Annotated in this window: 53 protein-coding genes (2 of these 53 only partly in view); 25 read left to right on the forward strand and 28 right to left on the reverse strand. The window is 70.6% G+C overall.

Going from position 1 to position 56599, the window contains the following annotated elements; genetic code table 11:
• The 3 genes from treS to glgB all read left to right on the forward strand — a co-directional run.
• On the forward strand, nt 1–779 hold the end of the coding sequence (treS, locus tag OIE74_RS11000) for a maltose alpha-D-glucosyltransferase (RefSeq protein ID WP_329381319.1). Its footprint begins 946 nt before the window's first position; only the last 779 of its 1725 coding nucleotides appear in the window; its start codon lies off the left edge, out of view; it ends in the stop codon at nt 777–779.
• A gap of 246 nt (nt 780–1025) precedes the next feature.
• Nucleotides 1026–2495, forward strand: coding sequence for a maltokinase N-terminal cap-like domain-containing protein (locus OIE74_RS11005; protein ID WP_329381323.1), 1470 nt, complete (start codon nt 1026–1028; stop codon nt 2493–2495).
• A 56-nt stretch (nt 2496–2551) separates the two neighbouring features.
• Complete coding sequence (glgB, locus tag OIE74_RS11010; RefSeq protein WP_329381326.1) at nt 2552–4939, forward strand: 1,4-alpha-glucan branching enzyme; 2388 nt, start codon at nt 2552–2554, stop codon at nt 4937–4939.
• A gap of 19 nt (nt 4940–4958) precedes the next feature.
• Here glgB and OIE74_RS11015 read toward each other — a convergent pair whose 3' ends face one another.
• From OIE74_RS11015 to OIE74_RS11040, 6 genes are all read right to left on the reverse strand, one after another.
• Nucleotides 4959–5123 carry a hypothetical protein gene (locus OIE74_RS11015; protein WP_329381329.1) on the reverse strand — a complete coding sequence of 55 codons (165 nt, stop codon included), beginning with the start codon at nt 5121–5123 and terminating at the stop codon, nt 4959–4961.
• Nucleotides 5124–5171: 48 nt separating this feature from the next.
• The gene (locus OIE74_RS11020; protein WP_329392246.1) at nt 5172–7463 is read right to left on the reverse strand and encodes a HelD family protein; all 2292 of its coding nucleotides are present in this window, start codon (nt 7461–7463) and stop codon (nt 5172–5174) included.
• A gap of 369 nt (nt 7464–7832) precedes the next feature.
• A complete protein-coding gene (locus OIE74_RS11025) occupies nt 7833–8165 on the reverse strand; it encodes a thioredoxin family protein (protein WP_329381332.1) in 333 nt (110 codons plus the stop codon).
• The gene (locus tag OIE74_RS11030; protein ID WP_329392247.1) at nt 8162–8587 is read right to left on the reverse strand and encodes a MerR family transcriptional regulator; all 426 of its coding nucleotides are present in this window, start codon (nt 8585–8587) and stop codon (nt 8162–8164) included. Before OIE74_RS11030 ends, OIE74_RS11025 begins: the two co-directional genes overlap by 4 nt.
• Before the next feature lie 66 nt (nt 8588–8653).
• Nucleotides 8654–9052, reverse strand: coding sequence for a GntR family transcriptional regulator (locus OIE74_RS11035; RefSeq protein ID WP_329381334.1), 399 nt, complete (start codon nt 9050–9052; stop codon nt 8654–8656).
• On the reverse strand, nt 9049–9807 hold the full coding sequence (locus tag OIE74_RS11040; protein WP_329381337.1) for a hypothetical protein: 759 nt from the start codon (nt 9805–9807) through the stop codon (nt 9049–9051). The genes OIE74_RS11035 and OIE74_RS11040 overlap by 4 nt, the downstream gene beginning before the upstream one ends.
• Before the next feature lie 194 nt (nt 9808–10001).
• On the opposite strand from OIE74_RS11040, the gene OIE74_RS11045 reads away from it, so the two are divergent.
• The 3 genes from OIE74_RS11045 to OIE74_RS11055 all read left to right on the forward strand — a co-directional run bounded on the left by OIE74_RS11045 (nt 10002) and on the right by OIE74_RS11055 (nt 11001).
• Complete coding sequence (locus tag OIE74_RS11045) at nt 10002–10160, forward strand: hypothetical protein (RefSeq protein WP_329381340.1); 159 nt, start codon at nt 10002–10004, stop codon at nt 10158–10160.
• A complete protein-coding gene (locus OIE74_RS11050) occupies nt 10153–10782 on the forward strand; it encodes a DUF6879 family protein (RefSeq protein WP_329381343.1) in 630 nt (209 codons plus the stop codon). Before OIE74_RS11045 ends, OIE74_RS11050 begins: the two co-directional genes overlap by 8 nt.
• Nucleotides 10783–10875: 93 nt before the next feature.
• Nucleotides 10876–11001 carry a hypothetical protein gene (locus tag OIE74_RS11055; RefSeq protein ID WP_329381346.1) on the forward strand — a complete coding sequence of 42 codons (126 nt, stop codon included), beginning with the start codon at nt 10876–10878 and terminating at the stop codon, nt 10999–11001.
• A 2-nt stretch (nt 11002–11003) separates the two neighbouring features.
• Here the strand turns inward: OIE74_RS11055 and OIE74_RS11060 are convergent, their stop codons facing one another.
• The gene (locus OIE74_RS11060) at nt 11004–11804 is read right to left on the reverse strand and encodes a maleylpyruvate isomerase family mycothiol-dependent enzyme (RefSeq protein ID WP_329381349.1); all 801 of its coding nucleotides are present in this window, start codon (nt 11802–11804) and stop codon (nt 11004–11006) included.
• A 95-nt stretch (nt 11805–11899) separates the two neighbouring features.
• On the opposite strand from OIE74_RS11060, the gene OIE74_RS11065 reads away from it, so the two are divergent.
• Together OIE74_RS11065 and OIE74_RS11070 are read left to right on the forward strand one after the other, a co-directional pair.
• Complete coding sequence (locus OIE74_RS11065) at nt 11900–12247, forward strand: hypothetical protein (protein WP_329381351.1); 348 nt, start codon at nt 11900–11902, stop codon at nt 12245–12247.
• A 229-nt stretch (nt 12248–12476) separates the two neighbouring features.
• Entirely contained in the window at nt 12477–13889 is a 1413-nt protein-coding gene (locus OIE74_RS11070; protein WP_329392248.1) for a glycoside hydrolase family 16 protein, read from the forward strand.
• A gap of 79 nt (nt 13890–13968) precedes the next feature.
• On the opposite strand, the gene OIE74_RS11075 is transcribed toward OIE74_RS11070, so the two are convergent.
• From OIE74_RS11075 to OIE74_RS11095, 5 genes are all read right to left on the reverse strand, one after another.
• Complete coding sequence (locus tag OIE74_RS11075) at nt 13969–15126, reverse strand: hypothetical protein (protein WP_329381355.1); 1158 nt, start codon at nt 15124–15126, stop codon at nt 13969–13971.
• Nucleotides 15123–17393 carry a xanthine dehydrogenase family protein molybdopterin-binding subunit gene (locus OIE74_RS11080; RefSeq protein WP_329381358.1) on the reverse strand — a complete coding sequence of 757 codons (2271 nt, stop codon included), beginning with the start codon at nt 17391–17393 and terminating at the stop codon, nt 15123–15125. The genes OIE74_RS11075 and OIE74_RS11080 overlap by 4 nt, the downstream gene beginning before the upstream one ends.
• On the reverse strand, nt 17390–18382 hold the full coding sequence (locus tag OIE74_RS11085) for an FAD binding domain-containing protein (protein WP_329381361.1): 993 nt from the start codon (nt 18380–18382) through the stop codon (nt 17390–17392). The genes OIE74_RS11080 and OIE74_RS11085 overlap by 4 nt, the downstream gene beginning before the upstream one ends.
• Before the next feature lies 1 nt (nt 18383).
• A complete protein-coding gene (locus tag OIE74_RS11090; protein WP_329381364.1) occupies nt 18384–18851 on the reverse strand; it encodes a (2Fe-2S)-binding protein in 468 nt (155 codons plus the stop codon).
• 351 nt (nt 18852–19202) lie between these two features.
• The gene (locus tag OIE74_RS11095; RefSeq protein ID WP_329381366.1) at nt 19203–20609 is read right to left on the reverse strand and encodes a cation:dicarboxylate symporter family transporter; all 1407 of its coding nucleotides are present in this window, start codon (nt 20607–20609) and stop codon (nt 19203–19205) included.
• Nucleotides 20610–20744: 135 nt separating this feature from the next.
• Between OIE74_RS11095 and OIE74_RS11100 the strand changes: the two genes are divergently transcribed.
• From OIE74_RS11100 to OIE74_RS11125, 6 genes are all read left to right on the forward strand, one after another.
• Nucleotides 20745–22442, forward strand: coding sequence for a sensor histidine kinase (locus OIE74_RS11100; protein WP_329381369.1), 1698 nt, complete (start codon nt 20745–20747; stop codon nt 22440–22442).
• The gene (locus OIE74_RS11105) at nt 22439–23143 is read left to right on the forward strand and encodes a response regulator (protein ID WP_329381373.1); all 705 of its coding nucleotides are present in this window, start codon (nt 22439–22441) and stop codon (nt 23141–23143) included. The genes OIE74_RS11100 and OIE74_RS11105 overlap by 4 nt, the downstream gene beginning before the upstream one ends.
• Before the next feature lie 86 nt (nt 23144–23229).
• A complete protein-coding gene (locus tag OIE74_RS11110; RefSeq protein ID WP_329381375.1) occupies nt 23230–24126 on the forward strand; it encodes an LLM class flavin-dependent oxidoreductase in 897 nt (298 codons plus the stop codon).
• A gap of 145 nt (nt 24127–24271) precedes the next feature.
• Nucleotides 24272–25624: an extracellular solute-binding protein gene (locus OIE74_RS11115; RefSeq protein ID WP_329381378.1), complete on the forward strand. Its 1353-nt coding sequence runs from the start codon at nt 24272–24274 to the stop codon at nt 25622–25624.
• A 133-nt stretch (nt 25625–25757) separates the two neighbouring features.
• On the forward strand, nt 25758–26600 hold the full coding sequence (locus OIE74_RS11120) for a carbohydrate ABC transporter permease (protein ID WP_329392249.1): 843 nt from the start codon (nt 25758–25760) through the stop codon (nt 26598–26600).
• Nucleotides 26600–27424, forward strand: a complete 825-nt coding sequence (locus tag OIE74_RS11125; RefSeq protein WP_329381381.1) for a carbohydrate ABC transporter permease — start codon at nt 26600–26602, stop codon at nt 27422–27424. The genes OIE74_RS11120 and OIE74_RS11125 overlap by 1 nt, the downstream gene beginning before the upstream one ends.
• A gap of 79 nt (nt 27425–27503) precedes the next feature.
• Here the strand turns inward: OIE74_RS11125 and OIE74_RS11130 are convergent, their stop codons facing one another.
• A complete protein-coding gene (locus OIE74_RS11130) occupies nt 27504–28529 on the reverse strand; it encodes an ATP-dependent 6-phosphofructokinase (RefSeq protein WP_329381384.1) in 1026 nt (341 codons plus the stop codon).
• Between the two features lie 219 nt (nt 28530–28748).
• On the opposite strand from OIE74_RS11130, the gene pta reads away from it, so the two are divergent.
• The 3 genes from pta (at nt 28749) to pyk (ending at nt 33674) form a co-directional block, all read left to right on the forward strand.
• Nucleotides 28749–30881, forward strand: a complete 2133-nt coding sequence (gene pta / locus OIE74_RS11135) for a phosphate acetyltransferase (RefSeq protein ID WP_329381387.1) — start codon at nt 28749–28751, stop codon at nt 30879–30881.
• 76 nt (nt 30882–30957) lie between these two features.
• Nucleotides 30958–32163 carry an acetate kinase gene (locus OIE74_RS11140; RefSeq protein WP_329381390.1) on the forward strand — a complete coding sequence of 402 codons (1206 nt, stop codon included), beginning with the start codon at nt 30958–30960 and terminating at the stop codon, nt 32161–32163.
• Nucleotides 32164–32237: 74 nt separating this feature from the next.
• A complete protein-coding gene (gene pyk, locus OIE74_RS11145) occupies nt 32238–33674 on the forward strand; it encodes a pyruvate kinase (protein ID WP_329381393.1) in 1437 nt (478 codons plus the stop codon).
• A gap of 99 nt (nt 33675–33773) precedes the next feature.
• On the opposite strand, the gene OIE74_RS11150 is transcribed toward pyk, so the two are convergent.
• The 4 genes from OIE74_RS11150 to OIE74_RS11165 all read right to left on the reverse strand — a co-directional run bounded on the left by OIE74_RS11150 (nt 33774) and on the right by OIE74_RS11165 (nt 38044).
• Nucleotides 33774–35108 (reverse strand): hypothetical protein, encoded by a 1335-nt coding sequence (locus tag OIE74_RS11150; protein ID WP_329381396.1) that lies wholly within the window; start codon nt 35106–35108, stop codon nt 33774–33776.
• Entirely contained in the window at nt 35098–35712 is a 615-nt protein-coding gene (locus tag OIE74_RS11155) for a DUF6114 domain-containing protein (protein ID WP_329381398.1), read from the reverse strand. Before OIE74_RS11155 ends, OIE74_RS11150 begins: the two co-directional genes overlap by 11 nt.
• Before the next feature lie 118 nt (nt 35713–35830).
• Nucleotides 35831–36460, reverse strand: a complete 630-nt coding sequence (locus tag OIE74_RS11160) for a DUF6230 family protein (RefSeq protein ID WP_329381401.1) — start codon at nt 36458–36460, stop codon at nt 35831–35833.
• 609 nt (nt 36461–37069) lie between these two features.
• Nucleotides 37070–38044, reverse strand: coding sequence for a tetratricopeptide repeat protein (locus OIE74_RS11165; protein WP_329381404.1), 975 nt, complete (start codon nt 38042–38044; stop codon nt 37070–37072).
• A gap of 363 nt (nt 38045–38407) precedes the next feature.
• Here OIE74_RS11165 and OIE74_RS11170 point away from each other — a divergent pair, with 363 nt between their 5' ends.
• On the forward strand, nt 38408–39037 hold the full coding sequence (locus OIE74_RS11170; RefSeq protein ID WP_329381407.1) for a TetR/AcrR family transcriptional regulator: 630 nt from the start codon (nt 38408–38410) through the stop codon (nt 39035–39037).
• Between the two features lie 167 nt (nt 39038–39204).
• On the opposite strand, the gene OIE74_RS11175 is transcribed toward OIE74_RS11170, so the two are convergent.
• From OIE74_RS11175 to OIE74_RS11190, 4 genes are all read right to left on the reverse strand, one after another.
• On the reverse strand, nt 39205–40923 hold the full coding sequence (locus tag OIE74_RS11175; protein WP_329381408.1) for an acyl-CoA mutase large subunit family protein: 1719 nt from the start codon (nt 40921–40923) through the stop codon (nt 39205–39207).
• Between the two features lie 83 nt (nt 40924–41006).
• Nucleotides 41007–41333 (reverse strand): DUF3817 domain-containing protein, encoded by a 327-nt coding sequence (locus tag OIE74_RS11180; RefSeq protein ID WP_189105400.1) that lies wholly within the window; start codon nt 41331–41333, stop codon nt 41007–41009.
• Between the two features lie 70 nt (nt 41334–41403).
• On the reverse strand, nt 41404–41913 hold the full coding sequence (locus OIE74_RS11185; protein WP_329381414.1) for a MarR family winged helix-turn-helix transcriptional regulator: 510 nt from the start codon (nt 41911–41913) through the stop codon (nt 41404–41406).
• A gap of 10 nt (nt 41914–41923) precedes the next feature.
• Nucleotides 41924–43351 carry an MFS transporter gene (locus OIE74_RS11190; RefSeq protein ID WP_329381417.1) on the reverse strand — a complete coding sequence of 476 codons (1428 nt, stop codon included), beginning with the start codon at nt 43349–43351 and terminating at the stop codon, nt 41924–41926.
• An 84-nt stretch (nt 43352–43435) separates the two neighbouring features.
• Here OIE74_RS11190 and OIE74_RS11195 point away from each other — a divergent pair, with 84 nt between their 5' ends.
• Together OIE74_RS11195 and OIE74_RS11200 are read left to right on the forward strand one after the other, a co-directional pair.
• The gene (locus tag OIE74_RS11195; RefSeq protein WP_329381419.1) at nt 43436–44581 is read left to right on the forward strand and encodes an ArsR/SmtB family transcription factor; all 1146 of its coding nucleotides are present in this window, start codon (nt 43436–43438) and stop codon (nt 44579–44581) included.
• Nucleotides 44582–44651: 70 nt separating this feature from the next.
• A complete protein-coding gene (locus OIE74_RS11200) occupies nt 44652–45680 on the forward strand; it encodes a glycoside hydrolase family 6 protein (RefSeq protein ID WP_329381422.1) in 1029 nt (342 codons plus the stop codon).
• A 12-nt stretch (nt 45681–45692) separates the two neighbouring features.
• On the opposite strand, the gene OIE74_RS11205 is transcribed toward OIE74_RS11200, so the two are convergent.
• The 4 genes from OIE74_RS11205 to OIE74_RS11220 all read right to left on the reverse strand — a co-directional run bounded on the left by OIE74_RS11205 (nt 45693) and on the right by OIE74_RS11220 (nt 50287).
• Nucleotides 45693–47660, reverse strand: a complete 1968-nt coding sequence (locus OIE74_RS11205; protein ID WP_329381424.1) for a galactose oxidase-like domain-containing protein — start codon at nt 47658–47660, stop codon at nt 45693–45695.
• 3 nt (nt 47661–47663) lie between these two features.
• On the reverse strand, nt 47664–49430 hold the full coding sequence (locus OIE74_RS11210) for a glycosyltransferase family 2 protein (protein WP_329381427.1): 1767 nt from the start codon (nt 49428–49430) through the stop codon (nt 47664–47666).
• A gap of 222 nt (nt 49431–49652) precedes the next feature.
• Nucleotides 49653–49946: an MTH1187 family thiamine-binding protein gene (locus OIE74_RS11215; RefSeq protein ID WP_329381430.1), complete on the reverse strand. Its 294-nt coding sequence runs from the start codon at nt 49944–49946 to the stop codon at nt 49653–49655.
• Nucleotides 49943–50287, reverse strand: coding sequence for a DUF3817 domain-containing protein (locus tag OIE74_RS11220; RefSeq protein ID WP_329381433.1), 345 nt, complete (start codon nt 50285–50287; stop codon nt 49943–49945). Before OIE74_RS11220 ends, OIE74_RS11215 begins: the two co-directional genes overlap by 4 nt.
• Before the next feature lie 188 nt (nt 50288–50475).
• Between OIE74_RS11220 and OIE74_RS11225 the strand changes: the two genes are divergently transcribed.
• The 4 genes from OIE74_RS11225 to OIE74_RS11240 all read left to right on the forward strand — a co-directional run bounded on the left by OIE74_RS11225 (nt 50476) and on the right by OIE74_RS11240 (nt 53152).
• The gene (locus tag OIE74_RS11225; protein WP_329381435.1) at nt 50476–51114 is read left to right on the forward strand and encodes an AIM24 family protein; all 639 of its coding nucleotides are present in this window, start codon (nt 50476–50478) and stop codon (nt 51112–51114) included.
• Entirely contained in the window at nt 51114–51797 is a 684-nt protein-coding gene (locus tag OIE74_RS11230; protein ID WP_329381437.1) for an AIM24 family protein, read from the forward strand. The genes OIE74_RS11225 and OIE74_RS11230 overlap by 1 nt, the downstream gene beginning before the upstream one ends.
• Entirely contained in the window at nt 51794–52570 is a 777-nt protein-coding gene (locus tag OIE74_RS11235) for an AIM24 family protein (protein WP_329381440.1), read from the forward strand. Before OIE74_RS11230 ends, OIE74_RS11235 begins: the two co-directional genes overlap by 4 nt.
• A 105-nt stretch (nt 52571–52675) precedes the next feature.
• Nucleotides 52676–53152 carry a MarR family winged helix-turn-helix transcriptional regulator gene (locus OIE74_RS11240; protein WP_329381442.1) on the forward strand — a complete coding sequence of 159 codons (477 nt, stop codon included), beginning with the start codon at nt 52676–52678 and terminating at the stop codon, nt 53150–53152.
• Here the strand turns inward: OIE74_RS11240 and OIE74_RS11245 are convergent.
• Together OIE74_RS11245 and OIE74_RS11250 are read right to left on the reverse strand one after the other, a co-directional pair.
• Nucleotides 53102–54691 carry a sensor histidine kinase gene (locus OIE74_RS11245; RefSeq protein ID WP_329381445.1) on the reverse strand — a complete coding sequence of 530 codons (1590 nt, stop codon included), beginning with the start codon at nt 54689–54691 and terminating at the stop codon, nt 53102–53104. The two genes, OIE74_RS11240 and OIE74_RS11245, sit on opposite strands and share 51 nt — an antisense overlap.
• Nucleotides 54688–55350: a response regulator transcription factor gene (locus OIE74_RS11250; RefSeq protein ID WP_329381448.1), complete on the reverse strand. Its 663-nt coding sequence runs from the start codon at nt 55348–55350 to the stop codon at nt 54688–54690. The genes OIE74_RS11245 and OIE74_RS11250 overlap by 4 nt, the downstream gene beginning before the upstream one ends.
• 114 nt (nt 55351–55464) lie before the next feature.
• Between OIE74_RS11250 and OIE74_RS11255 the strand changes: the two genes are divergently transcribed.
• Nucleotides 55465–56307, forward strand: a complete 843-nt coding sequence (locus OIE74_RS11255) for a PepSY domain-containing protein (protein ID WP_329381450.1) — start codon at nt 55465–55467, stop codon at nt 56305–56307.
• Between the two features lie 131 nt (nt 56308–56438).
• On the opposite strand, the gene meaB is transcribed toward OIE74_RS11255, so the two are convergent.
• Nucleotides 56439–56599 carry the final stretch of a methylmalonyl Co-A mutase-associated GTPase MeaB gene (meaB, locus tag OIE74_RS11260; RefSeq protein WP_329381453.1) on the reverse strand. Its footprint extends 799 nt past the window's final position, so the window shows 161 of its 960 coding nt (coding positions 800–960); its start codon lies beyond the right edge, outside the window; it ends in the stop codon at nt 56439–56441.

Genomic DNA, 56599 nt, shown 5'->3' on the forward strand with positions numbered 1-56599 from the left:
TCCCGACCGGCTGCCAGTGGGGCATCTTCCTGCGCAACCACGACGAGTTGACGCTCGAAATGGTCACCGACGAAGAACGCGACTACATGTACGCGGAGTACGCCAAAGATCCGCGGATGCGCGCCAACATCGGCATCCGGCGCCGGCTGGCCTCGCTGCTGGACAACGACCGCAACCAGATCGAGCTGTTCACCGCGCTGCTGCTGTCGCTGCCCGGCTCCCCGATCCTCTACTACGGGGACGAGATCGGGATGGGCGACAACATCTGGCTCGGCGACCGCGACGCCGTACGGACCCCGATGCAGTGGACCCCCGACCGGAACGCGGGCTTCTCGTCCTGCGACCCCGGCCGGCTCTACCTCCCGACGATCATGGACCCGGTCTACGGCTACCAGGTCACCAATGTCGAGGCCGCGATGGCGTCGCCGTCGTCGCTGCTGCACTGGACACGCCGCATGATCGAGATCCGTAAGCAGAACCCGGCCTTCGGGCTCGGCTCGTACACGGAACTGCCGTCGACGAATCCGGCCGTGCTCGCGTTCCTGCGCGAGGCACCGTCGCAGGACGGCAACGGTGACGACCTGGTGCTCTGCGTGCACAACTTCTCACGCTTCGCACAGCCCACGGAGCTGGATCTGCAGGCGTTCAGCGGGCGCAACCCGGTGGAGCTGATCGGCGGGGTGCGCTTCCCGGCGATCGGAGACTGGCCCTATCTGCTGACGCTGGCGGGCCACGGCTTCTACTGGTTCCGGCTCAGGCAGGACCCGACGCCGGCCTGACGCGGACAGGACCCGTCGCGGGGCGGCCGATTACCGCCGCCCCGCACGGGGCAGCATCCCCGACATCGAGTGCTCCGTGGAATCGAACAGTCCGTCGTACGGATTCCCGAAGCCGGACAGGACACGGCCCCGCGGTCCCCGTACGGGCCATCCTCACCCGACACGTCCCGCACAGCCGGACTCCGTTGCCGCAATCCGGGACACTCTGCGCATCCTGTGGTGTGCCCGGGGAAAGGACGCGATGCCATGTCGAAGGCTGCATCCGCCCGGAGCTCACCAGGCCCCGGCGCCGCGCTCCCGCCCGCCGGAGCCGCGAGGCTGGTCGACTCCCTCACCCCGCTGCTCCACGAGTGGCTGCCACGACAGCGCTGGTTCGCGGGCAAGGGCCGGCCCATCACGGGGTTCTCGGCCCTCGCCGCCACCGAGCTGATGCCCCCGGCCGGCGAGGGCCCCACGCCCGGCCTGCTCCATCTCCTGGTGCGCGTCGAACAGCGCGCCACCCCCGACCTGGACGCGCCGCCCGTCCCCGTCCCGCCCACCGACGACTGCTACCAGCTGCTCCTCGGTGTCCGGTCCGCCCTGCCGCCGGAGCTCGCCGCCGCCCGTATCGGCGTCGTCGACACCGGGCCGCTGGCCGGCCGGGTCGTCTACGAGGCGCTGCACGACCCGCGCCTCGCCGATCTGCTGCTGGAGCGGCTGCGCTCCCCCGGCGCCCTGGGGCCGCTGCGCTTCGACCGGGCGGTGGAGATCCCGGCGGGGCTCGTGCCACGGCTGCTCGGCGCGGAGCAGTCGAACTCCTCGCTCGTGTACGGCGAGGAGTACATCCTCAAGATCCTCCGCCGGGTCTTCCCCGGTGCCAACCCCGATCTGGAACTGCCCCTCGCCCTCGCCCGCCAGGGCTCCCGGCGGGTGCCGTCGCCGGTCGCCTGGTTCCAGGCCGTGGACGGCGGGGCCGGGCAGGAGCCGCTGACGCTGGGGGTGCTCCAGCCGTTCCTCAAGGACTCCGAGGACGGCTGGCAGCTGGCGCTGCGCGCGCTGGCGGACGGCAGCGCCTTCACCGACGAGGCGCGGGCGCTGGGGCGCGCCACCGCCGAGGTGCATCTCGCGCTGGCCGCCGCGCTGCCCACGGTGTCGCTGGGGCCACGGCAGACGGCTCAGCTGGCGGAGGCCATGTCCGGGCGGCTCGACGCCACCGCACAGGCGGTGCCCGCGCTGCTGCCGTACGTCACGGGGCTCCGTACGGCCTTCGACGCGCTCGCCCGGTCCGGGAACGGGGGCGACGAGAGGGCCGCGGGCGCCGCCCGGGTCACGCGGGCGCAGCGCGTGCACGGCGATCTGCATCTGGGCCAGACGCTGCGGACACCGGACGGCGAGTGGTCCCTGATCGACTTCGAGGGCGAACCCGCCCGCCCTCTGACCGAGCGCCGCCGCCCGCAGCCCGCGGTGCGCGACGTGGCGGGCATGCTCCGCTCGTTCGACTACGCCGCCCGCTCCCACGAGCCCTGGCACCCCGACTGGGCGGAGCGCTGCCGGTCGGCGTACTGCGACGGTTACGGCGAGGCGACGGGCAGCGACCCGCGCGAGGACGCCGCGCTGCTGCGGGCGTACGAGACGGACAAGGCGGTGTACGAGGTGCTGTACGAGGCCAGGAACCGTCCCGACTGGCTGCCCGTGCCGATGGCGGCGATCCACCGCCTGGCCGGTCACCGGCCCTGAGACCCACTGCCGACACGTCCGAGACCCCTTCATCCCCCGCCGAGGAGGCAGCCTCCGTGACCGCCCGCCCGCCGTCCGAGAATCCGTCTGAGCCGCAGCCGCCCGCGAAGGAGGGAAAGGAAGCGAAGGAAGGCAAGGCAGGGAAGGCGCCCAAACCTCCGAAGCCGCCGAAGCCCCCGAAGCCGGCCAAGGACGCCCGTACGCCCGCTCCGCCGCTCCCGGATTCCGACCGGCACCGGCTGCTCGGCGGCTCGCACCACGACCCGCACGCCGTGCTCGGCGCCCACCCCGGGAAGGGCGGCGTCGTCGTCCGCGCGCTGCGGCCGTACGCGAAGGCCGTGACCGTCGTCGCGAAGGACCTGCGGGCCCCGTTGCACGACGACGGCGACGGTTTCTTCTCCGGCGTACTGCCGTGGCGCAAGGTCCCCGAGTACTCGCTGCTGGTGCGCTACGGCGCGGCGGCCGACGAGAGCGGCACCACCGGCGCCGAGGTGGACGAGGCCGCCGGCGTCGACGAGGTGGAGGTGCGGGATCCGTACCGCTTCCGGCCCACGCTCGGCGATCTCGACCTGCATCTCATCGGTGAGGGCAGGCACGAGGAGCTGTGGCGGGCGCTCGGCGCACACCCGATGGTCCACGAGGGCGTCACGGGCACCCGGTTCACCGTCTGGGCACCGGACGCGCAGGGCGTGCGGATCTCCGGTGACTTCAACTACTGGGACGGCACGGTCTACCCGATGCGCTCGCTCGGCTCGACCGGTGTGTGGGAGCTGTTCGTGCCGGGCGTCGGCGAGGGCGCGCTCTACAAGTTCGACATCACCCGGCCCGACGGGACGCACACGCTCCGCGCCGACCCGATGGCCCGCCGCACCGAAGTGCCGCCGTCGACCGCGTCGATCGTCACCGAGGCGCACCATGTGTGGCACGACGAGGAGTGGATGGCACGGCGCGGGGATCTGCCCGTGCACGAGGCCCCGTTCTCCGTGTACGAGGTCCATCTCGCCTCCTGGCGACCTGGACTGACATACCGTCAACTCGCCCTCCAGCTCCCGGCGTACGTCAAGGACCTCGGCTTCACACATGTCGAGCTGATGCCGGTCGCCGAGCATCCCTTCGGCGGTTCCTGGGGCTACCAGGTCACCGGCTTCTACGCCCCGACCGCCCGGATGGGCACGCCCGACGACTTCCGCTTCCTGGTCGACGCGCTGCACCGCGCGGGCATCGGGGTGATCGTGGACTGGGTGCCGGCGCACTTCCCGAAGGACGAGTGGGCGCTGGCCCGGTTCGACGGCAGGCCGCTGTACGAGCACGCGGACCCCTCGCGCGCCGAGCATCCCGACTGGGGCACGCTGGAGTTCGACTTCGGCCGCACCGAGGTGCGCAACTTCCTTGTCGCCAACGCCGTGTACTGGTGCGAGGAGTTCCACATCGACGGTCTGCGGGTCGACGCCGTCGCCTCGATGCTCTATCTGGACTACTCGCGCGAGGCCGGCGAGTGGTCGCCGAACGAGTACGGCGGCCGGGAGAATCTGGACGCGGTCGCCTTCCTCCAGGAGATGAACGCGACCGTCTACCGCCGCTGTCCGGGAGTCGTCACGATCGCCGAGGAGTCCACGGCCTGGGACGGCGTCACCCGCGCGACGCACCATGTGGGGCCCGGGGGCTTCGGGGGTCTCGGCTTCGGCCTGAAGTGGAACATGGGCTGGATGCACGACTCCCTGGACTACGTCTCCAAGGAGCCGGTGCACCGCAAGTACCACCACAGCGAGATGACGTTCTCGATGGTGTACGCGTACAGCGAGAACTACGTCCTGCCGATCTCGCACGACGAAGTCGTCCACGGGAAGCGGTCGCTGGTCTCCAAGATGCCGGGCGACTGGTGGCAGCAGCGGGCCAACCACCGGGCGTACCTCGGCTACATGTGGGCGCACCCGGGCAAGCAACTCCTCTTCATGGGGCAGGAGTTCGCCCAGGGCGCGGAGTGGTCGGAGGGCCACGGCCCGGACTGGTGGCTGCTCGACCCGTCGTATACGGCGGAGGCCGACCATCGCGGCGTACGGGACCTGGTGCGGGACCTGAACACGGTCTACGGCCGGACCCCGGCTCTCTGGCAGCGCGACACCGTCCCCGAGGGCTTCTCCTGGGTGGAGGGCGACGCCGGGGAGGACAACGTGTTCGCGTTCCTGCGCTTCGACGCGGCGGGCGCGCCGCTGCTGGCCGTCTCCAACTTCTCGCCGGTGGTACGGCACGAGTACCGCATCGGCGTTCCGGAGGGCACCTCGGGCTGGACGGAGGTCATCAACACCGACGCGGGGCGTTACGGCGGCGGGGACGTGTTCAACCTGGACACGCTCAAGCCGGACGCGGTCCCGGCACACGGCCGCCCGGCGAGCATCCGGCTGACGCTGCCGCCACTGGCGACGCTGTGGCTGAAGCCGGTCTGATCCGTGGGCCGGACGAGGCTCAGCAGGATGAGCCGGCGCGCGTGGCGGCCGGCGGACGGTCGCACGCCGGGGCGTTCTGCGCGGACAGCACCAGCGCGACGACCGTCGCCGCCACGGCGAGTACCGCCGCCACCCTGCCCGCGCAGGCGCGTCCGCGCCTCCCGCCGCTTCTCGTACGACGCATGTCTCCCCCGTTGTGGACACGACGACCGTGCCTCTCCGGGGGCGGGGTTCACGACCCGGTCGGCCCTCCGGTGGCGCTCTCGTAAGCGAGCCGGGGCGGGACGGTGACATTCCTTACGATGCCGAGCCGCTGCGTCGCGCGGGTCAGCGCCACGTACAGGTCGTTCGTGCCACGCGGCGAACCGTCCAGAACCGCCTCCGGATCGACGACGATCACCGTGTCGAACTCCAGCCCCTTCGCCTGCCGGGGATCGAGCAGCACGACCGGCCTGGTGAGGTCGGGCTCGACTCCCCAGGAGGCGTCGGGGAGTTCGGCCGCGAGCGCGGGCAGCAGCGCGCCGGGGGCGATCACCGCGAGCCGCCCGTCGGCGCCGTGTTCCGCCGCGTGCGACGCGGCGTGCCCGACGGCGCTCGCGGCGGCCGTACGTACGACGTCGTCCGGCTTCACCTCGCGCACCCATGGCCCGGCCCCCGTCGAACGGACCGAGCGCGGCGGCTCGAAGGACGGGTCCTCCAGCCGTCTGACCTCGGCGGCGACGGCCATGATCTCGGCGGGCGTACGGTAGTTGACGCCGAGCCGTACATGCTCCCAGCGCTCGCCGACGTACGGCCGCAGGATCTGCTGCCAGGAGTCGCAGCCGGCCACGTCGCCGGTCTGCGCCGGGTCGCCGACCAGGGTCATGGAGCGGGCCGGGCAGCGGCGCATCAGCAACCGCCAGGCCATCGCGGACAGTTCCTGCGCCTCGTCTACCACGATGTGCCCGAAGGCCCAGGTACGGTCGGCGGCGGCCCGTTCGGCGGCGCTGCGGGTGTCGGACTCCTCCTGGCGCTCGGCGAGGCGTTCGGCGTCGATGAGGTCGTGCGCGAGCAGGACCTCCGACTCCTCCTCGTCCTTGTCCTCGAACTCGTAGGTGCGGGAGCCGTAACTCAGCTCCAACACCCCCTGCGCGTAAGCGATCCGCTCGCGGCGCTCGGCCTCGGCGGCGGCACGCGCCGCGGCATCGTCCTCGCCCAGCAGCTCCGCGGCCTCGTCCAGGAGGGGTACGTCGGCGGGCGTCCAGTGGTCGGCGCCGCTGACCTGACGCCGGATCAACTCCTCGTCGCCATCGGGGAGATGGGTGGGATCGGCGAGGTAGTCGGCGACGAGGTCCTGCGGGGTGAGGGTGGGCCAGAGCTCGTCGACGGCCGCCTGCACCGCCGGGCTGGTGGCGATCGCCTTGCCCAACTGCGCGATATCGGTGGGGTCGAGGAGGTTCGGGCCGCCGTACGGGTCGGCGCCGAGCCGCTCGGTGAGCTGTTCGGTGAGGGAGTCGATGACGGAGAAGGCGAAGTGGGGCCGGGCGAGATTGTGCGGGAGGCCGGCGTTACGCGCGCTCGCGCGCGCGTCCTCGGCCATCGCCCGGTCCAGGTACAGCGTTCCGTCGTCGTGCTCGATCTCGATGTGCGGATCGGGCACCCGCTGCCGGTCGCGCAGCGCGGCGGCAAGCGCGCCCGCCATCTCGGCGCGGCCCTTGACGGCCGCGGCGGCCGGGGTGTCGGTCGCGGTGGCCCGTACACCGGGGAAGAGTTCACCGGTCGTCGCCAGCAGCACACCGGTCTCGCCGAGGGAGGGCAGCACCTCGCCGATGTACCCGAGGAAGGCGGGGTTGGGCCCGACGATCAGCACGGCACGCCGGGCGAGTTGCTCGCGGTGCGCGTACAGCAGATAGGCGGCCCTGTGCAGCGCGACGGCGGTCTTCCCGGTCCCCGGCCCGCCTTCGACGACGAGGACGCCGCGGTGCGGGGCGCGGATGACGCGGTCCTGCTCGGCCTGGATGGTCCGCACGATGTCGGTCATCCGCCCGGTCCGCGCCGAGTCGAGCGCGGCGAGCAGCACGGCGTCGCCGTCCGGGTCCTCGTACCCGGTGCGGGTGGTGTCGCTGAGATCCATGATCTCGTCGTGGAGCGCCGTGACCCGGCGGCCCTCGGTGGTGATGTGCCGGCGGCGGCGCAGACCCATCGTCGAATAACCGGTGGCGAGATAGAAAGGACGGGCCACGGGAGCGCGCCAGTCGATGAGCAGCGGGGTGCGTTCGGCGTCGTCCAGGCGCATTCCGATGCGCCCGATGTGGTGGGTGACACCGTCCATGAGATCGATACGGCCGAAACAGAGTCCGGTCTCGACCGCATTCAGCGTGGTGACGGTGGTGGAGTGCTCGGCGACCCGGATGTCCCGCTCCACCATGGCCTGCCGACCGGTGCTGACCTGGCTGATCGACGTGCGTACGGCGGCTTCGGCCTGCTCCCTGAGCGCGTCGAGACGCTCATGGAGGAGCGAGACGAATTGCTGTTCGCTCCGCAATTCCTCGGTTGACAATTCGACCCCTGTCCGATAAGCTCTGCTCAGTAAGTTGCTTTTGACTTTCCATAGGAGATGTTCAGTCAGGAAAGTCGAAACACCCAATATACGCAGAGCGATACCCCGGCCGTCAATTCGGTGCCGGGGTATTTTTGTGCGCGGAGCAGGGGCGGGCGGGGGCCGCCGTGGGGCGCTCTAGGGCGTGTTTGAGAAGTAGCGTCGTCCGCCCATCGGGCGGGGCCCACGGCGTCTGGTGCGTGCGATCGCAAGGCGGAGGATCAGCCCCGTACTGGACGTACTTGGATGACTCCGACAACGCAGCGAGCGCGCGTGCCAGGCGTCGTGGGCCAGACGGGACTTCTCAAACACGCCCTAGATGACGTCCGCCAACTCCTGGAGCAGCCGGCGCTTGGGGCGGGCGCCGACCATCGACTTCACGGGTTCGCCGGCCCGGAACACGAGCAGGGTCGGCATCGCGAGGACGCCGTACCGGTTCATTGTCTCGGGGTTCGTGTCCACGTCCAGCTGGACGACCTTGAGCCGCGCGGCCTCCTCCCGGGCCACGGCGCTGAGCACCGGCGCGAGCTGCCGGCAGGGCGGGCACCAGTCCGCGGTGAACTCCACCAGCACGGGAAGACCGGCGTTCAGCACCTCACGTTCGAAGCTGTCGTCCGTCACCACGGGGACGCCCTCGGCCTGGATCATGTGTCTTCTCCTTCTCGGGGTGAGTGGATCGCCAGCTCGCACAGCGGCTCGGCGGAGGCGGCCAGCCCTTGCGCCGCCTCGGCCTGCGCGAGCTGCTCGCCGACCTGGGCACGTATGGAACCGAGCCGCCCGATCAACGCGTCCAGCTCGGCGAGCTTGCCGCGGTACACGTCGAGCGAGGCGGGACACGAGTCCCCGGCCGGATGCCCGGCCCGCAGACACTCGACGAACGGCCGCGTCTCCTCCAGCTCGAACCCGAAGTCCTGCAGGGTCCGGATCTGCTGGATCAGCCGCAGATCGCCCTCGTCATAGGTGCGGTACCCGTTCCCCGCCCGCCGTGCGGGCAGCAGCCCGCGGGACTCGTAGTAACGCAGAGCCCGGGTACTGGTCCCGGCCCGCTCCGCCAGCTCGCCGATGCGCATGTCCACGACGGTAATCCTTGACGCGGGCGTCAAGGCAACGACCGTGTTCGCAGGCCGCGTGCGGGGTCACGGTGCCTCCGCCGTCGCGAGCGCGTGCCGGATCGCGGCCAGCGCGTCCTCGTCGGTGGCGCCGAGCAGCCGCGCGGCGGCCGCGAAGTCACGGGCGTGCCCGGCGAGCGTGGCCCTGACGTCGCCGTCCGCCGCGCCTGGGGCACTCGCGGCCACCCGCGTACCGGAACCACGTCTGCCGTGCACGAGCCCCGCCGATTCCAGCGCGCGGTAGGCGCGGACGACGGTGTTGTTGGCGAGTCCGAGGTCGGAGGCGAGTTGCCGTACGGGGGGCAGCCGGTCGCCCTCGCGCAGGCGCCCCACCGAGATCAGATCCGCGAGCTGCGCCCTGATCTGCTCGAACGGCGGGACGGGTGCGCCGGAATCGACCCGGATGCTGAGCCCGCCGACGGTCATGGCCTCTCCTCGATGTGGGCGCGCGGGACGAGCAGTGCGACGAGGCACCAGCCGGCCGACACGGCCGAGACGAACGCGACCGACGCCAGGCCCAGCGCGCCCAGGTCGGTGGCCCGCCCGCCGCACGGAAGCGTGTGCACGGCCACGGCCATGGTCGACGATACGGCGAAGAGCGGCGCGGCCACCAAGACGCCCCAGGCCCCGACGGTCACCCGCGCCCTGACCCGCCGCCGCGCGTCGTCTCCCGCCCGCGCGGTGACGCGCCGCAGGGTCAGCGCGCAGACGACGCTCCCGCCACCGAGCCCACCCAGAACGGGCCACGCGTAGTACGGCCCCGGCCAGGGACCGATGACATACGTGCGCCCCTGACAGCTCCCGGCCAGCGCCCGCCCCACCCGCCCCGCCTCGTCGGCGGACGCGGTGGCGACGGAGACGGCCAGCAGGATCACCAGAAGCACGGCCTGCACACCGAGGGACCCGGCGAGCGCACGGGGCACCTGATCCCGTACCCGCCGCCGCACCACTCCCGCCTCCCGCACACCGCGCCGCCGGGGATGCGCGACGAGATCGGCGAGCAGCACACCGGCGACGGAGCAGAGCCCGAAGACCGGGATGGCGTGCAGAAGATCGACGTCCGGCTCGGGGCTGAAGGTGACGACCTGACTGATCCCGACCCCGACGACCGGCCCGGCCCACCGGAGGGGCGCGTCGACCCGGTCCCGCCAACTCCTCACCGGATCAAGAGAATTGGGCATGCGGGCTCCTCTCCCCGAGGCGTCGTAAAGTGTGTCATCTCATTGAGACAATCTGCCGATGCGAGGCGACTGTGTCAAGCAGTTGATACACCTGGCGAGTGGCGCGAAACCGACCACCTTGATTGCTCTCCGTAATCGAATGAACGTAAAATGTGGTGCGCCAGCACTCTCGACCACATCGCGTGGAGGTAGGCATGGCCCGCGCCTGGGAAGCGGATCCGTCTGCCTCATTCGAGCGGCGACTCGGCAAGTCGCCGGTCGAACTGGGGAATTCGGACGGAAATGACGAGCGTCTGGTCATCATTCCCGGAAGCACTTTGAGTGCCGCGAAGGCGGACATCTCCGATGCCTGAGGTGTGTGCGCCCGTTCTCCTGCCGGAGCGGGGTGAGCGACTCGTCCGGGAGGCGTACCGAGAAGACGTCCGCGAGCGCAGCGCCGTACTCCGTGACGCGGACTCCTGGAAGCTGGAGCGCCGCCAGCACTTCGAGGAGCAGGGCAGTCCGAGCCGTGACGCCCTTCGGCGCGGTGACTGGGAGGAGTCCCTGCGGCTCATGGCAGAACGCGGCGACACTCTCGCGGCCGCCGCCCGGAAGGACGAACGCCAGGGGCACGTGTTTCACCGCGTTCGCCTGGTCGAAGAGCCGCCGACCCCTTATCTCCAGTGGGAATTGCACTCGCTTCGGCAACAGGCCCGATTCGGCACGCGCGTACGTGTCGTGAGCGCCGAATCCGTGGCCGCGGTCGAGCGGTCACAGCCACTGCCGGAGCTCGTGGTGCTGGGCGGCCGGACCCTCTTCAACGTCCTCTATTCCGAGGCTGGACATCCACAGGGGGCGATCCGCTTCACGGAGCCCGACGTCGTGGCCGAATGGGAGCACTACATCAAGTCGCTCTACGAGTCGGGCGAGGAGATCGCGTCGTACTTCGAACGGGTCGTGGCCCGTCTCCCCGCCCCGACGAGTCTGCCGGAGTAGACGATCAGCCAGAACGGTGACGACGAGAGACGCCCCGCCGGGTCGGCGAACGACCTGTCGGGGTCCTCGCGTGACGCGCTGGACGGGGCCGTCGTGGCCGACGATCCGGGGGCCGCCGCCGGGCACTGGGCCGGTGCGTTGGAGCTGGTCCGGGGGTACGACGATCCGCGCGCCGGCGCCACTCGTGAGCGCATCGCGGCCTCGCTCGGGCGGGCCTGACCTCACTCCCGGAGCCAGAACCCCGAGCGCTCCACCCAGAGGTCCAGCAGGCGTGCGTCGCCGGTGATCTCGATGGGGGCCGGCTTCGCGGAGCGGCGGGCGTACAGGAGAAGGAGCAGGTCGGGCAGGGGGGCGCGGACCGTGACCGCCGCGGTCCCGGGGGCGGGGCCGTCCGCGCGGTGGCAGACGACCGTGTCCCCCGTGAGGTCGACCAGCCAGCCCGGTGCCGCGCCCGGTCCGCGGAAGTGCAGGGTGCGGCCGGGGCCGAGCAGCGGGGGGACTCCGGGGCGGGGCTCGATGACCTCGGGGACGGTGCCGAAGCCCATCCACTCGTCGATGCCGTCGACGGCGACGTCGTCGTCGACCGTGAACTCCGCCCCGACGGCCCAGCTCGCGTCCGCGCGGTGAACCACGGCCTCGAAGAGCATGCGGCGCGCCCAGAACGCCGTCGTTCCGCCCGGCCCCGGCGTCCATACCCGCGCCGCCGGTCCGGCGGCGCGCAGCGCGTCCGCCAGGCCCGCCGCGCCCTCGGCGACCCACGCGTCCATCGCCTCGGGGTCGGCGTCAGCGTAGGCGGAGACGTCGTTGACCAGGTCTTCCGGTACGGGTCCCGTCGCGCGGGTGCGTACGACCGACTCGGCCCAGTGGTGGGTACCGCCGACGTGCCGCAGCAGTTGGCCGAGAGTCCAGCCGGGGCAGGTGGGCACGGGGACCGTCATGTCCGCGCCTTCGACGCAGGACCGCAACAGGCAGGTCTGCGTGGCGAGTTCGGCGCGGTGACGGTCGTAGCTCAGCCCACTCATGGTGGCAGCGTAGTCCGGCGTCCGGCACCCGCCGCGCGAGAAGTTGAGTGAAGATGGCCTCGGAGTCGTACAACTGCGCATAGTCGGGAGGCCTGATGAACGAGAACGGAGACGTGGCGCTGCCCGTCGACCTCGTGACCATCTCCCGCACCGTCGCGCACGCGCTCGTCCCCAGGGCGGAGCTCCCCGAACGGTCCTGGGTGGACGCGACGACGGGGCAACTCCTCGGGCAGTTGAGCCTGTTGCTGCTGGAGGACCTCGGTGACACGGACCCGGCGCCGGTGCGGGATCTGCACCGGATCGCGTACCGGCTGCTCGACCGGAACGGGCGGCCGGACCCCCGCACACCGCCGCTGCACGCGTACGAGTACATGCGCACGCTCGCCACCGTCACCCACTCCGTCGCGGCGCTCTACACCCGCCGGTGGGGCGGCGGGCGCTGATCCGGGGCTTCAGGAATTCAACGCGCCGAGGTCATTGACGGGCCATCGGGGTTCATCTAAACAACAGTGGTGAGAGCGCTCTCAACTCCCGCTCCCGCCCCCGCAGAAGCAGCCGGACCCATCTCGGCACCATCCGCACCGGAGGTGTTCCTTGAGAACGAGCCGCACCGGAAGCAGACCTCGCACATCGCGCGCCCCCCGCACCCCCCTCCTCGCCGCCTTCCTCGCCATGTCCGTCGCCGTCGCCGGTTTCGTCGGTCTCACGACCGCCGGTACCGCGCGGGGCGACGTACCGCCCGCGCCCGGCTGGAACCTTCAGTGGAGCGACGACTTCAACGGCGGGAACGGCGCCCCGCCGTCCGCCGCCGACTGGCAGGTCGACACCGGACACGGTTACCCCGGCGGTCCCGGCAACTGGGGCACCGGCGAGATCCAGAACTACACCGCCAGCGCCGAGAATCTGAGCCTCGACGGCAACGGGAATCTGAAGATCACCCCGCTCAGGGACGGCGCGGGCAACTGGACCTCCGCCCGCGTCGAGACCAAGCGCGCCGACTTCAAGGCACCGGCCGGCGGCACCCTGCGTATCGAGGGCCGGATTCAGATGCCGAACGTGACCGGCGCCGCCGCCGCCGGTTACTGGCCCGCCTTCTGGGCGCTGGGCGCGCCCTACCGGGGCAACTACTGGAACTGGCCCGCCATCGGCGAGTTCGACATCATGGAGAACGTCAACGGGATCAACTCGGTCTGGGCGGTGCTGCACTGCGGCGTCAACCCGGGCGGCCCCTGCAACGAGACCACCGGACTCGGCGCCAACCGCGCCTGCCCCGGCACGAGTTGCCAGTCGGCCTTCCATACGTACCGCTTCGAGTGGGACCGCTCCAGCTCGCCCAACGCCCTGCGCTGGTACGTGGACGACCAGCTCTACCACACGGTCACCCAGAACCAGTTGGACGCGACGACCTGGGCCAACATGACCGAGCACGCGGGGTACTTCATCCTGCTCAACGTCGCGATCGGCGGCGCGTTCCCCGACGCGCTCGGCGGGCCGACGCCGACACCGGCCACCGTGCCGGGGCGGCCGATGCTGGTCGACTACGTGGGCGTCTGGACCCGTGGCGGCTCCGGCCCGACGGATCCGCCGACCGATCCCCCGACCGACCCGCCCTCCGGCTCCTCACAGCTCTACGCCCGCGGCGGCGGCGGTCTCGGCGACGCCGCGGCGTCCGGCGCGAACGCCACGCTCACCTCGGCGGGCGGCGCCAACCGTGACGGTACGCCGACCAATCCGCAGGTCTTCACCTCCGGCGGGATCACCCGCGCCTACAACGGCGGGGCGACCGAGTTCGACCTCCTCGTCGACGCCGGTACGACGGTGGCCAACGGCCAGCAGGTCAGGGTGAGTTACGACCGTACGGGGGACGGCAGCTGGGACCGTACGGAGACGTACCACTACTTCGCGACGGACCCCGCACCCGGCTTCGAGCACTACACACAGGCCAGAGGCCTGAAGGCGTCGACGGGTTCGCACGGCGACCTGGTCAACGGCAAGGTGCGGATCGAGGTCTGGAACGCCATCGGCAACGGGGCCAGCACGCTGGGCATCGGCAACCAGTCGGTGGTCCGCATCCCGTACGGCTGACCGGCGCGGCACCCCCATCGCACCCCCCTGGCACCCGACTCGGGCCCCACAGAAGCCCTGTGGGGCCCGCAGCCCGCGGTCAGCTCTCCCCGAACGGCCACCGGCGGCCCACCGCGACGTGCAGGATGATCGACAGACCGAGCGCGTTGAGTGCCGTGTGCCCCACCCACTCCTGGCTGGTGGGCCTCGTCCAGTCCAGGGTGTCGGCGTAGGCGGTCAGCGCCGCGTACTGGGCCGCCCCCAGGACCAGCGAGGCCCCCAGCGTCGCCAAGCGCTCCTGCCCCGGGCTCAGATGGGGACGGAACGCGCCCTCGAAGAGCATGCCGACGGTCAGCCCCGCGGCGACGAAGCACCCGGCCCCGGCGTTGACGGTGGCCGGGCTGACGTCGCCGGGACCGTGGATGAGTACGTACGTCAGCAGCGTCCCCCCGATCACCACGATGTTCGCCGGCACGATGCGCGACCACCTGCGCCGGGGCTCGGCGAAGGGCCACCCCCGCCAGACGACGAAGAACCAGACCTGCCAGGCGCCGATCAGCACCAGTACCGCGCCGAGTTCCTCGCCGGGCACCGGACCGCTCGCGCTGGTGAGACCCGATCCCGGGGGTGCCCGGAAGTCCACGGCCACGGCGTACAGGATGATCGCCACGCCCCACGACACCACCAGGGCCGCGATCCCCGCCCAGATGCGCGGCAGCCGGCGCAGCGGCCGGCCTTCGCAGACGAGGGTCAGCTGGAGCATCGCCACGAACGCGGCGCCGGCGAGCGGCAGGGAGGCCGGGTACAGCGCGGCGTGGCCGGGTCCTGGGGTCGGGTCGAAGATGCCGTCGAAGTCGAGACGGCCGATGAAGACCTGGCCCGCCATGGCCAGGAGGACGGCGGCGGCGGCGATGAAGACGGTGTCGGTCAGCCCCGACCAGCCGGGACGCAGGCGCGAGCCCGGCCAGTCCTCCCACCAGAACGCCACCATGGCCACCGCGGGCAGGGCGAAGGTGATCAGCGGCCCGAACAGGGTCACCGAGTCCGCGGCGCCGCCCCCGCCGAACGCGAACAGCACCGCGACGGGGACGACGAACAGCAGACCGGCCAGCCCCAGGCCCGGCTGCCGCTCCAGACGCCGCCGCTCGGCCCGCAGGAATCCGGCGCCGTGCAGCCGCGTCGGGGTGCTGATGAGCGGCCGGTCCGGCAACGCGTCGCCGCCGCGTCGCCGGTCCCCCGGGGCCGGCGGTGCCGTCATGCGGGTGAGCCAGGGGGGCCCATCGGATCCATCGGGTCCATCACCAGCTCGGCGGCCATCGGCAGTGACTCCGGGCGGCGTCCGGTCGCGTGGAAGACGGCGTTCATCATCGCCGCCGCCATGCCGACCTGGCCGATCTCGCCAACGCCCTTGACGCCGAGCGGGCCCGCGACGTCGTCGGTGACATCGACGAACTCGACGGTGACGTCGGGGGCGTCGGCGTTGACGGGTACGAGGTACTCACCGAGATTGCCGGCCCCCCACCGCCCGTACCGCGGGTCCATCTGGTTGCCTTCGAGCAGCGCCTGGCTCATCCCCCAGAGCATTCCGCCCATGAGCTGGCTGCGCGCGAGCTTGGGGTTGAGCACCCGTCCGGGGGCGAACACGCCGACCATCCTGCGTACGCGTACGAGACCGAAGTCCGGGTCGACGGCCACCTCGGCGAACTGTGCCCCGAAGGTCATCAGCCCATGCGGGGTGTCCATCGGCGGGGGCGTCCAGTCGCCGAGCGCGTCGGTCATGCTCAGATGGTTGCGCCCCATCATCTCGGCGTACGTCTCGCCGGCGCCCGATCCGTCGCCGAGGCTCATCCGGCCGTCCTGGACCACGACGGCCGAGGGGTCCGCGCCGTGCAGCGGGGAGCCGCCGTCCGCCACCGCCATGGCGATCAGCTGGCGGCGCAGCTCGACCGCCGCGTTGTGCACCGCCGCGCTGACCATGGAGGCGCCCATGGAGCCCACCGACGCGCTGGCGTTGGGCAGATCGCTGTCGCCCGCCTCGAACGTGACGTCGCTCATGTCCATGCCCAGCCCGTCGGCGGCGACCTGGGTCATCGCCGTGGTGCTGCCGGTGCCGAACTCCTGGGTGCCGCACTGCATGACGGCGCTGCCGTCGGCGTAGATCCGCACCCGCGCCTGCTGGGGCGGCATCATGAACGCCATGGGGTAGGCGGCCACGGCCATTCCGGAGCCGATGAGCCAGTCGCCCTCGCGCCGCGAGCGCGGCTCGGGGTCGCGGCGCTCCCAGCCGAAGAGGCGGGCACCGGTGCGCAGACACTCCTCCAGGCCGTCGCTGGACCAGGGGTTGCCGTGCTCGTCCACGGACGCGCGGTTGCGCAGGCGCAGTTCGACGGGGTCCACCCCCGTCGCGTACGCGAGCTTGTCCATCGCCACTTCCAGGGTGGAGACCCCCAGGGACTCTCCCGGCGCGCGCATGAAGGTGGGCGTCATGACGTTGCCACGGATCAGCCGGTGCACACCGAGGTAGTTCTCGCAGGTGTAGAGCTGCGAGGTGACGCCCGTCGCGGGCTCGGCCCAGTCGTCGAAGGGCGAGGTGACCGAGAGTTTCTCGTGGCGTACGGCGGTGATCCTCCCGTCCTTCGCCGCCCCGATCGACAGCCGCTGCTCCTGCTCCTCCCGGTGTCCGTGAGAGGTGTAGGTCTGCGGCCGGGTCAGGGCCAGCCGCACCGGGCGCCGGACGTGCCCGGCCGCCATCGCGGCGAGGGTGACATGCGGCCAGGTCATCGCCTTGCCGCCGAAGCCGCCGCCGACGAACTCGGTGATGACCCGGATATGGGCGATCGGGATGCCGAGGAGCTGGGCGACGGTGAGCTGGGTGGCCCGGACCCCCATGGTCGAGTCGTAGAGCGTCAGCCGCTCGCCGTCCCAGACGGCCGTGGTGGCGGAGGGTTCGAGTGTGTTGTGGTGGTTCGCCGCGTAGTGGTGGTCCACATCGACCCGTACGGGTGCCTGGGCCAGCGCGGTCTCGACGTCACCGCGTTCGTTCCGGCCCGGCATCAGACCGCCGAACAGGGTCGCCGCCTCGTACGCCGCCGCCCGTCCCTCCTCGATCGTGGTGACGGAGTCGGCGCGCTCGTAGGTGATGTCGAGCAACGAGGCGGCGTACTGGGCGCGTTCATGGCTGTCGGCGACCACGATGGCCAGCGGCTGCCCGGCGTAGTGGACGGTGTCGTCCTGCATGGGGAAGAACGTCTCACCGGGTGCCGCGCCGCCCACGAGCGAGGGGAGCAGGGGCGGTTGCGACGCGATTCGGGTGAGGTTGTCGTGGGTGAGGACGGCCAGGACGCCGTCCTCGTCCCGTACCCGCTTCTCGTCGATCGCCAGGACCCGGCCACTGGGGATGCCCGCGCCGACAACGGCGGCGTGGACCAGGTTCGGCAGTTCGATCTCGGCGGTGTACCGGGCCGCTCCGGTGACCTTCCGCCTGCCGTCGACCCGGCTGACGGGCTTGCCGACCGCGTTGCTCATCGTGCGTCTCCGTTCACGACCTGCTCCAGCGCGCGCACCATCGCCCGCCGCGCCATGGGGATTTTGAACGCGTTGTCCTTGCGCGGACTCGCGGGTGCCATCTCAAGCGCGGCGGCCTCCGCGAACGCCTCGGTGGTCGCCGGACCGCCGGTCAGGGCGGCTTCCGCGCGCCGGGCCCGCCACGGTTTCGTACCGACACCGCCGAGAGCGAGGCGTACGCCGGCGACCCGGCCGTCCCGTACATCGACGGCCGCCGCGACGGAGACCAGGGCGAACTCGTAGGACTGCCGGTCGCGGAGCTTCAGATACAGGGAGCGCTCGGCGATCGGTGTCGGCGGTACCTCGATCGCCACGATGAGTTCCCCGCGTTCCAGGGGGTGTTCCACCTCGGGCGTGCTCCCCGGGAGCAGGTAGAAGTCGTCGATGGGGATACCGCGCGCGCCGGACGGGCCGAGTGTGTGGACGACCGCGTCGAGTGCGACGAGCGCGACGCCGACGTCGGATGGGTGGGTGGCGACGCAGTCGTCACTGGTACCGAGCACCGCGTGCAGGCGGTTGAGGCCGTCCATGGCCGAACAGCCGCTCCCCGGCTCGCGTTTGTTGCAGGGGGAGACACCGTCGCGGAAGTAGGAGCAGCGGGTGCGCTGGCAGAGGTTTCCGCCCATGGAGGCCATGTTGCGCAGCTGCTCGGATGCGCCCAGGAGAAGCGCCTGCGAGATCATCGGGAAGCGCCGTACGACGTCGGCGGAGCGCGCGACGTCCGTCATTCTCGCGAGGGCCCCGATCCGCAGCCCGGTGCCGGGCGTGAAGTCGATCTCCTTCAGGGCAAGGGAGTTGATGTCGACCAGCGCGTCCGGGCGGGTCACTCCGAGCCGGATGAGGTCGATCTCCGTGGTGCCGCCGGCGAGGAAAGCGCTGGCGGAATCGGCGCCGACGGTGGCGATCGCCTCGTCCACGGTACTCGCACGCGTATAGCTGAGAGGTCGCATGTCAGGCCCGCCCACTCGTCGCGGGGTCGGCGTCGCGGATATCGCGAACCGCCGCCCGGATATTCGGATAGGCGGCGCAGCGGCAGAGATTGCCACTCATGTGTTCGGCGATTTCCTCGTCCGTCGTCGCGTTTCCCTCTTTGAGCAGGGCCACCGCCGACATGAGCTGTCCCGATGTGCAGTAGCCGCACTGGAAAGCGTCACGCTCGATGAACGCGCTCTGGAGGGGGTGCAGATCGCCGCCGTCGGCGAGGCCCTCGACCGTGCTGACCTCGTGGTCCTCACAGGCCACCGCCAGCGTCAGACAGGCGAGCACCCGCCGGTCGTCCACCCAGACCGTGCAGGCGCCGCAGGTTCCCTGGTCGCATCCTTTCTTGGTGCCGGTGAGACTCAGATGTTCGCGCAGGGCGTCCAGGAGGCTGACGCGGGGTTCCAGTTCGATCTCGTGAATCTCGCCGTTGACTTTCATGGACACCGGGGCACGCGCCGGTCCGATCACAGCTGTCAGCCTTCCCTGTGTGTGGATGACCTGAAAGAAGCCTCTTCGGTGCGGGATTCTCCACTGCGGAAATCCCCACCGGCCCTTTTGACACCGCAACACGCAAGGAACCGCACGAAAGCCGGTCCGGAGTACGAAAAATGACCGGCCCGTACGGACGTCTCCGTACGGACCGGTCTTTCGCAAGGCCGGGGGAAGGGGGATCAACCCCCGGCCGGGGTATTCGGGTCAAGCGGTCGGACCTTCACCGGTGTCAGACCTTCACCGGTGTCAGACCTTCGCCGGTGTCAGACCTTCGCCGGCGTCGGACCTTCGCCGTCGTCAGACCTTCGCCGGCGTCCCGTCCGCGTCACGCGCCTCCGGTACGGCGGAGGATCCGTCGGCCGCGCCGTCGGACTCCTTCGTGAGGCTCGGCCCGTCGCCGTCGCCACCGTGCGCCCCGTGGTCGTCGACCAGCATCTTCTCGTCGAACGGGATGCGGCCGGACAGCACCTCGTCCACCCTGGCCCGGTCGATCTCCTTCGTCCACGTACCGACGAGGACCGTGGCGACGGCGTTGCCCGCGAAGTTCGTCAGGGCGCGCGCCTCGCTCATGAAGCGGTCGATGCCGACGATCAGGCCGACGCCGTCGACCAGTTCGGGACGGTGCGACTGAAGGCCGCCCGCCAAGGTCGCGAGACCCGCGCCGGTGACACCCGCCGCGCCCTTCGACGCGATGATCATGAAGATCAGGAGGCCGATCTGCTCACCGATGGAGAGCGGGTCGCCCATCGCCTCGGCGATGAAGAGCGACGCCATCGTGAGGTAGATGGCCGTGCCGTCGAGGTTGAAGGAGTAGCCCGTCGGCACGGTGATACCGACGACGGGCTTGCTGACGCCCAGGTGCTCCATCTTCGCGATCAGCCGCGGCAGCGCCGACTCGGACGACGAGGTGGAGAGGATCAGCAGGAACTCGCGCGCCAGGTACTTCAGCAGCGAGAAGAGGTTGATGCCGGTGATCACCTTGAGCAGCGCGCCGAGGATGACGAAGACGAAGAGCGCGCAGGTGATGTAGAAGCCGACCATGATGACCGCGAGCGACTTCAGCGCGTCCATGCCGGTCTCGCCGACCACCGCCGCGATGGCGCCGAAGGCACCGACCGGGGCCGCCCACATGATCATCGCGAGGATGCGGAAGACCAGGCGCTGGATGTGCCCGATGCCGCGCAGGATCGGCTCGCCGGTGGAGCCCATCGCCTGGAGCGCGAAGCCCGCCAGCAGCGCGACGAGCAGCGTCTGGAGCACCTCGCCCTCGGTGAAGGCGGAGACGAGCGTGGTCGGGATGATGCCGACCAGGAACTCCGCGGTGGTCTCGGCGTCGCCGTCGACCTGCGCCGCGCCGGCGTCGGCCGTGGCCTGGGTGATGTGCAGCCCGGAACCGGGCTCCAGGATGTTGCCGACGACGAGGCCGATGGCCAGCGCGACGGTCGACATGACCATGAAGTAGCCGAGGGCCAGACCGCCGACGGCGCCGACCTTGGCTGCCTTGCGGACGGATCCGACGCCCAGCACGATGGTGCAGAAGATGATCGGGGAGATCATCATCTTGATGAGGTTGACGAAGCCGGTCCCGATGGGCTTCAGCTCGACGGCCACCCCCGGGGCGGCGAAACCGACGGTGATTCCGAGAATCACTGCGACGATCACGGCCAGATACAGATAATGGGTACGGTCCCGAGTAGCGGCCACGGGTCCTCCTTGACTCGTTTGTCCCTGCGCGACCTCCCGTCCCGAGGGGGTCCCGGCGACTATCCATCAGGCTGTGACCCCGGTCACCCTTACGTGCATTTCGTTCATACGATTTCGGCCAGGCAGACTTGCGTCATGCAGCTACCCCGTCCCCGCAGCCTCGCGGGCCAGCTCTTCGCGATGCAGGTCGTGCTGGTCGCGGCTGTCGTGGCCGGATGCGCGCTGTTCGCGTACTTCACGGACCGGGCGCAGGCCGAGGAGACCGCCAAGCGCCAGGTGACGGCCACGGCGCGGGCGATGGCCGACTCCCCGTCCGTACGGGAGGCCATCAGGTCCGACGATCCCTCGGCCACGCTCCAGCCCTACGCGGAGCGTGTGCGGATCGACACGGGCGTCGACTTCGTCACGATCATGAAGCCGGACGGGACGCGCTGGACGCATCCGGATCCCCAGCTGATCGGGCTGCCCTTCATCGGCACGACCGAGCCCGCGCTGCTCGGCAAGACCTTCACCGAGACGTACACGGGGACCCTCGGGCCCTCGACCCGGGCGGTGACCCCGATCGAGGACGACGGGCGCATCACGGGGCTGATCAGCGTCGGCATCACCGTCGACCGGATCTCCAGCCAGCTGGAGGAGCAGGTGAAGGTCCTGGCGCTGGCGGCCGGGGGCGCCCTCGCGCTGGGCGGTGTGGGCACGTACGTGATCAACGCGCGGCTGCGCCGCCACACCCACGGGATGAACGCGGCCGAGCTGAGCCGGATGCACGACTACCACGAGGCCGCGCTGCACGCCGTGCGCGAGGGTCTGCTCATGCTGGACGGACGGCGCAGGATCGCGCTGATCAACGACGGCGGGCAGGAGCTCCTCGGTCTGGACGACAGAGCCGTGGGCCGCAACATCGACGAGCTCGGGCTGCCCGCCCCGCTCGTCGGGGCGCTCCTCGCCTCCGAGCCGCGCGTGGACGAGGTCCATATGACGGCCGACCGGATCGTCGTCGTCAGTACCCGTCCGGTGATCGGCGGCGAGCGGCGCGGTACGGTCGCCACGCTCCGGGACCACACCGAAATCCAGGCACTGTCGGGCGAGTTGGACTCGGAGCGCGGTTTCACCCACGCTCTTCGCTCGCAGGCGCACGAGGCGGCGAACCGGCTGCACACGGTCGTGTCGCTGATCGAGATGGGGCGGGTGGAGGAGGCGGTGGAGTTCGCCACGGCGGAGCTGGAGCTGGCGCAGGTGCTCACGGACCGGGTGGTCGGCGCGGTGGCCGAACCGGTGCTGGCGGCGCTGCTGCTCGGCAAGGCGGCGCAGGCGAACGAACGCGGCGTGGAGCTGGTGCTCGCCGGGGACAGCCGTATCGACGACGGGGTGCTGCCGCCGTCGCTGGCCGCCCGCGATCTGGTGACCGTGCTCGGCAATCTGATCGACAACGGGGTGGACGCGGCGCAGGGCACGGACGGCGCGCGGGTCACCGTCACCGCGCTGGCCGGGGACGGTGAGCTGCTGCTGCGGGTACGGGACACGGGGCCGGGCGTCGCGCCCGGTGACATCGAGGAGGTGTTCCGGCGCGGCTGGTCGACCAGGGGCGCGGGACGCGGACTCGGGCTGGCGCTCGTACGCCAGGCGGTGCACCGGGCGCACGGCACGGTGGAGCTGACACCGGGGCGGGACGGCGGGGCGGAGTTCACGGTACGGCTGCCGCTGGGCGCACGTGACGGGGCGGTTCCGGGCCTTGCGGGCCCCCGTCCAGACGCGCGTGACACGACGGACGCGAGCGCGGCGGAGCCGATGGCCGGCGCCTCGGCCGACGGCGGGAAGAAGGGCGGATCATGACCGGGACCACGGACGGCGCCCCCCGCCCCATTCGCGTGCTCGTCGTCGAGGACGACCCCGTCGCCGCCGACGCCCATCAGCTGTACGTGGGCCGGGTGCCCGGCTTCGAGGTGGCCGGGGTCGCGCACTCCCGGGTCGAGGCCGGCCGGGCCCTGGAGCGTACGGACGTGGACCTGATCCTCCTCGACCTGTATCTGCCGGACGGGCACGGGCTCCAACTGCTGCGCAGTCTGCGGGCCGTCGGCCACCACGCGGACGTCATCGCCGTCACGTCGGCGCGCGATCTCGCGGTCGTACGCGAAGGGGTGTCGCTGGGCGTCGTGCAGTACGTACTGAAGCCTTTCGCCTTCGCCACGCTGCGCGACCGGCTCAGCCGTTACGCCGAGTTCCGGGCCGCCGCCGGTGAGGCCAGCGGCCAGGACGAGGTGGACCGGGCACTCGGCGCGCTGCGCGCTCCGCAGCCCGCGTCGCTGCCCAAGGGGCTCAGCGGGCCGACGCTGGAGTCGGTGACGCGTGCGCTGCGCGACGCGCGGGAGGGCCTGACGGCCACGGAGGCCGCGGCCACACTCGGCATCTCCCGGATCACCGCGCGCCGTTATCTGGAGCATCTGGTCGTCGCCGGGCAGGCGGACCGCAGCCCGCAGTACGGCCAGATCGGGCGTCCGGAGCTCCAGTACCGGTGGATCGTCTCCGCCCGATAGCGTGGACGCCGCGAGGTCACGGGCCTCGCTCGCACCGCCCGTCAACACGCTGGTCACGCCCGTACGCGCCGGTGAACAATGCGGTCATGACTGTTCTCGGCGCCGTGTTCCGCCCCCAACTTCCCCCCGAACGACTCCGCGACATCGCCCGCACCGCGGACGAAGCCGGCCTGGACGAGCTGTGGCTCTGGGAGGACTGCTTCCTGGAGAGCGGCATCGCCAGTATCGCCGCGGCCCTCGCCTGGACGGAGCGGCTGCGCGTCGGCGTCGGTCTGCTCCCCGTACCCCTGCGCAACGTCGCGCTGACCGCCATGGAGGCCGCGACGCTGCACCGGCTGTTCCCCGGCCGGGCCCTGCTCGGGGTCGGGCACGGCGTGCAGGACTGGATGCGGCAGACCGGTACGCGCGTCGAGTCGCCCGTGACCCTGCTGCGCGAGCACCTCGTGGCGCTGCGCGCGCTGCTGGCCGGTGAGCGGGTGACCACGGACGGCCGTTACGTGAAGCTGGACGCCGTCGCGCTCGACTGGCCGCCGGCCACCGCACCCGCACTGCCCGCCGTGTACGCCGGCGCCACCGGACCGCGCACGATGCGGCTGACGGGCGAGGCCGCCGACGGCACGATCCTGACGGGCGGCACCTCGCCCGACGCGGTACGCCTGGCCCGCCAACTCATCGCGGAGGGGCGGGAGTCGGCCGGGCGCACCGGCCACCACCCGTTGGTCGTCTACCTCCACACGGCGACCGGCCCCAACTCCGAGGCGCGGCTGCGGGCCGAGTTGGACGCCCTGGGCGACAGCTGGGGGCCGGAGGGACCGTACGGAATCGCGGGCACCGCCGACGCGGTCGCCGACGCCGTGCGGGAGCTCGCGGAGGCCGGGGCGGACACCGTGGTGCTCCAGCCGACGGCCGACGATCCGGACCCGGAGGGCTTCGTCCGTTTCACGGCCGCCGAGGTCCGTCCGCTCGTGCCGGGTACGGAGTGAGCTGTGCACGGGGATTGACCTTCAGATTGACCCGGTCCTACGGTCGCCGGGCAGCCCTTAGCGGCTAGGTCCTGTCCGGTGGATCTTCGCGGATGAGCCCCGCGAAGATCCACCGGACAGGACCTATTAAGAGGAGGTCGTGCCCGTGCGCCCCACCGCCCCACTGATCCTCGTCACGGTCCTCGCCGCCGGTGCGCTCACGGCGTGCGGCGACGGGTCCGGCAGCGATCCGGACACCGTGAAGGTGGCCTACAACAGATCGACGGACAACAAGATCCGCTTCAAGGACAACTATCTGGAGTCCATGAAGAAGCAGTTCGAGAAGGCCAATCCGGGCAAGAAGGTCGAACTGATACCGATCCAGGCCCCCGACAACGACTACGCCACCAAGGCGCAGCAGATGATGCGCTCCCCGAAGACCGCGCCCGACCTGGTCTACGAGGACACCTTCCGTATCAACTCCGACATCAAGGCCGGCTATCTGCGCCCGCTGGACGAGTATCTGGACAAGTGGGACTCCTGGGACCAGTTCGTCGACACGGCGAAGTCGGCCGCCAAGGCGGAGGACGGCAAGACGTACGGCGTACCGGACGGCACGGACACCCGTGGCCTCTGGTTCAACAAGAAGATCTTCGCCGAGGCGGGGCTGCCCGCCGACTGGCGGCCCAAGGACTGGGCGGAGGTCCTGGACGCGGCGCGCACCGTCAAGCGCGAGGTCCCGGACGTGATCCCCCTCAACGTCTACACCGGCAAGGGCCCCGGCGAGGCCGCGGTGATGCAGGGCTTCGAGATGCTGCTGTACGGCACGGGCGCGGACCCGCTCTACGACCCGGCGTCGAAGAAGTGGGTCGCGGGCAACAAGGGCTTCACGGACGCGCTCGACTTCGTACGGACCGTGTACTCCGAGAAGCTGGGGCCCGACGTCTCCGACGCGCTCGACCCCAACATCGGTACGCGCGTGGCGACCGAGTTCTTCCCCGAGGGCAAGCTGGCGATCTCCCTCGACGGCTCCTGGATGGGGCAGAACTGGATCAACGAGGGCCCCAAGGAGTGGCCCGAGTGGTCAACCGAGCTGGCCCAGACACCGATGCCGACGCAGAACGGGCAGGCGCCCGGCAGCGTGTCGATGTCCGGCGGGTGGGCGTGGTCGATCCCGCAGAAGGCCCAGAACCCTGACCTGGCCTTCGAGTTCATCAAGACGCAGCAGACGAAGGAGAACGCCGTCGAGTGGGATGTCGTCGGCGCGCAGATCGCCGTCCGTAAGGATGTGGCGGCCGATCCCAAGTATCTGAAGTCGATGCCCGGCATCGACTTCTTCACCAAGCTCGTGGAGGTGACCAACTACCGCCCCGCGCTGCCCGTTTACCCGCAGGTGTCGTCCGCGATCGGCGAGGCGATGGAGTCGGTGACGACGGGGGACGCGTCCGCGGCCGAGGCGGCGAAGGCGTACGACGAGCAGTTGAGGACCATCGCCGACGGCGCGGTGGCCGAGAAGTGAGCACGCCTGCCGCGGCGGTGACGGCGGCGGCACCGTGAGCGCGGTGAGTACGGCGGGCGGGCCCGTGAGCAAGGGCGGGCCCGCCGCGCCGGCCGACGGGCGCGAGAGCCGCGGCGGTCCCAGGGCGCGGCCGTTGCGCTGGCTGCCGCTCGCCCCTGCCACGCTGCTGCTGCTTCTGTTCCTCGCCGGGCCGATCGGCTACTGCGTCTGGATCGCCTTCACCAACACGCAGTTGACCGGCTCGTCCACCTCCGACTTCGTCGGCCTGGCCAACTTCCGGCGGGCCTTCGCGGACGACAACTTCCGTAACGCGGTCTGGCTGACGCTCGTCTTCACCTTCGTGTCGTCTATCGTCGGCCAGAACACCATCGGGCTGGCGCTGGCCGGTCTGATGCGGGCCGCGTCCCGGCCGGTGCGCACCGCGACGGGCGCTGTCGTCATCGCGGCGTGGGTGCTGCCGGAGATCGTCGCCGCGTTCCTGCTGTACGCGTTCTTCCGCCGCGAGGGCACGCTGAACGCCATCCTGGACTGGCTCCATCTGCCGTCCCAGAACTGGCTGTTCACCCTGCCGATCCTGGCGGTGTCGTTCGCCAACGTGTGGCGCGGAACGGCGTTCTCCATGCTGATCTACTCCGCCGCGCTGTCCGAGATCCCGAAAGACATCACGGAGGCGGCGGAGGTCGACGGCGCCAACGGGGTGCGCCGGCTGTGGCACATCACGCTGCCGATGATCCGGCGTTCCATCGGCACCAATCTGATGCTCAACACCCTCTCCACGCTGTCCGTCTTCGGTCTGATCTGGGCGATGACACGCGGCGGGCCGGGCAACCGGAGCCAGACGCTGCCGGTGTTCATGTACGACCAGGCGTTCCTCAAGAGCCTGATCGGGTACGGCACGGCGGTCGCGCTGCTGCTGCTTCTCGTGGGCGCGCTGTTCTCGATCGTCTACATACGCCTGCTCAAGGTGGAGGTGTGATGAAGCGCGCCACGCGTGTCCGGCTCGCCTCGGACGCGGCTCTGGTCGTGGTGGCCGTGGCTTTCCTGCTTCCGCTGCTGTGGCTGGTGCTGTCCTCGCTCGACGCCGGGGCGGACCTGCGGGTACGGCTGCCGTCTTCGCCGACGACGGAGAATTTCAGCGCCGTCCTCACCGACGAGATCACGTTCACGCCGATGCTCAACAGCCTGCTGCTGTGCGGCAGTGCGACGCTGCTGACGGTGGCGTGCGCGGCACTGGCGGCGTATCCGCTGTCCCGTTACCGCTCGCGGTTCAGCCGCCCGTATCTGCTGACCATCCTGTTCACGACGTGTCTGCCGATCACCGCGATCATGGTCCCGGTGTACGGGCTGTTCGTCCAGGTCAATCTGGTCGACACGATGTACGGCACGTCGCTCTTCCTCGCCACCTCCCAACTGCCCTTCTCCATCTGGCTGATGAAGAACTTCATGGACGGGGTGCCGACCGTCCTGGAGGAGGCGGCGTGGACGGACGGGGCGTCGATGCTCCAGACGCTGACCCGGATCGTGCTGCCGCTGATGGGGCCGGGCATGACGGTCGTGATGATCTACACGTTCATCCAGCTCTGGGGGAACTTCTTCGTCCCCTTCATGCTGCTGCTGTCGCCCGACCAACTGCCCGCGTCCGTCTCGATCTTCACGTTCTTCGGCAACTACGGCTCGGTGATCTACGGGCAGCTCGCGGCGTTCTCGATCCTCTACTCCACGCCGGTGCTGCTGCTCTACATCCTGATCTCGCGCCGGCTGGGCGGGGGCTTCGCGCTCGGGGGCGCGGTGAAGGGGTAGGACGTTCCTCCCGCGGGAGCGAACCGGTTTCCCGCGGGAGCGAATCGTCGGACCCGTCCCAGAAGATCGTCGACACGGGCTAGAAGACCGACTCCGCCTCGAACATGCGGTTCTCCGGGACCGTCTTGAGGCGGGTGACCGCTTCCGCCAGGGGCACCATCGCCACCGACGTCCCGTGCAGCGCCGTCATCTTGCCGAAGTCGCCGTTGTGCACCGCCTCCACCGCGTGCCAGCCGAAGCGCGTCGCCAGCACCCTGTCGTACGCCGTCGGCGTGCCCCCGCGCTGCACATGCCCGAGGATGACCGGCCTGGCCTCCTTGCCCATGCGCCGCTCCAGTTCGCCCGCGAGGCGGTTGCCGATGCCCTGGAAGCGCTCGTGGCCGAACTGGTCGATCTCGCCCTTCGTGTAGTGCATCGAGCCCTCCGCCGGATGCGCGCCCTCGGCGACGCAGATGACCGCGAACTTCTTGCCGCGCGCGAAGCGTTCCTCGACCATCTTCACGATGCTGTCGACCTCGAACGGCCGCTCCGGCAGACAGATGCCGTGTGCGCCGCCCGCCATGCCCGACTCCAGGGCGATCCATCCGGCGTGCCGGCCCATCACCTCGACGACCATCACGCGCTGGTGCGACTCGGCCGTGGTCTTGAGGCGGTCGATGGCCTCGGTGGCCACCATGACGGCCGTGTCGAAGCCGAACGTGCGGTCGGTGGACGAGATGTCGTTGTCGATCGTCTTCGGTACACCCACCACGGGCATCCCCGCGTCGGCGAGCATCCGGGCCGCCGTGAGGGTGCCCTCGCCGCCGATCGGGATGAGCGCGTCGATGCCGTACTTTCGCCCCAACTCGTCCGCGCTCTCGGCGGCTTCCCGCAGCCGCCCGCGCTCCAGCCGGGCCGAGCCGAGGATCGTGCCGCCGCGCGCCAGGATGCCGCTGACGGAATCGAGGTCGAGGGGGCGGTAGTGGCCGTCGAGCAGCCCCTTGAAGCCGTCCTCGAAGCCGATGACCTCGTCCCCGTGCCCGGTCACGGCGCGGTGGACGACCGAACGGATCACGGCGTTCAGGCCGGGACAGTCGCCGCCTGCGGTGAGAACTCCGATACGCATCGCGCTGTGTCTCCTGCTCGCTGAGGATGTGGTCGGGTGCGGGTCCTGCCAGGGGCCTGTCCAGGTCCTGTCTCGGGGGCGCCCTACCTACCCTCACAGGTATTGTCAAGAGGGCTGTGCCACCCTAACGGGCCTAACGGCAGAAACAGGAATTTCCTCCTGCCCCACCACTGCCGGTCCGCACCACCTCCACCATCTTCGCCGAACAGGAGAGCGCGCGTGACACGCAGCGTGTATGTGACCGGGATCGACCGCGGCGACGGCCGGCAGGTCGTCGAGCTGGGGGTCATGGAGGTCCTGACCCGTCAGGTGGACCGGGTGGGTGTCTTCCGCCCGCTGGTCCACGCGAACGGCCCCGACCGCCTCTTCGATCTGCTGCGCGCCCGTTACCGCCTCTCGCAGGACCCGGCGTCCGGCTACGGACTCGGGTACGCGGAGGCCGCCGGCATCCAGGCGGACGGCGGTACGGACGAGCTGGTCCAGCAGCTCGTGCGGCGCTTCCACGAGGTCGCCAGGGACTACGAGGTGGTGCTCGTCCTCGGCACCGACTTCGCCGACACCCAGCTGCCCGACGAGCTGTCGCTCAACGCGCGGCTGGCCAACGAGTTCGGCGCCTCGGTGATACCGGTGGTCGGCGGCAAGGGCCAGCACGCCGATTCCGTACAGGCCGAGGCGCGCAACGCCCACCGGGCGTACGCGGTGCTCGGCTGCGACATCCTCGCGATGGTCGTGAACCGGGTCGCCCCCGAGGACCGCGACGCCATCGACGCGCAGCTCGGGCAGCAGCTGCCGGTGCCCTGCTACACGCTGCCCGACGAGGCGGCGCTGGCCGCCCCGACCGTCTCGCAGATCACCCGCGCCCTCGGCGGCACGGTGCTGCTCGGTGACGAGGCGGGGCTGGCGCGCGACGCGCTCGACTTCGTCTTCGGCGGGGCGATGCTGCCGAACATGCTGAACGCGCTGACGCCGGGCTGTCTGCTGGTGACACCGGGGGACCGGGCGGATCTGGTGGTGGGCGCGCTCGCCGCGCACTCGGCGGGGACGCCGCCCATCGCGGGAGTTCTGCTGACGCTGGACGAGCGGCCGGCCGACTCGGTCCTCACGCTCGCCTCCCGGCTGGCGCCCGGCACACCGGTCGTCTCGGTGGTCGCGGGGTCCTTCCCGACGGCGGGTGAACTCTTCGCGCTGGAAGGGAAGTTGAACGCCGATACGCCCCGTAAGGCGGAGACCGCCCTGGGGCTCTTCGAGCGGTACGTGGACACCGGCGACCTGCTTGCGCGGATGTCGGTGGTACGCAGCGGCCGGGTGACGCCGATGATGTTCGAGCACGACCTGCTGGAGCAGGCCCGTGCCGTACGCCGCCGGGTCGTCCTGCCGGAGGGCACGGAGGAGCGGGTGCTGCGCGCGGCCGACATACTGCTGCGCCGCGACGTGTGCGACCTGACGCTGCTCGGGGACGTCGACGTCATCAACAAGAAGGCCGCCGATCTCGGTATCGACCTGGCGGGCACCCAGCTCATCGACCCGGCGGAGGACGAGCTGCGGCAGCGGTTCGCCGTGCGCTACGCGGAGTTGCGCGCCCACCGGGGCGTGACGGTGGAGCTGGCGTACGACGTGGTGGCCGACGTGAACTACTTCGGCACCCTGATGGTCGACGCGGGTCTGGCCGACGGCATGGTGTCGGGCTCGGTCCACTCGACGGCGGCCACGATCCGCCCGGCGTTCGAGATCATAAAAACGAAGGGGGCCGCGCCGAGCGCGCCGGGCGGCGTGGTGGCGGGCGACGCGCGGGCTTCTTCGCCGTCGTCCAGTGTCTCCTCGGTCTTCTTCATGTGCCTGGCCGACAAGGTGCTGGTGTACGGCGACTGCGCCGTCATCCCGGACCCGGACGCCCGGCAGCTCGCGGACATCGCGGTGCAGGCCGCCGAGACGGCGTCCCGGTTCGGGGTCGAGCCCCGAATCGCGATGCTCTCGTACTCGACGGGGACCTCGGGCTCCGGCGCCGACGTCGACAAGGTGCGCGAGGCGACGAAGCTGGTGCGCGCGGCGCGGCCCGAGCTGAAGATCGAGGGGCCGATCCAGTACGACGCCGCCGTGGATCCGAGCGTGGCCGCGACGAAGCTGCCGGACTCGGAGGTGGCGGGGCGCGCGACGGTGCTGATCTTCCCCGACCTGAACACCGGCAACAACACGTACAAGGCCGTGCAGCGTTCGGCGGGCGCGGTGGCGGTGGGCCCGGTGATGCAGGGGCTGCGCAAGCCGGTGAACGACCTCTCGCGCGGCGCCCTCGTCCAGGACATCGTGAACACCGTGGCCATCACGGCCGTCCAGGCGCAGGGCGACGGCGCGTGAGCCCAGGGCCGTACCGCCTGAGCACCCGTCCGCACCGGTCCCGCACACCGCTCCCTCCCCGAAAGGCGATCCACCCGTGACCTCGCAGGCCACCCGAGTCCTCGTACTCAACTCCGGCTCCTCGTCGGTGAAGTACCAGCTGCTGGACATGCGCGACGGCACCCGTCTCGCCGTCGGTCTCGTCGAGCGCATCGGCGAGAACACCTCGCGCCTGGTGCACACGCCGGCCGGCGAGGGAGCGCGCGAGCGTACGGAGCGGATCGCCGACCACGAGCAGGCGCTGAAGGCCGTCGCCGCCGAACTGGCCCTGGACGGCACGGGCATCGACTCCCCCGACCTGGCGGCGATCGGTCACCGGGTGGTGCACGGCGGGGCGGCGTTCAGCGCCCCGACGGTGATCGACGACGCCGTACTCGCGGAGATCGAGCGGCTGGTGCCCGTGGCGCCGCTGCACAACCCGGCGAACATCACCGGCATCAGGACGGCGCGGGCGCTCCGTCCCGACCTGCCGCAGGTCGCGGTCTTCGACACCGCGTTCCACACGACGATGCCGGAGCACGCGGCGCGGTACGCGATCGACGTCGAGACGGCCGACGCGCACCGGATCCGGCGCTACGGCTTCCACGGCACGTCGCACGCGTATGTCTCCCGGCGCACGGCCGAGCTGCTGGGCCGCCCGCCGGAGGAGCTGAACCTGATCGTGCTGCACCTGGGCAACGGGGCTTCGGCGTCGGCCGTCGCCGGCGGGCGCTGCGTGGACACCTCGATGGGGCTGACCCCCTTGGAGGGGCTGGTGATGGGTACGCGCTCCGGAGACATCGATCCGGCGGTGGTCTTCCATCTGGAGCGGGTCGCGGGAATGGACACCGACGAGATCGACGAACTGCTCAACAAGAAGAGCGGGCTGATGGGACTGTGCGGCGACAACGACATGCGGGAGATCCGCCGCCGGGTGGACGAGGGTGACGAGCGGGCCCGGCTGGCCTTCGGCATTTACATCCACCGGCTGAAGAAGTACATCGGCGCCTATTACGCGGTACTCGGCCGGGTGGACGCGGTGGTGTTCACCGCGGGCGTCGGCGAGAACGCGGCGCCGGTGCGGGAAGCCGCGATGGCCGGACTGGACGGGTTGGGGCTGGTCGTGGACGCGGAGCTCAACGCCGTACGGTCCGGCGAACCGCGCCTCGTGTCGCCGGAACACGCGCGCGTCGCGGTCGCCGTCGTACCGACGGATGAGGAAATGGAGATCGCCCGCCAGACCTTCGCATTGGTCGACGCCTGAGCGCCACCCCGCCCATTTGTACTTTCCGCCAGACGGAATATTCCGTGGCGAAACAAACCGATAGGATCCGCCTTATGCGCCGTTCCAAAATTGTCTGCACACTTGGCCCCGCCGTCGACTCGTACGAGCAGTTGAAAGCGCTCATCGAGGCCGGTATGAACGTGGCCCGACTGAATATGAGCCACGGGTCCCATCCCGAGCACGAGGAGCGGTACCACCGCGTCCGGAAGGCGGCCGAGGCCACCGGCCGGGCCGTGGGCGTGCTCGTCGACCTCCAGGGCCCGAAGATCCGTCTGGAGACCTTCGCCGAGGGTCCCGTCGAGCTGATGCGCGGCGACGAGTTCATCATCACGACCGAGGATGTCCCCGGCGACAAGGGCATCTGCGGCACCACCTACAAGGGCCTGCCGGGCGATGTCGCCAAGGGCGACCAGATCCTGATCAACGACGGCAACGTCGAACTCCGGGTGACCGAGGTCGAGGGCCCGCGGGTCAGGTCGCTGGTCGTCGAGGGCGGGGTCATCTCCGACCACAAGGGCATCAACCTGCCGGGTACGGCGGTCAATGTGCCGGCGCTCTCCGAGAAGGACGTCGAGGATCTGCGCTTCGCCCTGCGGATGGGCTGCGACATGATCGCGCTGTCCTTCGTGCGCGACGCGGACGACATCAACGACGTACACAAGATCATGGATGAGGAGGGCCGCCGGGTCCCCGTCATCGCGAAGGTCGAGAAGCCGCAGGCCGTCGCCAACATGGACGCTGTCGTCGCCGCGTTCGACAGCATCATGGTGGCCCGCGGCGACCTGGCGGTCGAGTATCCGCTCGAAAAGGTCCCGATGGTGCAGAAGCGCCTCATCGAGCTGTGCCGCCGCAACGCCAAGCCGGTGATCGTGGCGACCCAGATGATGGAGTCGATGATCACCAACTCCCGCCCGACGCGCGCCGAGGCGTCGGACGTGGCGAACGCGATCCTGGACGGGGCCGACGCGGTCATGCTGTCGGCGGAGTCGTCCGTCGGCGCGTATCCGATCGAGACGGTCAAAACGATGTCGAAGATCGTCGTCGCGGCCGAGACCGAGCTGCTGTCCAAGGGCCTCCAGCCGCTCGTGGCGGGCAAGAAGCCCCGTACGCAGGGTGGTTCGGTCGCCCGCGCGGCGTGCGAGATCGCGGACTTCCTGGGCGGCAAGGCGCTGGTCGCCTTCACTCAGTCCGGCGACACCGCCCGCCGGCTGTCGCGCTACCGCACCATTCAGCCGATCCTGGCCTTCACCTCGGACCCCGCGACGCGCAACCAGCTCTCGCTGAGCTGGGGCGTGGAGTCCTTCGTCGTACCGCACGTGAACACCACGGACGCGATGGTCGACCTCGTGGACGCCGAGTTGCTGAAGCTCCAGCGCTACAGCGAGTCGGACACGATGATCATCACGGCCGGCTCGCCGCCCGGCGTCCCCGGCACGACGAACATGGTGCGTGTCCACCGGCTGGGAGACACACGCGTCGTCCAGGGCTGAACAGGGGCCGGACACCGACCGCAGAGCGGGCCGCACAGTAAGCTGTGCGGCCCGTCGTGCGTGGGGGGAACGGCGGCGTCTTCTCGACGCGCCTGCGCGTCAGTCGGTGATGTAGTTCTTGAGTCCGGGAACGGTGAGTGTGCCGCCGAACTGGCCCGCCTGAAGGACCTCGACGTCCGTGAAGAACGCGAACGGGACGTTGAGCGGGGGCGGGGTGTCGGGGCTGAACTCGATCGGGATCAGCCCGAACAGATTGCCCGTCAATTTCTCTGTGTACATGGTGACTTGGCCGTCGCGGATGGTCGACGTGGAGTCCTGCCTGCTCGCCACGTGCGCCGTGCGGCCCTCCGGGTAGACGACCTTCTGGTGCAGGTCCTTGATGTCCACCTCCGAGGATGTGAACTTCAGGGCCTTCTTGATCTTGCCGCTGCCCGTCTTCACCTCGACGATGCCGTGGTAGTCCAGACCCCGCAGCGTGAGCTTGGTGCTCTCCAGCTTCCACGGGTCGTCCGGCAACAGCGGGATGCCGGGCTCCAGTTCGGCGGCGGCCAGCGCCTCCGGGTCCTCCTCCGGGCAGGGGAAGCGCGGCTTGCCGTCGGCGCCCTCGGGGATGTCGTCGTCCTTGCGGGCTTCGAGGCCCTTCGCGGCGTCGTCCAGCTCCTCGACCTCCGCCCCGGCCTTGTCCGCGGCGTCCCTGATGGCGTCCTCGGTGCGGTCGGCGGCGCTGTCGTCGTCACCGGACTTGTCGGAGTCGGAGTCCGAGTCCGCGTCCGACCCCGGCTTGTCGCTGTCGGGCTTGTCCGTCCCGGCACCGGCGTCCGTGCCGGAGTCCGCGGGCTTCTCCTCGTCGGGCTTCTCGGGCGACGGGTCGGCCGGCTCGTCCGTCTCCTTCTCCGGTACGCCGAGAAGGTCGCCCAGCGCGTCCCCCAGACCCAGCGGGTCCAGCGGGTCCTTGGACTTCGAACCGCTCGGCTCCGGCGCGGGCTCCTTGGGCGCGGCGGGCTTCTCCGCGTCGGACGCGGGCGGCGTCTCGCCGGGCGAGGGCTCGGGGCCGTCGTCGTCCCCGTCGTCGCCCGCGGGCGGCTTCGGCCCGTCCGTGGAATCCCCTGACGGATCCCCGGACGCATCGCCTGACGCGTCGTCCGACGGCTTCTCGGACGGCGACGCCGACTCCTCCGGCGGCTCGTCGGAACGCGTGACGCACGGCCCCGGCGCGAACGGGATGTCCTTGTCGCCTTCGGCGAGCGCGAGCCGGGGCGTCAGCCCCATCCCGACGAACACCGCCGTGGGCATCGCGGCCAGTGCGAACGCCTTGCCGGCCGGGATCTGGAGCTTCGTCAGCAGCGACTTCCTGGGGGCGGCGTGGCGCGGGCCGCTTCTCTCGCGGGCCTGCCCGCCGCCGGCCGTCTCCGACCGCGTGTCCTCACCCCGCACTGTTCCTCCCGCCGTTGGCATGGACAGTCGTGTCCGTCAGATTCGGGCCCCCGTCATGCGGGCCGGGGAGAAAAGGGTTGTCCCCGCCCCCGTCCGGGGTGCCCTGGTCGACGGCACCGTCGGGTGTGAACGTCTGCCGCCGTACGGCCGCGTGCTTGGCCGGCCGGCCGTCACCCGGATCGCCGGCGTGCTCCTCGTCCGGGTCCACCGGCCGGCCGGGCGCCCACGATATGGAGAGACCTCCGCCGATGAGGGCGAGGATGGCGCCCATCATGAATCCACCGAGGTTGGACACGGGGATCGAGACGAGTCCCAGGAGGATCGTGGCGACGCCGGCGAAGACCCGCACGATGCTCTGGAACCACATCGTCAGACCCAGCGTGACGAGCAGGACACCGATGATCAGCGAGCCGGCGCCCGCCGTGGTGGCCATCGTCAGGGTGAGATGGCCCAACTTCAGTTCGGCGTAAGGGAAGTAGGCGATCGGCACTCCGCTCAGGAGTGTCAGAAGCCCCGCCCAGAAAGGCCGAGTACCCCGCCAGGCGCGGAAGCGCAGCCGCCAGTACGTGAATCGGCCGCGGGGCTCCGAAGACTCGGCGCTCATGGAAAACAGCTCCCTGGTACCGGTGTTGCTGTGAGAGATTTGGGGAGTGGGCGGACGCGACCGCGTCAGACGGGGCGCGCCCGCCCAGGGGGCGAAGTGCTCAGGACCCGGTCAGGGTCTAGTAGCACTCCTTGACGCCCTTGTGCAGCTTCAGGCTCAGACCGCTGAGCTCGAAGGTGCCGGCCGTGGTCGCCCACGCCGTCTGCCTCACATCGGTCAGCGTCGCCTCTTCGGCGCGCTGTGCGAAGCCGAACGGGTTGACCTTCTTCTCGGTCCCCGGCTGGATCCTCGTGTCGCCGGCCGCCACACCGATGTCGATGTTCTTGAACTTGGCGTCGGCTTCGAGCTGGGCGATGTCCAGATACAGGTTGGTCGCCTTGACCGGCTTCTGGGTGTCCCGGCCGGCACGCAGCTCAAGGCTGATGTTGCCGAAGATCGGGACGTCCGGAGTGACCACCGACTGGCACATGTTGCTGATCGTGGCCGAGCTGAAGCCGGAAACGGCCACCGGATGGGCGGTCTTGTTGCCCTTGAGATCGGTGCCGTCGGCGAGGCTGCCGTACTGAACGAAGTCCTGGCCCACCAACTGGTCGGCCGAGACCTTGAAACTCTGCCCCGACACACTGAACGACGCGGCGAGCGCGCCCTGTGCGAGAGCGACACCTATCGCGGCCGTGGCGGCCACGCTCGGCACCATGACGACGGCGAACCGCTTCCATCTGGTCCCGCCACGTGCTTGGGACTCCATCACTTTCCTCCTTCTCGGACGTACATCTCCGGATCGGGCCTCGGCCCGTCCTGGGATGGGAGAAGTGCTACGTCCTCGGGAAGGAGAGCGTCCGTGCGTTCACGCGGACCGGGCCGCGTCAGAATCACCGACGATCACCCCCGAGCGACAACCACTGGACCACGCGTGGCGCGTGGCCGCCGGACAGGCCCCGCCGGTCGACGGGAACCCCCCTGTCCGTGGGTCGGCGCCACTGCTCCGCCGGCCCGCCCGGTGGGGATCCAACACGCGGTGGCCACGGCCGGATCGCCGCGCCGGTGCGCTGTTGGACCGAGCGTGGACGATCGTGGTGTATTCGCGCTCGGGACACAAGGGGGTTCGTTACTGGCTAGTAATGGGAGGCTGTCCGAGGGGCGACGGGGCGCCGCCGGGCGGGCACGCAGGGTGCCTCGAATCGCCCCGACAGAACTCGCGAATACCGCCAATAACCGGACAGACCAAGCCCGTTGATTTACTCGGAGTAACAGCAACCCCGTTTTACCAAGTTTTGGCAAAACGGGGTCGTCGGTGTCTTCGGTTGGGCAAATCGTTACGCGCCGCCGCTGAGCACGGCACGGAGCCGGTGCGGCGTCAGAAAAGAACCCGGGCGAGTGCCGACCGGGCCGCGGTCACCCGGGGGTCGTCCGAGCCGATCACTTCGAAGAGTTCGAGCAGCCGCAGCCGCGCCTTGTCCCGGTCATCTCCCGCCGTGCGCCGTACGGTCTCGACCAACCGGCCGAAGGCGTCGTCCACATGACCGCCGACCAGATCGAGGTCGGCGGCGGTGATCTGCGCACCGACGTCGCCGGGCTGCTCCGCCGCGTCCTTGCGCACCTGCTGCGGGTCCAACCCCTGGACCCGGGCGAGCAGTTCGGCCTGGGCGAGACCGAGCTTGGCCTCCGTGTTGCCGGGGTCGTCCGTGAGCACGTTGCGGTACGCCTGCGCGGCGCCGCCGAAGTCGTTGGCGTCCAGGGCGCGTACGGCGGCTTCGAGCAGCGCGTCGTACGGACCCACCTGCTCCACCGGCTCGGCGCCCTCGTCCGCCGCGCCGGCCTCCGCGTCGACGGTCAGGCCGGTGAGCCCGAAGCGCTGCTCGCCGACCTGGATCAGCTGGTCGAGGGTCTCGCGGATCTGGATCTCCGGGGCCGCGCCCTGGAAGAGGGGCAGCGCCTGGCCGGCCACCACGGCGAAGACCGCCGGGATGCCCTGGATCTGGAACTGCTGCATCAACATCTGGTTCGCGTCGACGTCGACCTTGGCGAGAACGAACCGGCCGTTGTACTCCCGGGCCAGCCGCTCCAGCACGGGGCTGAGCTGCTTGCACGGCTCGCACCACTCGGCCCAGAAGTCGATGACGACCGGGACCTCGGCGGAGCGCTGGAGGACGTCGCGCTCGAAGCCCGCCTCGTCGACGTCGATCACCAGGCTGGAGGGGGGTACGGCACCGGTGTCGCCCCGACGGGCCGCCTCGGCGCGGGTTTGCTCGGCCTTGGCCTTGGCCTCACCGGCCGCCTTCACCGCGGCGAGATCGACGACGCCGCTCATGGACATGTTCCTAGGCTGCATGAGTACATCCTCCCCTCTCCGCGCGCGCAAGTGAAAAGCAATCGGACAGTTCGCACCGCCCACACAGAACCGCGCCCGCCCCCGGACCCCCCGCGGGCTGCGGGGCGCACGGGCGGACACGGTCGTCACGCCTCACCGGGCCCCGCGCATGACCTGAACACGAACGGGGCAAGTCCCCCGTGGGGGACATGGGTTCGGTAGGGGTCCCCACCCCGTACCAGTGGTCGTCGCTCAAGAACCGCTTGAGAAGAAACGGTCTTTCGCTACGGGTCGTAGCGTAACCGGAACCTCCCCCGTACGTGTGAGATTCATCCGGTGAACTGACTCACAGCGGATTGGCTACCGACGGGTATGGTCGCGGGCATGCTGAGCCGCCGCCACGACAGTCCCGCCCGTTCCGGCCGCCCCCGCAGCGCCGCGGCCGACACCGCGATCCTGCTGGCGACGCGGGCGGCGCTGGTGGAACTGGGCTGGTCCAAGCTGTCGATGGGGGACGTCGCCGCACGCGCGGGCGTCGCCAAGACGACGCTGTACCGGCGCTGGGCGAGCAAGCACGAGTTGGTGGTCGACGCGGTCGCCCTCATCTTCGACGAGATCGAGATCCACGACCGGGGCAGCCTCACGGCCGACATCGAGGGCGTGGTGCTCCAGTTCGCCGCCCTGCTGGAGCGGCCGGAGACCAAGACGGCGCTGATGGCGGTGGTCGCCGAGTCGACGCGGGACGACGCGCTGCGGGGCCGGATCCGTACGGCGATCGTCGACCGGCAGAAGGGTCTGGTGCTCAAGGGCCGTGAACGGGCGCAGGCACGGGGCGAGTTGGCGCACGAGAGCGACCCGGGGACATCGGCCCGCAACGCCGACCTGATCTTCGACGTGATCGCGGGAGCGGTGGTGCACCGGACGCTGGTGAGCGCGGAGCCGGTGGACGAGGACTGGGCGCGGGGCTTCACGCTGCTGCTGGTCGGAGGACTCGCCGCGATCCAGGGCTCCTAGGTCGTGTCCGCGAAGTCCCTTGACCTCAAGTCGACTTGGGGTTCCGGCGTCGCGCCCGGCGCATGGGACCGGGCCCGGCTCACCGAGGCGGGCCCCGCGGGCCGGCGGCTGAGGCGCCCGGCGCACGCCGTACGCCCCACGCCGCGGTGTCCACGGGCCGTGCGGTGTCAGAAGCCGGGCGGTTCCGTGTACGAGCCCCACTCGTCCCGCAGTACGCCGCAGATCTCGCCCAGCGTCGCCTCCGCGCGGACGGCCTCCAGCATCGGGCCGATCATGTTCGACCCGTCGCGCGCGGAGGCCAGCATCGCGTCCAGCGCCGTACGGACACGGGCGTCGTCGCGGGCGGCCTTGCGGTCCGCCAGCTCCACCACCTGGTCGCGCTCGACCTCGTGGCTGACGCGCAGGATCTCCAGGTCGCCGGTGACCGAGCCGTGGTGGACGTTGACGCCGACGACGCGCTTCTCGCCCTTCTCCAGCGCGCGCTGGTACTGGAACGCGGACTCCGCGATCTCGCCGGTGAACCAGCCGTCCTCGATGCCGCGCAGAATGCCCGACGTCATCGGGCCGATGGGATGCCGCCCGTCGGGGTGCGCCCGCAGGCCGCGCTCCTTGATCTGCTCGAAGATCTTCTCCGCGTCGGCCTCGATACGGTCCGTGAGCTGCTCGACGTACCAGGAACCGCCCAGCGGGTCCGCGACATTGGCGACGCCGGTCTCCTCCATCAGCACCTGCTGCGTCCGGAGCGCGATCTCGGCGGCCTGCTCGCTGGGCAGCGCCAGCGTCTCGTCCAGGGCGTTGGTGTGCAGCGAGTTGGTGCCGCCCAGGACCGCCGAGAGGGCCTCGACCGCGGTCCGTACGACGTTGTTGTACGGCTGCTGCGCGGTGAGCGAGACCCCCGCCGTCTGGGTGTGGAAGCGCAGCCACTGGGCCTTGTCCGTCTGCGCGCCGTACATCTCCTTCATCCAGCGCGCCCAGATCCGGCGCGCGGCGCGGAACTTGGCGATCTCCTCGAAGAAGTCGAGATGCGCGTCGAAGAAGAAGGAGAGGCCGGGCGCGAAGACGTCGACGTCCATGCCGCGCGAGAGGCCCAGCTCCACATAGCCGAAGCCGTCGGCGAGGGTGTACGCGAGCTCCTGCGCGGCCGTGGCCCCGGCCTCGCGGATGTGGTAGCCGGAGACGGAGAGCGGCTTGTACGCGGGGATGGACGCCGCGCAGTGCTCCATCAGGTCGCCGATCAGGCGCAGATGAGGCTCGGGCTGGAAGAGCCACTCCTTCTGCGCGATGTACTCCTTGAAGATGTCGGTCTGGAGCGTGCCGTTCAGTACGGCGGGGTCGATGCCCTGGCGCTCGGCGGCGACCAGGTACATGCAGAAGACCGGGACGGCGGGACCGCTGATGGTCATGGACGTCGTGACGTCACCGAGCGGGAGGTCGCCGAAGAGGATCTCCATGTCGGCGGCGGAGTCGATCGCGACGCCGCAGTGGCCGACCTCGCCGAGGGAGCGCGGGTCGTCGGAGTCGCGGCCCATGAGGGTCGGCATGTCGAAGGCCACGGAGAGACCGCCGCCGCCGTTGGCGAGGATGGTCTTGTAGCGCTCGTTCGTCTGGCGCGCGTTGCCGAAGCCCGCGAACTGGCGGATCGTCCACGTACGGCCCCGGTAGCCGGTCGCGTACAGGCCGCGGGTGAAGGGGTACTCGCCCGGCCAGCCGATCCGCTCGAAGCCCTCGTACGTGTCACCCGGACGCGGCCCGTAGACCGGCTCGACGGGATCGCCGGAGAGCGTATGGAAGTCCGCGTCCCGCTTGCGGGCCTTGTCGTAACGGGCCTGCCAGCGCTGGCGGCCTTCCTCGATGGCTGCGGTGTCGGCGTGCGCGTGAGCGTCCATACCTCGAATTTACTAGGACGTCCTAGTAAATGTCGAACGCACACCGCCACGAGTTCTCCTCGCGGCGGTGAGGGAGCCGGGGCTCAGGCCTCGACGGGGGCGGTCTCGTCCCGGGTGATCAGGGGCTGGACCTCTTTGGTGATCTTCGGTTCGACGAAGAACGAGGCGACCGGGATGCAGCCGGCGGCCAGCACCCACAGGAGCTTGCCGAAGGGCCACTTCGCCTTGGAGCCCAGGTCGAAGGCGAAGACGACGTAGACGATGAAGAGCACACCGTGGATCTGGGAGATCACCATGGTGTCGCCGGTGTCGAAGCCGTACTTCATGACGATGGCGACGGTGAAGACCAGCAGCCAGACGGCGGTGATGTACGCCATGACCCGGTAGCGGGTCAGGATGCTCTGTTTCATGGCTACGAGCGTAACGACCCGAAAAATCCCGTCGGACGGCGGGGGCACGGGGCAGGCCGGACAGCGGGGCTCAGCTGTCGTCGAAGTCCTGGGCCGATACGCGCAGCGGGCGCAGTATCGCGAAGATCTCGGCGCACTGCTCCGCGTCGTACGCCCCGAGGCCGAACTCCATCGCCATCAGATCGCGGGTCGCGGCCTCGACGACCTCGCGGCCCTTGCCGGTGATGGAGGCGAGGGTGCCGCGGCCGTCGTTGGGGTTGGGGCGCTTGTCGACCAGGCCGGACCTGACCAGGCGGTCGACCGTGTTCGTGACGGACGTCGGGTGGACCATCAGCCGCTCGCCGATCTTGGACATGGTCAGCTCACCGGCCTTGGAGAAGGTGAGCAGCACCAGCGCCTCGTACCGGGCGAAGGTCAGTCCGTACGGCTTGACCACCGCGTCGACCTCGGCGAGCAGGATCTGTTGGGCCCGCATGATCGAGGTGATCGCGCCCATCGACGGCACGGGCCCCCAGCGCTGCTGCCAGAGCTCGTCGGCTCGGGCGATGGGATCGAAGGCGAGGCTGAGCGGCTTGGACACGCCGACGACCTTACCCAGTGGTCAGGGGGCGGTCTGCCCCTACTCCCGGATTGCCCGGATCGGTTCGGCGGACCTCGCGCACGAGAAGGACGGAGCAGACGGTTCCGATCAGACCTGCGCCGGCGACGACCTGATGAACGGGGAAGAACTCGGCGGCGAGACCGGCCAGCGCCATACCGAGACCCTGGATCGTCATCAGCCCCGCGGTCATCAGGGTCATGGCCCGGCCGCGCAGTTCGTCCGGGACCGCGTCCACGAACCACTGGTCGAGGCCGATGACGTACACGGCGCCGACGCCCGACAGCGCGAGGGCGACCAGCGCCAGGGTCATGCCGGGGGTGACGGCGTAGACGAGCAGGGGCAGCACCCCGGCCGCGGCCGTCGGGAGCACGATCCGCGAGCGCGAGCGGGGGCTCAGGGCGGCGCCCGCGACGAGTTCCGCCGCGATGTGCCCGACCGGCATCGCGCACATCATCAGGCCGAGCGCTGCGGGGCCGACACCGATCCGGTCGGCGTACGGCGCCATGAGCGCCTCCGGCGCGACGACGAACATCGCGGGCACCCAGAAGAGCAGCATCAGCGCGCGGATCCGGCGGTCGGCGAAGACGATCCTGGCGCCGCCGACGGAGTCCCGGAGCAGGCTCGCGCCGCCGTCCTTCTTGAGAAGGCGGGCCGGGCGGTCCTTCGTACCGAAGCGCAGCAGCGCGGCGGAGAGGAGGAAGGTGACGACGGTGATCGCGATCGCACCCCGCGGGGGTACGACGGCGAGGAGCACGCCGCCGACGGCGAACCCCGCGAGGAGCGAGGTCTGCGACACGATCCGCAGGAGGGAACGCCCGAGGACATAGAGATCCCCCTCCCCGAGGATGTCGGCGAGCGCGGCGGTCCGGGTCCCGGTGAACACGGGCGCGACGGCGGCGACGGCACACCGCAGGGCGAGCAGCCCCAGGACGGGGGTCCCGGGCAGCACCATGACGGCGACGAACCCGGCGCAGACGAGATCACAGACGACGAGCACCCGCCGCGCCGGATACCGGTCGGCGACCCCGGCGAGAAGCGTCCCGCCGAAGAGGTACGGCAGCATCCCGAGGGCGAAGGTGAGGGCGCTGAGCAGGGGCGACCCGGTGAGGTCGTAGACGAGGACGGTGAGGGAGATCTCGGTGATGACGACCCCGAGAAGAGACAGCAGATGGGCCCCGAACACGGCGCGGAACTCCCGCACCGCGAAGACGGCGCGATATCCCCGCGCGGCGGGCGGCGCCTGGCCGGGCCGCCTCGCGCACGGCCCCTCGGGCGGGTCCGCGTGCGGCGGCCCCGGGGGCGGCGGACCTGGGGCGGCCCGTGCGAGCGCCGTGGCGTGCGGCGCGTCGGCCCCGAGTGGGGGCGGGCGCTCGGCGTCGGTGTCGTCCGTGGCCGGACGGGGCGATTCGGTCGGCATGAGGAGCAGCCTCGGGCCCCTCGACAGCGGACTCTAGACTTTCGGGTCCAGCCGAATCTTCCGTATTAGGAGCGAGGGACCCCCGTGGCGTTCCAGTTGCACTTCGGGGAGCGGGATCTGCTCCGCTGCCGGTTCGCCCTGTCGCCCCTCTGGGAGACGCAGGAGGCCGTACGCACCCTCGCGCGGCCCGAGCGGCACGGATACCACCTGCCGTGGCTGCAGCGCATCAGAGCCGCCGCGGACGGCCTCGATCTGCGGCGGCTGTGGCTGGTGATGCCCCGGGTCGGGCACAACCCCGACTTCTTCTGCCCGCCGCCCGAGAGCCCCGTCGCCACCTTCACCGAGGAGATCGCTCTGGTGCGGGCCACGCCCCCGGAGGTCGCCCACCGGGACCTGGCCCTCGCGCTCGCGGAGACGCCCGGCGCGGCCGGAAGCGACGCCGGGCGCGAGATGCTGGCCGATCCCGGGCGGACCGTGCGGGAGTTCGCCGGGCTGCTGGAGCAGGTCTGGCGGCAGTTGGTCGAGCCGGACTGGCCCCGGCTGCGCGCGCTCCTGGAAGCCGATATCGCCTATCACTCACGACGCCTCGCCGAGGTCGGATTCGGGCGGCTGCTGGGCGAGTTGAGCCCTCGGCTCGTCTGGGCGGACTCCACGCTCTCCGTCGTCGGCACACGCGGGGAGTGGAGCCGGGACCCAGGTCCTGTCCGGCGGATCTCCGCGGGCCCGGAACGCCTGCCACGGCGCCTCGCCGCGTTGTCGGAGTCGTCCACGTACACCCAGTACGAGGACGATCCTCCGCCTTGCGACGCACCGCACCAGACGCCCCGGGCTCATCCGCGCAGATCCACCGGACAGGACCTCGGCGGGCGCGGTCTCGTCCTCGTACCGAGCGTCTTCACCTGGCCCGAGATCATCGGCGGCCACGAGCCGCCGTGGCAGCCCGCCGTGATCTACCCGGCGCGCGGTATCGGCGGGCTGTGGACGGAGGCCGCCGACCGTACGCCGGACGCGCTCGCCCGGCTGCTCGGCCGGGCCCGTGCCGACGTGCTGTGCGCGCTCGACGAGCCCGCGGGGACCACCGCGCTCGCGCACCGGCTGGGGCTCGCGCCCTCCTCCGTGTCCGCGCATCTGTCGGTGCTGCGCGACGCGGGGCTGCTGACGTCGCGGCGCCACTCGCACCAGGTGCTGTACGAGCGGACACCGCTCGGGATCGCGCTGGCGGTGTCGTAACGGCACAGAGTGTGACCGTTATGTCACGATTACCCGGTCCCGTGCTTCTCCGGTCGTTCAAGGGGGCTGGATGTCCAGCCGCACCACGCGCCTCGTCTCCGTAGCCACCGCCGCCACCGCCGTATGCGCGTTCGCCGGCTGCTCATCCGGCTCCGACGCCCCCGAGCGGGAGCCGGACAGGACGGGCGCCGCGGCCGTACGGGGCGAGGCAGCCCCCACCGCCGGTTCACCGTTCTGGGTCGATCCGCGCAGCGACGCCGCGCGCCAGGTCGAGCAGTGGGAGGCGCAGGGCCGTACCGAGGACGCGAAGGCACTCAAGCGGATCTCTGAACGCCCCGTGGCCGACTGGCCCGCCGGTGACGACCCCGCGCCCGAGATCCGCAGGGCCGTGAAGGGCGCCGCCGGGAAGCGCACGCTGGTCCTCGTCGCGTACAACATCCCGCACCGCGACTGCGGCCTCTACTCCGCCGGCGGCGCCCGCGACGGCCAGGCCTATCTCGACTGGATCAACTCCTTCGCCGCCGCCATCGGCGACGCGCGCGCCCTGGTGATCCTGGAGCCGGACGCCGTCTCGCATCTCGTGGACGGCTGCACACCGGCCGAGCACCACGGGGAGCGCAACCGACTGCTCTCGGCGGCGATCGACAGGCTGAAGCGGCAGCCGGCCACCAAGGTGTATCTCGACGCGGGCAACCCGGCCTGGATCAAGAAGCCGTCGAAGATCGCCGAGCCGCTGCGGACGGCCGGGGTCGCGAGGGCGGACGGCTTCTCGCTCAACGTCTCCAACTTCCAGACGGACGAGGCCGTCAAGGCCTTCGGCACCAAGCTCTCCGCGCTCCTCGACGGCGCCCACTTCACCGTCGACACGAGCCGTAACGGCGCCGGGCCCTTCACGGGCGGGCAGGACGAGGCCTGGTGCAATCCGCCGGGCAGATCGCTCGGTACGCCGCCGACCGCCGACACCGGTGACGCCCTGGTCGACGCGTATCTGTGGATCAAACGGCCCGGTGACTCGGACGGCCCCTGCCGGGGCGGCCCGGCGGCCGGTACCTGGTGGCCGGACTACGCACTCGGCCTCGCCCGCCGCGCGCGCGGCTGATACTCGGGGCGCTCAGGACTCCCCCTTCACCTGGATCCACTTCGCCTCCGACGACACCCCCTCCGTGTCCGTCACGAACAGCATGTACCAGCCCGGCGGCACCAGCGTCGGGTCCGACGGCACGTCAACCGTCAGCGAGCCGCCCCGCTTCGTCATCGCGAGGTCGATCGAGCGCTGCTCCACGTCCGTGCTGTGCGTGACGGCGCTCGGCCGCATCAGCCGCGCCTTCGCGATCCGCTGGGGCGCGTCCGTACGGAAGGTGGCCCGCCCGTTCTGGTCGAGCTCCGCCGGTCCCTCCCCGAGCACCGGCCGCCGCTTCACGCGCTCGCCTTCCAGGGAGGGCGGCGTGTAGATCTCCACCCGCTGCTCGAACGTGCCGAGTTTCGTGTTGTCCGCGTCGTCGAAGAGCGGGTCTGAACCGAAGGTCGCCACCCGCCCGTCGGGCAGCAGCAGCGCCTCGGAGTGGTAGTTGCGGCCCACCGTCGGGTCGGCGGCCTTCCGGAAGGTATTGGTCTTCGGGTCGTAGAACTGCGCCTTGAGGATGTCGCTGGCGCTCCGCCCCCGGTAGTCGGACGAGCCGCCGCTGGTGAAGACCGTGTCGTCCGGCATGATCACGCTGCTCAGGTAGCGCGTCCCCTGCGGCAGATCCGGCCCGGCCTTGAAGGCGGGACTGTCCTCCTTGAGGTCCACGATCGCCGTACGGGAGGTCGCCTTGGACGACTCGCCGACCCCGCCGCCGCCCATGACCATCACCTTCTGGTCCTGCGCGGGCGGCAGCACCAGTGAGGCCGAGGTCTCCGTCTGGTCGAGGTGGCCGAGCCCGTCGACCTTCGTGAAGAGGTTCCTCCGCAGGTCCCACAGGCCCGGCTGCCGGCCCGCCGTGGCGGGGCCGTACCCCGCGTTCGACCCCGAGTAGAAGATCTTGCCGCCCTTGGTGAGGAAGAGGGCGGGATACGTCGGGAAGTAGCGCGTCGGGCCCTTGGACCACTTCTTGGACCTGGGGTCGTAGATCTCGTTGTCCCCGGTGAGTACGGCGCCGACGTCGTCCAGGCCCGAGACGGCGAGCACCCGGCCGTCGTGGAGGGTGACCAGCGTCGGGTACCAGCGCGCCTCCCTCATCGGGTCCACCCGGATGTACCTCTCCGCCACCGGGTCGAACTCGTACGCCGCCTTGATGCCCTGGAAGTCCTGCTTCTCAGTGGTCAGCTTCTGGGCCATGCCGTAGTAGTTGTCCGCGTCCTTGCCCTTGAGGCCGACGATCTCGTACTGCGCGGCCTCCGTCGTCAGCGCCCGCGGTCCCTTGTCGACGGCCTCCACGAAGACCCGCGCCTCACCCGCCGTGACCTTGGTCTTCCAGGGCAGCATCCGGCCGCCCTTGGCATACGTGATCTTGAAGTCCCGCTTCGCCTTCGGCACCGTGACGTCGAACTTGCTCACGTACTCGACACCCGACGGGGACCGGAAGCGGGTGCCCTTCCTGAAGGTCCGCTCCTTGTCCGGGCTCTCGTTCTTCACCCGCATCCCGCCGCCCGCCCGGTCGACCTCTCCGTCCAGGACCTCGTAACGCGCCGTGCCGCCCGCCACCAGCAGCCGCCCGTCGGCCAGTTGGGAGTGGCCCGAGCAGAAGAAGTCCTCGGGGGTGGGGATCTTCCGGTACGAGTTGTCCGCCGGGTCCCACAGGACGGTGTCGAAGGTGCCCGCGTCGAACTTCTCCTGGCTGTTGCCGGACCCGGCGATGAGCAGCACCTTGCCGGTGCGCAGCAGCGCGGCGTGGATGGCGTTGGTGCGGTACTCCTTCGGGACGTCGAGCACCTCCCAGGAGCCGTACCGCGCCTTGTAACCGGGCTGCGCGATCTTGTACGCGTGGTACTTGTCCTCCGCGAAGGAGATGGCCGCCGGCGCGTTGAGCGACATCAGCAGCACCACCGCTCCGCCGCCGAGCAGCGTCTTCTTGAACTTGTGCGAGGGCCGGTAGGCCATGGGTCAGTTCCCTCCCGTTGTCGTCGTGGCGAAAGCCGGCTCCGGCTGCTCCGGCCCGTCCTCGACGGCCGGCACCGAGACGCGCGGCCCGGCGCGGCGCGCGCGCAGGGTGGTCCAGCCCCAGACGGCGACCGGGGCGAGCGAGATGACCAGGGCCAGGACGGCCCAGGTGCGCATGGCGGCGTGCGTGTTGCCGAGACGCACGGACGCCGCGAGTGACGTCGCCAGCACAGCGGCCCAGAACAGATGCAGCCGGAACGTCATGGGCCGGTCGGCGCTGGTCTCGCCGCCCTTGGGGGTGACCACGAAACGGCCCTGGGTACGCAGCAGCGCCGAGCCCAGGGACTTGAGATAGATGGGCGCGCACAGCGCCGACATGGCCATTCCGGCGAGCCCGCCGGAGCCGCTCGGCTCGTGGGGCGAGACGTTGTGGCGCCGGTTCCATAGGTAGAGCCCGATCTGGCAGGCGGCGGCGTCGCTGTAGAGCATCAGCCACAGCGAGGACGACACCTGGGTGCCGGAGGCGCCGAGCCAGAGGAACAGGACGCAGCTGAGGATGCCGAGCAGCCAGTTGACGGCGGTCATCGGGTAGTAGACGAGCATCAGCGTGTAGCTGAGGAGCCGGCCGGGCGGCACCCGGAAGACCGCCTTGCCGTACTGCCGGAGGATGGTCTCGTACGTCCCGCGCGACCAGCGCAGCTGCTGGGTGAAGAAGTCGGTCCAGGAGGCGGGGCCCTCGCCGACGGCGAGGACGTCCGGTGTGTAGACGGACCGCCAGAACCGCCCGGTCTGCGGGTTCCTCCTGCGGTGCAGTTCGAAGCCGGTGGCCATGTCCTCGGTGATGGAGTCGTAGAGGCCGCCGACCTGCTTGATGGCGGTGACCCGTACGGCGTTGTTGGTGCCGACGAACATGGGCGCGTGGTAGCGGTTGCCGGCGCGCTGGATCAGCGCGTGGAAGAGGAACTGCTGGGATTCGGCCGCCTTGGTGACCGCCGCGTCGTAGTTGCCGTAGACCTGCGGTCCGACGACGAAGGCGACGTCCGGGTCACGGAAGAAGCCCAGCATCCTCTCCAGGAAGTTGGGCAGGGGGACGTGGTCGGTGTCGACGGAGGCGAAGAAGTCGTAGTCGTCGCCGTACATCGCGAGCCAGGCGTTGTAGTTGCCGTGTTTGGTACGGGCCTTGTGGACGCCTTTCTTCCTGTTCCACTCCGGTACGCCGAGGCGGCTGAAGTGACACACCCCCAGCTCCCGGCAGAGCAGCCGGGCGGACGGGTCGTCGCCCTCGTCGAGAAGCCAGATGTCGAGGGGGCCGCGATGCCGCAGCCGTACGGCGCCTTCGAGGGTGGCCCGGAGCATGGAGAGCGGTTCCTTGCCGGGGACGTACGTGGTGACGAAGGCGACGCGGGTGCCGACCTCGGCGACGACCGGGACGGGGTCCCTGGCGACGAGTGTCGCGTGCGCGATGGAGGCGACGTTGACCAGCATGAAGAGGCCGATGAGCCCGATCGACACGAGCATCACGGTGTCGAAGGCGACGAGCCAGCGGGCGGCGCCCTCGCGTTCGGTCCAGTGGGTGGGCCAGACGAGATAGACCAGCAGCACTCCGGAGAGGAGGGGGGCCATGATCATCAGTACGACCGCGCGCACGCGGTGGGGTTCGCGCGCGAGAAGACTCCGGTACCGCACCTGGTAGGCGGCCGTCCGGTCCGGCTCGGTCAGCGGGCCGGCGAGACAGCTGTAGGTGTCGTAGTCGTAGCCCTCCGGCCGCACAGTGCCTCCAGCAACTCCAGCGTTCGAGCGAGGTCCATATCCTCAGAAAAGTGGATATATCTCGGCGTGTCGACTGGAGTCGTCCGTGCGAGTGTCGGTAGGGCACACCTAAGCGGCGGCGGAGGTCCCGCATCTGACGACGGATCCGGCGGCCGGGGGGAGCCCCTGACCGCCTGACCCGGTGGGGTGACGTGAGGTGAGAAGCGTGATGGGCGGGCGCCGTCAGCCGGCGAGGTGGCGTTCCAGTGACTCGACCTTCGAGTTGAGGGCGTCGGTGACCCCGGGCCGTACGTCGGCCTTCAGGACGAGCGAGACCCGCGGTGCCCGCGCCTCGACGGTGGCGACCGCGCGCTTGACCACGTCCATCACCTCGTCCCACTCGCCCTCGACGGAGGTGAACATGGCGTCGGTGTGGTTCGGCAGCCCGGACTCGCGTACGACGCGGACGGCGTCGGCGACGTACTCGGCGACGTCCTCACCCACACCGAGCGGGGTGATGGAAAAGGCGACGATCATGCGCTGACCGTACCCTCGCGGCGGGCGCGCGACGCGATGACCTCGTCCTCGGCCTCCCGCTTGAGCTTGCGCTCCGCGAAGAAGCCGCCGGTCGGCAGGACCGACAGCACGAAGTAGAGGGCGGCGGTCCCCAGCGGCCAGCGCACGCGCCGCCAGGCGTCCAGCCAGAAGATCACGTACAGGACGAAGAGCAGTCCGTGGATCGCGCCCATCACCGGGACGGCGTTGAAGTCCGTCGTGCGCTTGAGCACGGAGCAGACGAGCAGCAGCAGGAACGACACGGCCTCCGGCGCCGATACCAGGCGGAGACGGTGGAGGGATGAGGCGGTCTTGATGTCCACGGGGCAGGCACCTTCGTCGTCGGGGGCGTCACGATCGTCGCCGAGTGGTCCCCCGTGATCGCCGCACGCGCGGGATCACCGCGGATCACCCGCGCGCGTGATCATCTTGTGAACGCGCGCACAAGCGACGTCCCATTGTGACACCGGGCTTTGCCCGCTTTTTATCCGGGCCCGGATACCGTCGACCCGTGGCTCAGTTGCGACTCCAAGGCAGCAAGGTGCTCGCCGTCGACATGGCGGGCGACTCCGTGAGGGCGAAGAACGGCTCGATGGTCGCCTACGACGGCCGGATGGCGTTCAAGAAGCTGTCCGGTGGCGGTGAGGGCATCCGGGGCATGGTGACCCGGCGCCTCACCGGCGAACAGATGGTCATGATGGAGGTGAAGGGCGAAGGCACCTGCTTCTTCGCGGACCGGGCGAGCCAGATCAGTCTCGTCTCGCTGCACGGCGACAAGCTCTATGTGGAGGCGAGCAATCTCCTGTGCACGGACGGCGGGCTGCGGACCGGCACCAGCTTCACGGGTCTGCGCGGCGGCGCGAGCGGCAACGGCCTGTTCACCACGACCGTCGAGGGCACGGGCCAGGCGGCGATCATGTCGGACGGCACGGCCGTGGTGCTGCGGGTGACACCCCAGTACCCGCTATCCGTCGACCCCGGCGCGTACGTGGCGCACCAGGGCAACCTCCAGCAGCATCTCCAGTCCGGGGTGAACTTCCGGACCATCATGGGCGAGGGCGGCGGCGAGGCCTTCCAGATGCGCTTCGAGGGCGACGGACTCGTCTACGTACAACCGAGCGAGCGCAACACCGTCGGGGGCGATGTCTGATGCCGTTCCGGGAGATCAACTCGAAGATGGTCGAGGCGACGGTGGCGCCCGGTCAGCGGATGTTCAGCCAGCGCGGCGCGATGCTCGCCTACCGGGGCGATGTCACCTTCACGCCGAACACGGCGGGCGGCCAGGGCGGTCTGATGTCGATGATCGGCCGGCGCGTGGCGGGCGAGGCGACCCCGCTGATGACGGTCGAAGTTCCCCTCGGGCCCGGCGGCCCTGGGGAGACCCCATGCGGCACCGTGATGTTCGGCCACGGCGGCCATCACATCCAGGTGATCGGACTGACCGGCGACACCCTGTACGTGGAGGCGGACCGGCTGCTCGCCTTCGACGGGACGCTGGAGCAGGGCACGATGTTCATGGGCGCGCAGGGCGGCGTCATGGGCATGGTGCGTGGCCAGGTGACGGGCCAGGGCCTGTTCACGACGACCCTCAGGGGCCATGGCTCGGTCGCCGTAATGGCGCACGGCGGGATCATCGAGCTGCCGATCGGCCAGGGCCGTTCCGTCCATGTCGACCCGCAGGCGTACGTCGCCCACCACGGCGACGTGCGCAACAAGCTCTCGACCGCCGTCGGCTGGCGCGACATGGTGGGCCGGGGCTCGGGCGAGGCCTTCCAGCTGGAGCTGAGCGGCAACGGTGCGGTGTACGTCCAGGCGTCGGAGGAGAAGCTGTGAGCACGCCCGTGATCCATGACCCGACGACGCTGCCGAGCGACGACAACGTCAACGCGTACACCTTCTGTGTGGAACTCAAAGGGAGCCAGTGGTTCCTCCAGAAGGGCAAGATGATCGCCTATTACGGGCGCATCGAGTTCAACGGGATCGGGCACGGCCGGCTCGACCGGCTGGTGCGCGGCAGCTTCCACTCGCCGCTGCACGCGGCCGACTGGGTGGTGGCGGAGGGCAGCGGCAAGATGCTGCTGGCCGACCGCGCCTTCGACGTCAACTCCTTCGACCTGGAGAACGGCAATCTGACCGTCAGGTCCGGGAATCTGCTGGCGTACGAGCCGTCGCTGGCGCTCAAGCAGTCGATCGTGCCGGGCTTTCTGACCCTGATCGGCACGGGGAAGTTCGTGGCCGCGTCGAACGGTCCTGTGGTCTTCATGGAGCCGCCGATCCGGGTGGATCCGCAGGCGCTGGTGGGCTGGGCCGACTGCCCCTCGCCGTGCCACCACTACGACCACGCCTATATGACCGGGGTGATGGGCGGGCTGCGGGCGATGAGCGGGCTCGGCGGGGCGTCGGGCGAGGAGCATCAGTTCGAGTTCGTCGGGGCGGGTACGGTACTGCTCCAGTCGAGCGAAGCCCTGCTGGCCGAGACGGCCCGTGGTGTGGTGCCGAACGAGCCCGGGGTGCCGGGCGGCGGTGGACAACCCGCCGGACAGCCGGGTGGTGTCCCGCGGATGCCGGGACAGCTGGGAGACCTCCAGCGACGCTTCGGGCTGTGAGCGGTAGTCTGCGGAGTGTGACCTCGAACGTGTGCGCCTTTTCTGTGCCCGGGGTCACACTCGCCGACTTCGTCCAACTTTCAACATCTTAGGTAGAATTCATTTATGGAGACCGAGACGGCCACCCGCTGGCTGAGTGACGCGGAGCAGTGCACCTGGCGCACCCATCTGGATGTCAGCAGACTGCTGATGCACCAGTTGGAGAAGGACCTCCAGCCCTTCGGACTGACGAACAACGACTACGAGATCCTGGTCAACCTCTCCGAGGCCGAGGACAGGCGGCTGCGGATGAGCGACCTCGCCGCCGGCACGCTCCAGTCCAAGAGCCGTCTCTCGCACCAGATCACCCGTCTGGAGAACGTGGGCCTGGTCCGCCGCGAGAACTGCGAGTCCGACCGCCGCGGCCTCTTCGCCGTCCTCACCGACAAGGGCATGGAGACGATGCAGGAGGTCGCTCCGCACCATGTCGCCTCCGTACGGGCGCACTTCATCGATCTGCTCCCCGCCGAGGCGCTCGAAGCACTGAGCGCATCACTCACGCCGGTCGCCGAGCACCTGCGCGGGCGCCGCGCCAAGAGCTGACGCGGGGGCCGGTACCGGCAGGGCCTGTTCCCGGCCGGCGGCGGGCAGGCGCAGCTCGAACCTGGCGCCGCCCGCCCCGGCACGGCCGACGTCCAGCGTCCCGCCGTGCCGGTGTGCCACGTCGCGGGCGATCGCGAGGCCGAGCCCCGCGCCGCCGTCGTCCCTGCTGCGGGCGTCGTCGAGCCGTACGAACCGCTCGAAGATCCGCTCCCGCTCCGCCTCCGGCACCCCGGCCCCGTCGTCGCAGACCGCGAGCACCACCTGGCCGCCCTCCCGGCACACCGTCGCCCGCACCTCCCCCGCCGCGTGGCGCTGCGCGTTGTCCAGCAGATTGCCCAGCACCCGCGCCAACTGGCCGCGCGAGCCCGCCACTTCGGCGCTGCCCCGGACGTCCGGCGTCACCGGGATCCGGTCGGCCGAGCGCTGAGAGACCTCCTCACGTACGAGCGCGGCCAGATCCAGCCGGGTACTCCCGGCGTGCTCCCCCGCGTCCAGACGGGCGAGCAGCAGCAGGTCGGCTGCGAGCTGCTGGAGCCGTACGGTGTCGGCCACCGCGCCCGGCACGTCGAGCAGCTCCGGGTGCGCCTCCCCCACTTCGAGCTGGGTACGCAGCGAGGCGATCGGGCTGCGCAACTCGTGCGAGGCGTCCGCGACGAAGCGCCGCTGACGGTCGACGGAGGCTTCGAGGGCGGTGAGCGTCTCGTTCGTCGTACGGGCCAGCTTGGCGACCTCGTCGTGAGTCGCCGGCTCCGGCACCCGCCTCGTCAGGTCCTCGGAGGCGGTGATCGCGGCCATCTCGCGCCGGATGCCCTCCACGGGCCGCAGCGCGCGCCGTGTGACCAGCCAGGTCACCCCGCCGACGACCACCAGCAGGGCGGGCACGCCGACGATCATCGCGATCGTGGTCGCGCGGACGGCGCTCTCCTGCGGGCCGAGCGAGGAGCCCGTGAGGACGGTGTACGGGCCGCCCGCGAGACCGGTGACCCGGCGCTCGGAGAAGAGGTGGTCCACGGACCTGCCGTCGACGGTGGCGCTTCCGGTGCGGTGGTCCAGGGCCTGGGAGACCGCTCCGTCGGCCGGGACCTCGGGAGCCTTGCTGTCGTCGTCGGTGTCGTCCCCGCTGTCGTCGTCACCGCCGCTGTCGTCGTCATCGTCGTCGCCGGTCGGCGTGGGCGACGGGGTGAGAGCGGGGGTCGGCGCCGCGGTGGGCGGGGGCGACACGGGGCGTACGGCGGGCACGCCGGTGCCGGTGATCTTCTCCAGGTCCTCGCTCGCGACGACCAGCCGGCCCTTCCCGTCGAGCACCTGGGTCGGGTGGTCCTCGCTCCCCGGCAGATCCAGCTCGCCGAGGGGCACCCGGTTCGCGATCTGCTGGGCGACCTCCAGTGAGAACTGGTCGGCCTGCCGTGCCGCCTGGTCGGTCAGATTGGAGCGCAGCGCGAACAGCAGGGCGAACGCGGCGGCCACCAGCGCCACCGCCACCACGGCGGTCGCGGCGAGCGCGGCCCGGGACCGTACGGAGGAGAACGGGGCTCTCATACGGCCACCAGCCGGTAGCCGGCGCCGCGCACCGTCTGGATCGTCGTGGCGCCCAGCTTGCGGCGCAGCGCGCTGATGTAGACCTCGATGATGTTGGGATCGCCGTCGTACGCGAAGTCCCAGACATGCTCCAGGATCTCGGGCTTGCCCACGATCTGCCCGGCTCGCACCGCGAGTTGTTCGAGGACCGCGAACTCCTTGGCGGTGAGGGCGACTTCGGTGTCCGCCCGGTGGACGCGGCGGGTCGCGGTGTCCACGGTGAGGGTGCCGATCCGCAGTACGGGCGAGGCGCCGGCCGAACCCCTGCGGCGCAGCAGGGCCTTGACCCGGGCGACGAGCACGACGTACGAGAACGGCTTGGTCAGATAGTCGTCGGCGCCGGTGTCGAGGCCCTCGGCCTCGTCGTACTCGCCGTCCTTGGCCGTCAGCATCAGGATCGGTACGTCGTTGCCGGCGGCGCGCAGGGCGGCGCAGACACGGTAGCCGTTCATGCCGGGCAGCATGATGTCGAGCACTATCAGGTCGTACGTGCCCTCACCGGCCAGATGCAGCCCTTCGAGGCCGTCGTGCACGACGTCCACGGCGAAGCCCTCGGCGCGCAGGCCCTTGGCCAGCGACACCGCGAGCCGCTTCTCGTCCTCGACAATCAACAGGCGCATGCGCACAGCCTCCCAAACGGAACCTGAAGAACCCTTCAGGTGGCTTCAGGCTGCCTTCAGCTTCCCTCAGCCAGATTGAGGTCAGGCGAAACGGCCCGACGGGGAGGAACCCTCATGAAGCGCAATCTTGTCATCGCCAGCATCGCGACAGCGGCTGTGATCGGCGGCGGTACGTACACCGCGGTCGCCGGGGGCGCCACCGGCTCCGGCGGCGCCGCCGTACCGGAGTCGGTGTCGTCGGCGTCGCTGGTGAACGGCGCGGGCGGCGGTGACGACGACCGGGACGACGGCGGAAACGACGACGCCGGGAACAACGGCGGCGACGGGAAGGACGACACCTCGGCGGCGAAGCCGGGGCTCACCGCGGAGCAGGCGGCCGCGGCGGCGCTGAAGCGGCACCCCGGCAAGGTGGAGTCCGTCGACCTGGACGACGACGATGACGACGACGGCTCGTCCGGCCGCCGGCACTGGGAGGTCGACATCATCGGCCAGGACGGCAAGTGGTACGACCTGCGGGTCGACGCCGCGACCGGCTCGGTCCGCGCGGACAACGACGACGATGACGACAGCAACGACGACCGCCACGAGCGCGCCGCGGTGAACGGCGCCGCGGTGGACGCCTCGGGAGCGGCGGCGGCAGCGCTCAAGAAGCACCCGGGCGCCGTGACATCGGTCGACGCGGACGACGACGACCGCGAGGCCGGCCACTGGGAGGTGACGGTGCGCGGTGACGACGGCCGTACGCACGCGGTGACGGTCGGCATGGCCTCCGGCGCCGTGGCGGCGGGCCGGGGCGACGACAAGGACGACCGGGACGACGACGGACGCGACGACCGCGCGGACGGCAAGGACGACGACCGGGGTGACGACCACGGCGATGACGACGACCGGGACGACGACGGTCACGACGACGACCGCGGTGGCGACGACGACGGGGACGACGGCGACGACGACTGACGCCGTGCGCGGGGCAGTTGACGCCTGAGCCGTACGTGCGTCGCACGGCCTGGCGGCGACCGGGGCAGCCGGTGGCAGAGGACATCCCCCTCCTCTGCCACCGGCACTTCGCGCTGTGCGCGCCCGGTGCGCTACCCGCCCGTCAGCCCCGCCACCAGTTCGTCCGCCGCCGCGTACGGGTCCAGTTCGCCCGCGACGATCCGCCGCGCCAGCGCGCCCAGCCGGCGGTCGCCGCGCAGGTCGCCGATGCGCTCGCGGAGCGCGGTGACGGCGATGGTCTCCACCTCGCGGG

This window comes from Streptomyces sp. NBC_01716, from assembly GCF_036248275.1.
Lineage (GTDB): Bacteria > Actinomycetota > Actinomycetes > Streptomycetales > Streptomycetaceae > Streptomyces.

Coding starts and splice junctions, on each gene's coding strand:
- OIE74_RS11025 (WP_329381332.1), bottom strand. CDS start 8,165: ATGATCCAGGCCGAGGGCGTCCCCGTGGTGACGGACGACAGCTTCGAA.
- OIE74_RS11160 (WP_329381401.1), bottom strand. CDS start 36,460: ATGGAGTCCCAAGCACGTGGCGGGACCAGATGGAAGCGGTTCGCCGTC.
- OIE74_RS11030 (WP_329392247.1), bottom strand. CDS start 8,587: ATGCGCATCGGCGAGCTGGCGGAGCGGGCCGGGACCAGTACCCGGGCT.
- OIE74_RS11170 (WP_329381407.1), top strand. CDS start 38,408: ATGCTGAGCCGCCGCCACGACAGTCCCGCCCGTTCCGGCCGCCCCCGC.
- OIE74_RS11005 (WP_329381323.1), top strand. CDS start 1,026: ATGTCGAAGGCTGCATCCGCCCGGAGCTCACCAGGCCCCGGCGCCGCG.
- OIE74_RS11085 (WP_329381361.1), bottom strand. CDS start 18,382: ATGCGACCTCTCAGCTATACGCGTGCGAGTACCGTGGACGAGGCGATC.
- OIE74_RS11245 (WP_329381445.1), bottom strand. CDS start 54,691: ATGAGAGCCCCGTTCTCCTCCGTACGGTCCCGGGCCGCGCTCGCCGCG.
- OIE74_RS11090 (WP_329381364.1), bottom strand. CDS start 18,851: ATGAAAGTCAACGGCGAGATTCACGAGATCGAACTGGAACCCCGCGTC.
- OIE74_RS11175 (WP_329381408.1), bottom strand. CDS start 40,923: ATGGACGCTCACGCGCACGCCGACACCGCAGCCATCGAGGAAGGCCGC.
- OIE74_RS11040 (WP_329381337.1), bottom strand. CDS start 9,807: ATGCCCAATTCTCTTGATCCGGTGAGGAGTTGGCGGGACCGGGTCGAC.
- OIE74_RS11190 (WP_329381417.1), bottom strand. CDS start 43,351: ATGCCGACCGAATCGCCCCGTCCGGCCACGGACGACACCGACGCCGAG.
- OIE74_RS11075 (WP_329381355.1), bottom strand. CDS start 15,126: ATGACGGCACCGCCGGCCCCGGGGGACCGGCGACGCGGCGGCGACGCG.
- OIE74_RS11230 (WP_329381437.1), top strand. CDS start 51,114: ATGCCGTTCCGGGAGATCAACTCGAAGATGGTCGAGGCGACGGTGGCG.
- OIE74_RS11050 (WP_329381343.1), top strand. CDS start 10,153: ATGCCTGAGGTGTGTGCGCCCGTTCTCCTGCCGGAGCGGGGTGAGCGA.
- OIE74_RS11255 (WP_329381450.1), top strand. CDS start 55,465: ATGAAGCGCAATCTTGTCATCGCCAGCATCGCGACAGCGGCTGTGATC.
- OIE74_RS11240 (WP_329381442.1), top strand. CDS start 52,676: ATGGAGACCGAGACGGCCACCCGCTGGCTGAGTGACGCGGAGCAGTGC.
- OIE74_RS11205 (WP_329381424.1), bottom strand. CDS start 47,660: ATGGCCTACCGGCCCTCGCACAAGTTCAAGAAGACGCTGCTCGGCGGC.
- OIE74_RS11015 (WP_329381329.1), bottom strand. CDS start 5,123: ATGCGTCGTACGAGAAGCGGCGGGAGGCGCGGACGCGCCTGCGCGGGC.
- OIE74_RS11125 (WP_329381381.1), top strand. CDS start 26,600: ATGAAGCGCGCCACGCGTGTCCGGCTCGCCTCGGACGCGGCTCTGGTC.
- OIE74_RS11035 (WP_329381334.1), bottom strand. CDS start 9,052: ATGACCGTCGGCGGGCTCAGCATCCGGGTCGATTCCGGCGCACCCGTC.
- pyk (WP_329381393.1), top strand. CDS start 32,238: ATGCGCCGTTCCAAAATTGTCTGCACACTTGGCCCCGCCGTCGACTCG.
- OIE74_RS11060 (WP_329381349.1), bottom strand. CDS start 11,804: ATGAGTGGGCTGAGCTACGACCGTCACCGCGCCGAACTCGCCACGCAG.
- OIE74_RS11110 (WP_329381375.1), top strand. CDS start 23,230: ATGACTGTTCTCGGCGCCGTGTTCCGCCCCCAACTTCCCCCCGAACGA.
- OIE74_RS11180 (WP_189105400.1), bottom strand. CDS start 41,333: ATGAAACAGAGCATCCTGACCCGCTACCGGGTCATGGCGTACATCACC.
- OIE74_RS11105 (WP_329381373.1), top strand. CDS start 22,439: ATGACCGGGACCACGGACGGCGCCCCCCGCCCCATTCGCGTGCTCGTC.
- OIE74_RS11065 (WP_329381351.1), top strand. CDS start 11,900: ATGAACGAGAACGGAGACGTGGCGCTGCCCGTCGACCTCGTGACCATC.
- OIE74_RS11215 (WP_329381430.1), bottom strand. CDS start 49,946: ATGATCGTCGCCTTTTCCATCACCCCGCTCGGTGTGGGTGAGGACGTC.
- OIE74_RS11165 (WP_329381404.1), bottom strand. CDS start 38,044: ATGCAGCCTAGGAACATGTCCATGAGCGGCGTCGTCGATCTCGCCGCG.
- OIE74_RS11130 (WP_329381384.1), bottom strand. CDS start 28,529: ATGCGTATCGGAGTTCTCACCGCAGGCGGCGACTGTCCCGGCCTGAAC.
- OIE74_RS11100 (WP_329381369.1), top strand. CDS start 20,745: ATGCAGCTACCCCGTCCCCGCAGCCTCGCGGGCCAGCTCTTCGCGATG.
- OIE74_RS11045 (WP_329381340.1), top strand. CDS start 10,002: ATGGCCCGCGCCTGGGAAGCGGATCCGTCTGCCTCATTCGAGCGGCGA.
- OIE74_RS11070 (WP_329392248.1), top strand. CDS start 12,477: ATGTCCGTCGCCGTCGCCGGTTTCGTCGGTCTCACGACCGCCGGTACC.
- OIE74_RS11155 (WP_329381398.1), bottom strand. CDS start 35,712: ATGAGCGCCGAGTCTTCGGAGCCCCGCGGCCGATTCACGTACTGGCGG.
- OIE74_RS11200 (WP_329381422.1), top strand. CDS start 44,652: ATGTCCAGCCGCACCACGCGCCTCGTCTCCGTAGCCACCGCCGCCACC.
- OIE74_RS11250 (WP_329381448.1), bottom strand. CDS start 55,350: ATGCGCCTGTTGATTGTCGAGGACGAGAAGCGGCTCGCGGTGTCGCTG.
- OIE74_RS11080 (WP_329381358.1), bottom strand. CDS start 17,393: ATGAGCAACGCGGTCGGCAAGCCCGTCAGCCGGGTCGACGGCAGGCGG.